Consider the following 51778-nt stretch of genomic DNA (forward strand, 5'->3'; position numbering starts at 1 on the left):
AGTCTTCGCCACCGTTCTCGCCACGCCCATTACGTTCATCGTGCTGCGGACGATGCTCGGCTTCACCCCGCCTGAATGGGCATACGTGACACAACAGCGAACGAACACGCTGGTTACGCAGAGCGCGGCAAGGACCATAGACCGGAACATTCGGCTTGATCCGACCACCCCCTTGAGAGCCAACGGCAGGCTCACAGAACAGCGCATCCGCGCCCTTGTGCGGACGGCATGCGAGATGCTGACAGAAGGCGTGCCCGACACGCTTCCGACGCTTCTACATCGCCTCGACAAAGCCGATACGCGCGACGGGCTGCGCAGCCTACAGCCGCTTGCCGATCTCGGCGTGCCCTACTCAATGGTCCTGTATGAGAGGTTCCTAGGCAGCCCGTTTGTCAGTCATCGCAACTCTGTTTCCGAGCTTGTCGGCGACATCGTTGAGGCGGCCGTTGAAGCGGTGCTCACGGCGCCACGGATCAGCTTCCGAAAGACAGCCCGTGCCGAGCGCGTCCAGAACTTCGATCAGGCGCCAGACTTCATCGTGCCCAATGAGTTCAACCCGCAGGTCGTCATTGAAGCGAAGCTCACGGAAGACGATGGCACGGCGCGGGACAAGGTGACGCGCGTGCAGCATCTCGGCACGCTGGCAATGCGCGGCCGGACGGAAGCAGAAGGGCCGCGCTTCGAGGTGATCGCGTGCATTGCCGGTCGTGGCTTCAAGGTCCGTCGTGCCGACATGGAAAAGCTGTTGATTGCGACGCGAGGCAAGGTGTTCACGCTCGAAACCATATCTCAGATGGTAGAGCACACGCGCCTATCCGAATTTGTCACGCGACCGCTCTAGCCACATGGCCACGACACTCCGCACCATCGGTTATGAAGGCGCCAGCCTAGAGGGGTTTCTCTCCGCGCTTCGGCGCGCCCGCGTGTCACTGCTTGTGGACGTGCGCGCCGTCGCGGTTTCACGCCGCAAGGGCTTCTCAAAGACCGCGCTTGCCGCCGCCCTGTCGGAAGCTGGCATCGGCTATCTGCATCTGCGCGACCTAGGCGACCCGAAGCCCGGCCGCGAGGCCGCGCGCGCGGGCCGCATGGCGGAGTTCCGCACCATCTACACGGCGCATCTTCGCGGTGCCGTCGCACAAGCCGCGCTCGCCGAAGCCGCCCGCGTCGCGGAGCAACGTTCGGTGTGCCTGCTTTGCTATGAAGCCGATCCGTCCGGCTGCCATCGCGCTATCGTGGCAGCCTCGATAGCGAGGAAAACCGGCCTTGCCGTCCAACATCTCCGGCCCGATACGCCACGCGCCGCCGGGAGCGCAACAGCCGCAGCATGAGGGCAACCGCGAGGCGGTCCTTGTGCTGGTCAAGGCAGTCCCCCGGCCCAGTAAGGGCTACCGCGAAACCGTGTGCTGCGCGGGCGTCACTGCATCGGGCGCGTGGCGTCGGCTCTATCCGGTTCGCTTTCGACAGCTTGTAGCGGAACAGCAGTTCGCCCGCTGGCAATGGGTGGACTACACGTGGCAGGCGCCGCGCGGGGACTATCGACGCGAAAGCCGCAGGATCGAAGAAAATACGTTGCAGCCGGGGCGCATCATGCCGGGGCGGGATCGCCTTGGCGCCGTGCTCCCGCTGCTTCGCGCGTCCACACGGGAAGCCTCCGCGCAGGGCGAAAGCCTCGCACTCATCGAACCGCGCGACATCACGTTCAAGGCGCGCCCGAAGAAGCCGCAGGTTATCGACGCGGAGCGTGCCGCCTTCCGCGAGGCCGCGCGGCAACAGTCCCTCCTAGATCGCGATGTGTCCGATTTCGAGCCGTGCCCCTACGCGGTTGCGATGGCGTTCACGGATCAGGACGGCACGCGCCACGCGCCGCAGTGCGGCGATTGGGAAACCACCGCCACCTTCTTCAACATGCGCAAGCGCGGCTCAGATGATGCGGCGATCATCGCGCACCTTCGCGCGGAGTTCACGGAGCAGCGGCACGGGCGCCGCATCTTCCTCGCCATGGGCACAGTCGCCAAACGGCCGCGTCAGTGGTTGCTGTTGGGCGTGCTGCGCGTTCAGGATGCCGCGCCCGGTCAACTCGCGCTCGCCGTGTAAGGTAGCATGACGGTTTGCATATTGTTGCACCGGGCAAGCGGTGTTGGTGTAAGCGAAATCGACTTGTAGGGAAAATCCAATGGCTCAATACGCAATAGCCTTCGATTTGGACACCAAGGGCATGCGCGCTTCTGGCATGACCAAAAGTCAAATCACTACCGTCTATCAATCCGAGATACCAAAAGCCTTGGCCACATGCGGGTTCACCGCCCACCCGCAAGGATCGCTCTACCACACCGAGGCGGAGCAGAACCCAATCACTGCCATCATGAAATTGCAGGGCTCTTTGAAGAGCGGTGCGCCGACCTTCTGTCGTTGGGTGCGCCGCGTGCATGTCTTCCGCATGGAAGAATGGAGCGACGTGACTTCATTGATCGCGCAACGCGATGCCGCAGAAGGGCCACCAGAAGCCGAAGAGGAATTGGAGGAACAAGAAGCCGCCGAAGCCGACGAAGCCGACGATGCAGCCCAGAAGTAAGCGACGGGCCGCAAAATAGCAGGGCCAGAATATGCGCCACGCGCACCGCGCCATTTTGTGCAATCGGGCTGTCGATGGCGGGAGACGGGCCGCGCATTTCGCGCATTTCGTCCACTGTGGACGTGGTGTCGTGGTGGGCCAGGGAATGGGTGAAGCAGCGGTGCAATTTGTGCGAGCGGGGTCTGTGGGAAGTGGCGGGGCGGGTGTCGGCGGCCCCCACCCCACCCCTTGCACGATATCGAGGGGCGGGGTGGTCCGGCGCGGAGCATAGGCGCCGCCGGGCAGCGCCGTCGCGTCAGGGCAAGGCGCCGCAAGCGGCACGCCGCGCGGAGTGGACGCGCGCCGCAGCACCACGGCGAAGCAAGATGCAGCTACCGGGCACGTCGCCGCGTCGCGGCCTTCGCCAACGCGATGATGAACTCCGGGCTTCGGTCCAGGCCGTTCGCGGTCACGTGGCGCTTGATGGCAGGGGATCGCGCAACGATGCCTTGATAGAACTCACGGGCCGCCGTCATCTGGTCCTCATAGCGGTCCCCGAAGTGCTGGCGCAGCGCGGCATCTGCGGCTTCGATGCTCGGCGCCTGCCACGCAGGATGCGCCGCCCTGACAGCATGCTTCCACGCAAGGTCAACCTCCGCCCTGGACAGGCCGACCGCGTGCAGCGCCGTGGCGGCTTCCTGACGCTCGGCGCGGGCTTCGGGTGTCACATCGAAGCCGGCGGCTTCCACGGCGGCCGGATCGTCCGGCAACGCCATGATGGCTTGCACATCCCGAACCGATCCGGGCGGGGCGTCATACATCAACGCCGCGCCATTCAAGGACTCAGGCGCATCGGGCACGCCCTTGGGCTGCACGGGCAGCGCGGGCGGGCGCTCGCCCCACTGCGACCACGGCGCACGCGGCTCCGCCGGCTCCGCAGCGCCCGGCGCGTTGCTTGCGGCATGATCGGCGACGGGCTGGCGCGTCTCGGCGGCCGGCGCTGCGGACGCGGCCGGTGCGGGCACCGCGCCGTGCGAAGGATACATGCGCGCCGCCGCTGCGGCGAAGTCATCGGACATGGGGTTGCCCCTCCATGATGCAGGACTTGGGCGGCCGTCCGCGCGGGCGGCCGGTGCGCGTGTTGCCGCGCGGAAGTTCCGGCGAGATGCCGGCCGCGATGGCGGCACGGAATGCGGCTTCCGACTTCGGCCCGGCAGGCGGCAAGCACATCACGTCAAGCAGGCCGTGATGGTGCAAGAACAGCCTGACACGCCACCCCACTGTGCCAGTGGCGCCGCGCGGGCGCCCTCGCGGTTGTCCGGTCGCACGATGCGGGCGGCGCGTCATGATGGCGTCGCCTCCACGCTCGGCATCGGCGGCGCGGGCGGATGCGGTTTCAGGACACAGGCCGCGAGCATGTCCGCGCGCAGCCGGATAACGCTGCGATCCACTTCCGCGACGGCAAGCACCGCCAGCCGCGCAATCTCGGCAGGAACGCGGCGCGGGCCGAAATAGCGCAGATCGAAAACCGATGCCTTCGCCCGGCCCAAGATCGCTTGATGGGATCGAAGCGCGCCGGGGATACCGATGCCGGTGCGCACGCGGGCAAGAAGCGGCTGCACGGCAGCATCCGCTTCGTCCAGGCCGGCCATGGCGTCGCGCACGCGATCCGCGATGTCGTGGCAGGAAAGCGATGCCGCCGCCGGTCGGATCGCATAGGCCGCCCATGCGATGGATGCTCGCGACATGACGTTCACGGCGTCCATGATTTGCGCGGGGTCCATGGTGGCGCCCGCCGCATGAGCCGAAGGGCGCAGCGTGTTCATCGGCCCACCAGATGGTTCCAGGGGGCGGGCGACGGTCCCATGGGGGCGAGCGGTTGTGCCAGCCTCACCGCCTCCGCAGCACGCCGCGCCGCCGCCTCGGCTTCTGCACGCGCCGCCTGTTCCGGGCTGCGCGGAGCATTGGCGACGACTGCGCGCCGCAGTTCATCCACCGCCACATGCGGGCCATCGGCGGCAACGGCGGCGGCAGGGGACAGGGGTTGATCCACCAGCCGCCCGCCGCGTTCGATCATGCGGAAGTCGTTCAGGTAACGCTGCGGCATGTGCTCCGCGTCCAGCAGCCCCGCGAGCACCAGTTGCGCGACAACCTGCCCGGCAAGCCGTTCGGCGTCCGGCAGGATCGCGTCAGGCGAGAGGCCGGCGCGCGCTGCGGTGCGCTGGATGTTGGCGGCCGTGACAGCGATGCACGCGACCAAGTGCTTCGTCTGACGGGCGAGGCTCGCCGCCTGTTCCGAGATGATGCTGTCCACGTCATGGAGGGCGCCAGCGTGGGCATCACGGGCGCGCTGATATGCCGCCTCCGCGCGTTCGCTTTCCAGGCGAGGCCGGAGCGCGGCGCGGGCTTCCTGTGCATCCTCGATTGCCGCGACGGCTTCGGCGAGGCGCGCCCGAACATGCTTCCGGTGCGTGTCGTTCACCGGCATCTCGGCGAGCTTGATGCGGAGGCGGGACACGTCTTCCGAGTGCGTCGCGATCCACGCGGCGATTTCGGCATCTTCCTCCGCCGCCGAGCGCGCGGCCGTGGCGAAGGTGGGGGCGGGAATGGTCATGCGGACCTCCATTGAAAGAACGGATTAGGGGACGCGCGAGAAGTCGCGAGAGAAGCGACGGTTTCGCCGCTGATCCCGGCGGAAGACTGATCCGCCATGCGCGGCCGGAGGGGTGCGGCGGGACGGTTCGCCGCGCGGATCACGACAGAAGTTCCCGAAGCCAAGCCCGATCCGCAGCCGCCTTCGCGTCTTCAACGATGGGTGTATCGGCTCCCTCGGGATCGGCGGGTGCAGCCTCCGGCCGGCCGGTTCGCGCCCATGCTTCATCAAGGCGACGCGCCAAGTCCGCCAAGTGCTTCGGCGGCGGCGGAGTGGTTCCCGGCCGGGGGCTTTCCAGCGGCGCCGCCAGTGCAGCCGCCTTCATCCTCACTTCGATGGGGAGGCGCGCGTCTCGATACAGCGTTTGCAACAGCGTCAGGGCCGTTGCGCTGGCCGGGCCGCCATCGGGCGTGATGCCGTCCAGGGCTGCGCGCGCCGCCGCCTCCGCGATCTTGGTGGCCACGTTCTTCGCGCCGGGCGGGCGCCCGCGCTTCCGGGGCGCCGAAGGGATCGACGCAGCGTCCGGCATCGGCGCCGGAGGGGGCGGATACGTCACGGCGCTACCTCCCGCCGGGAGCTACGCCCCGGCCGTTGGCCCATCACGGCGGAACGCGCCGGCAGTCCCGAATGCCGCAAGGGCACGGGAGCCGCCGGGGGCGAAGGCCGCGAATGCTGATCCGATGTGGTCATGAGGCCAATCAGATATGAATAAATAAGGAACCGTCAAGCAATAATCGGGTCGGCAGGAACAATATTATCGAGACATTCTGTCGCAATTTCCGTTGTGTAGTCTATTCAAAAGCAGCGACTTCTATTGATGGGTAAATCAATACGCCATTTACAATCTGTCCAACATGCCCCTTCGGATTTTCCATGATCCAAATGCCTTGGCCTTCGGGCTTGGCATTTTGTCCAGATAGCCCGCCGCGGAAGGATGCCAGTTCACCAGCGAAGCGCCCGATTTGAACAAGCTGCATCGGAAGGGGCTCGGGTGCAGCGCAGCGCAATCGGGGTGCAATGCACCGGACTGCACCACGCGGGGTTAGGGTGCAGCAGGTGCAGGGGGGCTATGCCCTGCGCTTGCTGCGCCCCGCCTGCGCCCCCAGCCTCCCCACTCTGGACAGAAGGTAGAGATTTCAGTGAGGCGCGCTCGGGGGCGTCGGAATGGACACAATGCCGAAGTCCGCCACCTTCAACCCGGCGCCGCCGCGCATGCTCCCGACAATGGCGCAGGCGTGCGCCTGCGACACAACGGCGGCTCCGGGGTTCTCCATGGCAAGGCGTGCGTCGCGCACATCGGGCCGGCTGTTGAACTCGACAGGATCGCCATCGCCCCAGCCATACACGATGAAGCGTTCCGTGCCCGGCTCGCGGTAGAGCCTGCCCTTGGCTTCCAGCGTCGCGACGGCCGTTCGATATGCTCGGCTGCGCCCCTTGTCCGTCTCGGCGTCCAGAACGCCCCTCGCCGCCGTGCATGCCTCTTTCAGCGTGTCGCACGGAATGGAGGGCAGCGGATCGCCGGGCGCGGCGTTCGGCGTGCGGAGCGACAGTGCGAGACGCACCGCCTCGGCGTGGACCTTGGCAGGGTTGCCCTTGATTTGCGCGTCGCGCTCGGCGCGTATCTCCGCCGCCGTCATCTCCCGGCATACAACCGTGGTGATGCGCTCGCCGTCGCGATCCTTGCCCAGCGGCACGACCTCATTGCGGAACTGGACAGCGGCTCCGGCGCCGTCTCGGATTTTGCCGCCGGAGCCGCCGCCCCACCATTTCGCGCTGACAGTGCCCGTCTCGGCGTCCGGTTCCACGAGCACGCCCCAATCAAGGGCGCCGAGAAGCGAACCGTGGCCGCGCGGCGTGCCGCCGTGGTCCTTCGCCACATGATGCACAAGGATCACGGCCGCACCCGTGGCGGCCCACATCTTCGCAACCTGCACCACGCGGCCCATGCCGGTGTTGCTGTTCTCGTCCATGCCGGGAAAGGCATCGGCGAGCACGTCAAGCACGACAAGGCCGATACCTTCATCCTGCACGATTTGCGTGATGGCTTCGGCGTCGCCGCTGGCATTGAAAAGGTCGGGCGTCGCGCCGATCAGCAGAAGGTCGGACGTGTCGCCGTGCTGTTGCCGCAGCGCGCGCAGCCGCCGCCGGATACTCCGGGGATTTTCGGACGCGATGTAGAGGGTGCGCGTCGCCGTCACCTTCCGCCCGAAGAACTCGCGGCCCTGCGCAACGCACATCGCGAGATGCGACGCGAACACGCTCTTGCCGCTGTTGGGCGGGCCATAGACGCAGTTCACGCTACCCGGCGCCAGCGCACCCTTGACGATGTAGGCGCCATCTTCCTCCGCCTCGCAATCGGCCAGCGTTTCCAGCTTGAAGCGCGAGCGCGCGGACGCGACGCGCTCCGCCGCCAGGGCATCGGGCGAGATCAGGGACGGCGGCTCCGGCACAGTGATCCCGCTGAACAGCACGTCCGGGTGCTTCGCGCCGCTGGCATTCTGCGCATAGGCGTAGGCGTTGCCTATTCGCATGTGCAGATCGTCGCCGACTACGGCGGAGCGTTCGCCCCATGGCGCCATGATGTGCCGGCACATGGCTTCGCTCACGCCATGATCGCGCACGCGGCACGCCAGCCTATAGGCCGCTTCGCTGCGCTCGCCTTCTATCGCGGCCGGCGCATCGTTGACGATGGACACGGCCGCATGGATCGCAGCGGGCGTATCAAGGTCCACGAGGGCGTGTTGTGCATTCGCCGCGCGCTCGCCCGGCGGCTTGCACCGCAACACGACTTCGCGCGGCGCCTGCGCCATCGGCTGGTCAATCTCGACACGGTAGGGCACGCCATCAATCGTGCTGCCCGGCGCGAGCACGTAGCCATGATGGCTGCGGATATCCAGGCCGGCACCAAGCGCACCTTGGTTCAGCGCGACATTCGCGCCCGTGTAGTAGAGATGCAGCCCGCCGGAGGGCGTGCGCACCGTCAGGGTATCGAAGCCGCCATAAACCTGCATCCACGACGCCATGCCGTCGCGGCCGGGCTTCGTGTCGATATCGACCGCCACCATGTCGGTTGTCAGGACGCCGATATTCCAATCGTGCCCCTTCCACCATGCTCGGATCGTCGCTTCGTCAGTGGTGGCCCATTCCGTCCACCCTTCCCATGTAGGCTTCTTCGCGCGCTTCGCGTTTCCCTCGCGTCCCGGTTCATCGGGGAGACACGGAAACACCCTGAACCCTCGCCGTGCCCAGGCAACGGCGGCGTCTTCTTTCGACATGAGCACGGCCGCAGTCCTCACATTTCGGGCCGGCATTCACCGTCGCGGCGCCAGTGACGCGCGCCTATCGTCTCGGGTTCCGGGCGAGAGACAGGAAGCAGCGCCGCCGATCCTCGCCGCGTGGCGGGAGCCGGCGGTTTCGTCAGGCGGCGCGCTCTTGCTCGCTCGCCTTCTTCGGCAGCGTGCGCTTGACGGTGTGCGTCGGCTGGTTCGCCAGCCATTGCGCGGCGTGCTCGGCATCGAGACGCACGGAACGGCCGATCTTGATAAGGCGAAGCTCGCCTTCCGCCGCCTTGTTGTAGATCGACGCGCGGCACAGTCCCGTCACCGGGCACTTTTGGCCGCTGCCGGGAAGCGGGATGAACCTGCCGGCATGGGGCGTGATAGCCATTGGTCCTTCTCCATCGTCTAGGGTTGACGTTGGTAGAAGCCACGCAACCGCAGCCGTGCGCCAGATCGGCAAATCGGCAAGCCCCAAGATTTCTGCCGATTTACGCCCTGCCGATCTTCTCGCCGCGATGGACGCGGATCGTCTCGGGCAAGCCTGCATAGGCTTCCCGGGCCGCCGCACGGTCGCATCCCGACGCCTCCATACAGCGTGCAACGAAGTCATCGCGCTTCGTCTTCCGTCCCGCTGCTATGACCAGCGCCACGAACTCGGCGAGCCTTCCCGGCGCGTTTCTCCGGGTCGCACGTTCTGGTGCGGGAGCCACCCGCCACAGCCTTTGCACGTCCCGCACCGCCAGCCGTATGCCAGCCAACCATGGCGAACCGGATGCTAGCCGGCGGTCATTCACGATGTCCGCCGCATCCACCACCAACCACTTCGTCGCGGGTAGCACGTCGCCATTGCGATCAACGGCGGTAAGCTTCCCCTCCCTCAGATGGTCAAGCAGTTCAGCCGCAGCGGCTACAGCGCCGCCATCAATGACGGCGGTAGGGGCAGGGCCAATGCTCACGTTGTAGTGGTGCCTGCCCCGGCGCTCGACATCGGCGAGCGCGGCCCAACCGTCATGGTCGCGCGTCGCAATCCAAGCCACCGCGTCGGGCAGGGAATATGCCGCGCTCACGCTTCCGCCTCCGCCGTCGCCGCGTCGGCATGAAGCCGATGCACGGTAGCCGGCGCCTTCTCACAATACGCGGCCCAATCCGCCATCAACGCGGCGCGCTTGTTGAACAGATCGCCGCGCGCATACGCGGCTTCCGTCTTGTCGGCGGTCTGGTGGGCAAGCGCACGCTCGATAATCTCGCGCGGGTGCGCCGTCGCTTCGCCGGCCCAATCGCGGAACGTGCTCCGCGCCGTGCCGTGCGCCGTCAGGTCCGCATGCCCCATGCGCTTCAACACCGCGCCAAGCGACATGTCGGAAAGCGGCGTGCCCTTCCGCATGCCGGGGAAGATCAGCGCATCGGGATCGGGCTTGCCGTCTTCCGGCAGAAGGCCGCGCAGCAATGTCACGGCGGCGGGCGCCAACGGGACGCGGTGTTCACGCTTCCCCTTCATGCGGGCGGCCGGGATGGTCCACGCGGCGGCATCAAGGTCAACCTCACGCCACGTCGCAAGGCGCACTTCCCCGGAGCGCGACGCGCAAAGAATGGCGAACTCCAAGGCGCGGGCGGACGTGCCCTCGCGCTCGCGCAGTGCCTTCATGAACTCGGGGATGCGGCGCCAGTCCAGGGCGGCATGGTGTTCAACCTCGGCGACTTGGCTACGCGCCTTGAGTGCCAGGGCAAGATTGCCCTTCCACATGGCCGGGTTCGGACCCTCGCGCCATTTGTGAACCGTCGCATAATCCAACACGGCTTCGATGCGCCCCCGGAGCCGGCTCGCGGTTTCCGCCTTGGTGGTCCAGATCGGGCGCAGCGCCGCCAAGACGTGCGATGCCTCCACCGCCGCAACGGGCACGTCGCCGAAGTGCGGCAGGGCATAGGTGGTCAATGTCATGCGCCACTGCGCGATGTGCTTCTCATTGGCCCCGGCCCGGCCTTCCACCTTGTCGGCAAGGAACGCTTCGACCGCCTGCGCGAAGGTGACGGCGCGGAGCTTCGCGCGCTCCGCTTCGGCCGCTTCCGCCGCCTTCCGCGCGTCGCGATCTTCCAAGGGGTCTATGCCCTCGCGGACCATGCGAAGCAGCGAAGCCGCCTTCTCACGGGCTTCGGCGAGCGACAGGGGCGCACCCGAGACGGAACCGGGCGCCGAGCCAAGCCCCATCTCGCGCAGCTTCCCGCCAGGCATGGTGTATCGGAACAACCAGAACTTCACCAAGGGCGGCGCCTTGGCGTCCTTGGCCGGCTGGCGCCCGGCGGCAACCGCCCGCGCATCTTGCGGCGTCATGGTCCCCGCCCGCAGTCCTTCCATGGCGTCCCATGCGCGAGCCGCGCTCGCCTGTGCTTCCGCCCGCGTGCGGGGGCGGCCCGTGGTGCCGGAGCCGTCCCCGGCCGCGTCTTCCTCCCGCACCACGGCGGGCCGCACCAACAGATAGAGGTTGCCCCCGGCGCCATACCGCTTCGGCTTGCCGCCGGGTCCGGGCTTGGCGTTCTGCACCGCTATCGCGGTCAAGCCCTTGGCGATCCGAGGCATTTGCCGGTTCCTTCCGCCGCAAGGGGCGGTCAATCCGTTCCCCTATGCGTCCCCTAATAGGCCATCTGATAGAGGGTGCGCAATGGTGACGTGCGATAGACGCGCAGAACGTCACCCGCACCGGCAGATGCAGGACAAAACGTCGCGTTTTCAACGGTATAAAGGGGGTCAGGGCGGGCCAGATAGCGGCCGTTAGACGCTGGTGGCGCGCCTCAGATCGTCAGAAAATGGGGTTATTGGCGGAGAGGGTGGGATTCGAACCCACGGTACGGTTGCCCGTACTTCGGTTTTCGAGACCGACGCGATCGACCACTCTGCCACCTCTCCGTGGCCGGCGCCCCTATAGGCGGTCCGCCGCCCTCAGGCAACGCTTCAGCGCCTGGCCTTCCGCCCCAGCAACCCCAGCCCGATCGCCACGACACAGGCCGTGGTATACATCCCGAAGGCGTTCACATAGCCGATCATCGCCGCCTGCCGCTCGATCTCCCGCCCCAGCCGGCTCAGCCCGGCCAGGGTGTCCAGCGTCCAGCCTCCCATCACCGCCGGTACCCCCAGCACCTCGTTATAGGGCGAGATCATCTCCGTCATCCGGCTGTAATTCATGGTGGTGGAGCGCAGAATCTCCGTCACGCTCAGCGAAATGAACAGGGAGGAGCCGATGTTCCGCAGCAGATGGAACAGCGACATCGCCTCCGCCAGCTGCCGGTTCTCCAGGCCGGAGAAGGTCATCACCGTCAGCGGCACCCACACCACCCCCACCCCCACCCCCTGCAGCACCGCATTGGCCAGCAGCACATCCACCCCAGTGTTGAGGTCGAGCTGCGTCAGCCACACCCCCTGCACCACCAGGATGCCGAAGCCGATCGACATGCCGATCCGCGGATCCCACCGCCCGATCAGCAGGGTCGCCCCGAAGCCGATGGTGCCGCCGATGCCCCGGTAGCCGGTGATCATCCCGATGATGCTGTCCGGATAGCCAGCATGCTGCTGCAGCAGCGAAGGCAGCAACACCGTCGGGGTGAAGTTCACCATGCCGTAGAGGAAGACCAGGGCCAGCCCCAGCGCGTAATTCCGGTCCAGCAGCAGCCGCAGGTCGAGGAAGGGCTGCCGCGCCGTCAGGCTGTGCGCCAGGAAGACCCAGAAGGCGAGGCCCGCCACGCAGGTCTCGATGACGATCTCCGGGCTCTCATACCAATCCAGCCGCTGCCCGCGGGAGAGCACGAGCTGCAAACTGGCGATCGCCACGGAGAGCGAAAGGAAGCCCAGCCAGTCCAGCGGCGTCCGCGCCGCCGGCCGGTCCGGCGGTAGGGCGAAGCGCAGCCCGACCCAGGCGACGATCCCGGCGGGGACGATCATGTAGAAGGCCCAGCGCCAATTATACATCTCCGCCAGCACGCCGCCGAGCGCCGGCCCGATCACCGGCCCCAGCACCACCGTCATGCCGAAGATGGAGCTGACCAGCCCCGCCCGGCGGCGGGGGAAGCTGTCCAGCACCATCGCATTGGCCAGCGGCACCACCGGCGCCCCGGCGCCACCCTGCAGGATGCGCCAGGCGACGATCGCCTCCAGGCTCTCCGCCTGGCCGCACAGATAGGTGGCCAGGGTGAAGAGGGCGACGCTCCCCAGCATCACCCGCCTGCGGCCGTAGCGCGCCACCAGGAAGCCGGTCGTCGGCGTGACGATGGCGGTGGCCAGGATGTTGAAGGTGGTGGTCCAGGCGATCTCGTCGGCCGTCGCCGCGAAGCTGCCCTGCATCTGCGGCAGCAGGGTGGAGGCGACCAGCAGCGTCGTCGCATAGAGCGTCGAGGCCAGCACCACCGCCGCCATGATGAAGAGGCGGCGGCCCAGCGGCAGGTCGAGGATTGCCGGCGGTTCCGCCATCGCCCGTTCGTTCCTCCCCCTTGGCCTTGTCGCCTGGGCAATGGTAGCCTAGGCAACAAGAAGCCGCCAAGCTGTCATGGAAGCGTCCCCGCTGAACGAGATCGACGACCGCCGGACCATCGGCTTCCTGCTTTCGGACGTCGCGCGGATGATGCGCGCCGCCTTCGACCGGCGGGTGCGCCGGCTCGGCCTCACCCGCTCGCAATGGCTGGTCCTTTCCCTGCTGCATCGCCGCCCGGGCGTCAGCCAGTCGGAGCTGGCGGAGATGCTGGAGGTGGAGCGCGCCGCGGCGGGCCGGATGGTGGACCGGCTGGAGCGCCGCCACTGGCTGGTCCGCCGGCCGGACCGGCTGGATCGCCGGATCAACCGCCTTTACCTGACCGCGGAGGCCGAGGCGGTGCAGGCGGAGATGGGCTGCATCGCGGTGGAGCTGCTGGACGATGCCATGGCCGGGCTGAGCGGGGAGGAGAGGGAGGCCCTCTCCGAGATGCTGGAGCGGGTCAAGGCGCAGCTCCAGGGCATGGCGCCGCGCCCTGCCGCCCCGGCGCCCGCGCCCCGCCCGGACCTCGCACCATGAGCAGCGGCGGCAGACGCACCTTGCTGCGCCTGGTCCTGCTGCTGGGGGTGCCGGCAGCGGTCATCGCCGGCGGGCTGGCCTTCTGGCTCACCGGCGGCCGCTACATCACCACCGAGAACGCCTATGTGAAGGCCGATATCATCGAGATCGCGCCGGAGATTTCCGGCCGGGTGGCGGAGGTCGGGGTGCTGGACCACGCCCAGGTGCGGGCCGGCGACCTGCTGCTGCGGATCGACCCGGAGCCCTTCCGCCTGGCGCTGGCCAAGGCGGAGGCGGAGCTGGACAGCGCCCGTGCCCAGGTGGAGACCGCCCGCGCCACCTACCATGAGACGCTGAGCGAGCTGGGCGAGCTGGAAAGCCGTGCCGACTTCCTCGCCCGCCAGGCGCGGCGGCAATTGGACCTCGCCGCCCGCGGCGTCTCCCCGGCGGCACGGCTGGAGGAGACGCTGAGCGACGCAAGGGTGGCGCGGGAGCGCATCAATGTGCTGCGCCAGCGGCTGGCAAGGCTGCTGACCACGCTGAAGGGCAACCCGGAATTGCCGGCGGACGACCACCCCAGCGTGTTGGAAAAGCTGGCGGAGCGCGACCGCGCCGCGCTGGACCTGGCGCGCACCACGGTGACGGCGCCGGTGGGCGGCACCATCGTGAACATGAAGCTGCAGCGCGGGGAGCAGGTGCGGGCGGCGACGCCGGTCTTCGCCCTGGTCTCGGAGCGGCGGCCCTGGGTGGAGGCCAACCTGAAGGAGACCACCCTGACGCATGTGGCGGTGGGCCAGCGGGTGAAGGTGGTGCTGGATATCTACCCGGACCGGGCCTGGGTGGGGGTGGTGGAAAGCATCAGCCCGGCCACCGGGGCGGAATTCGCGATCCTGCCGCCGCAGAATGCCTCGGGGAATTGGGTGAAGGTGGTGCAGCGTCTGCCGGTGCGGGTGCGGCTGGAACCCTTTGCCGGGGAGCCACCGCTGCGGGCGGGGGCGACGGCGACGGTCGCCATCGATACCGGGCGGCAGAGGCAGCTCGGCGATTTGTCGGCGGGGCTGTTCGGGCTGTTCCGGGACGGCGCGCAGGCGGCGAGCAGCGAGGTGGCGGCGCGGTAGTGTTCGAGAGGGGCTCTGCCCCTCTCGAGCTCACCCCGCCAAAGGCCGAAGGGCCCTTGGAAACCATGAGTTTTGCGTCTCGACCGACGGGTCCAAAACTCAAGGGTTCCAAGGGCCCTTCGGCCCTTGGCGGGATGGAGTTTGAGGAAGGGCAGCGCCCTTCCTCAATCAAACCCGAGAAACCCATCCATCTTGCCGATGTCCGCCATCGCCCCGAGCTTCGCCAGGTCGGGCACCGGCCGGCCGAAGCTGGCGTCCCCCGCCAGCGCCGCTTCCAGCGCCGCCGCCACGCCCAGCACGAAGGCATCGCCGCCGCGCGGCCCGACGATCTGCAGCCCGAAGGGCATCCCGCGCTCATCCACGCCCATGGGCAGGCTCACCGCCGGGTGGCCGGTCAAGGTCACGTAATAGGCCAGGGCCAGCCAGTGGAAATAAGTACGGGTCGCCTGCCCGTCGATCTCCTTCGGATAAAGCTCCCGCCAGCCGCGCGGGCTGACGGTGATGGCCGGCGTCACCAGCACGTCATGGCGCGCGAAGAAAAGCTGGAAGTCGCGGTAGATTCTGGTCTGGAGCTGCGCCGCGCGGGCGGCGTCGGCCAGGCTGTAGCGCAGCCCTTCCTCGACATTGGCGATGATGTTCGGGCCGCAATCCTGCGGCCTGGTCCGCACCTTCTCCGCATGCGCGGTCAGCATGGCCTGCGCCCGCAGCACCTCGAAGGCCTCGTCGCCGCCGCGGCAATCCGGATGCGCCGCCTCGGCCGCACGGAAGAGCGGCGAGATGGCGGCGACCCGCCGTTGGAAGGCGCGGCGGACGATGCCCTCGGTCGGCGCCTCGCCGAGATCCTCAGAGAAGGCGAGCTTCAGCGTGGCGAGGTCGATGCCGCGCGGCGGGTGGAACAGCGCCGGCTCGCCGCGCACCGGGCGGGCGTGCAGCGTATAGGCCAGCGGGTCGCGCGCATCGTCGGAGGCCATGGCGGCGAGCAGCAGGCAGGCATCCGGCACGTTGCGCGCCATCGGCCCCAGCACCGAAAGGGGTGTCCAGCCATGCGCCCGCTTCTCGTTCGCCACCAGGCCGGGGCTCGGGCGGTAGCCGAGGATGCCGCAGAAGGCGGCCGGGTTGCGCAGCGAGCCGCCGGTGTCGGAGCCGGAGCAGAGCGGCGCCATGCCCACCGCCAGCGCCGCGGCCGAGCCGCCGGAGGAGCCGGCGGCGGAGCGGGTGTTGTCGAAGGGATTGCCCGTCGCGCCATAGACCCGGTTGCGGGTATTGGCGCCGAGGCCGAATTCCGGCGTGTTCGTCTTGCCGAACACGATGCCGCCGGCCGCCCGGATGCGCGCCACCGCCCCGGCATCCGCGGCCGGGACGTGGTCGGCGAAGATCGGGCTGCCATAGGTGGTCCGCAACCCCTCGGTCTCCTCCAGATCCTTGATGCCGACCGGCAGCCCGTGCAGCAGGCCGAGCTCCCCGCCTGCCATCACCGCCGCTTCCGCCTGCTGCGCCGCGGCCCGGGCGCGCTCGGTGTCCAGCGCCACCATGGCGTTGAGCTTGGGGTTGGTGGCTGCGGTGCGGGCGAGGCAGCTTTCCAGCAGCTCCACCGGCGAGAGCGATTTGCGCCCGATCAGGCGGCGCGCCTCCAGCGCGGTGAGGTCGCAGGGTTCGGTCATGCGCCGAGTTCCTTCAGATAGAGGGAGAGCGTGCGGTCGTCGAAGCAGGCGAAGAGGATGTCGAGCCCGGCGCCCGCCTCCCGGCAGGTGGCGACGGCGATGCGGCAGGCCTGCTCCGCCGGGTAGCCGTAGATGCCGGTGGAGATGGCGGGGAAGGCGATGGAGACCCCGCCCGCCTGGCGCAGCAGCCCCAGCGAGGCGCGGTAGCAGCCGGCGAGCAGCGCCGCCTCCTCGGCCGTGCCGCCCCGCCAGACCGGCCCCACCGCATGGATGACATGGCGCGCCGGCAGGCCGAAGCCCGGGGTGAGGCGGGCCTCGCCCGTGGGGCAGCCGCCCAGGGCCTGGCAGGCTTCCAGCAAACGCGGTCCCGCCGCCCGATGCACTGCTCCATCGACGCCGCCGCCGCCGCGGAGCCCGCTATTCGCCGCGGTGACGATGGCATCCAGCGCCAGGGTGGTGATGTCGGCCTTCAGCGCGCGCATTGACGGCCCCTCCGAACGCGACGGCCATATCCGCTTGGCCGACCATGCCTGAACCTCGCCGCCCGGTGCCTGTCGCGGCTCTGCCGCGACAGGCTGTGCCGAAGCGCCGGTTATGAGCGCCTCCGGGGCCCCCAGGACGCCGCGCAGCGGCGTCCTGGGGAATAAGGGGGCCCCCGCGGCGTTGCGCAGCAACGTCGTGGGGATTTTAGTAGCCCAGCGCGCAGCCATCCTTGCGCGGATCGCTGCCGCCGATGAGCACGCCCGCCTTGCGGTCCATGAGGATGGCCTGGCCGCCGCCATGCGGCCGCTCGATCAGCGCCACCTCATGCCCCAGCCGCGTCAGCCGATCGAGCACCGCATTCGGGATGCCCTTCTCCACCTCCACCACGCCCTTGCTGGGCGAGGGGAAAAGCCGCGGCAGGTCGATCGCCGCCTGCACATCCAGGCCGAATTCGAAGTGGTTGGCCAGGAACAGCGTCTGCCCCATGGGCTGGAAATGCCCGCCCATCACGCCATAGGGCATGATGCACTGGCCGCCCTGCATGACCATGCCGGGGATGATGGTGTGCAGCGGCCGCTTGTCCGGCCCGATGCAATTCACATGGCCCTCCTGCAGCCGGAAGCCGAAGCCGCGATTGTGCAGCATGACGCCCGACTTCTCGGCGAGGATGCCGGAGCCGAAGCTCTCGAACAGGGAGTTGATGAAGGAGCAGGCATTGCCCTCGCCGTCCACCACGCAGAGATAGACCGTGTCCTTGTGCTTCGCGAGGTCCGAAGTGCCGGCCGGCGGCAGCGTCTTCATCGCGCGGTCGTCGCTGATGAGGCCGCGCAGCGCGGCGAGGTAGGCCGGGTCGGTCAGCTTCGCCACCGGCACATCGACCTGGGAGGGGTCGGCGAGGAAGGCGTCGCGGTCGCGATAGACCAGCCGCGCCGCCTCGATATGGCGGTGGTAGCGCTCGGCGCTCAGCGGCCCCTGCTCCGGCGTCGCGAAGCCGCCGAGGATGCCGAGGATCTGCAGCACATGCAGGCCGGAGCCGTTGGGCGGGCACTGGAACACCGTCATGCCACGCCAGTCGATGCTGATCGGCTCGACGAACTCCGCCACATGCTGGCCGCGGGCGAAGTCTTCCTCGGTGTGCAGCCCGCCGAGGGCGTTCAGCGTGGCGACCATGTCGGCGGCGATCTCGCCCTCGTAGAAGGCCTTGGCGCCGCGCTCGGCGATGGCGCGCAGCGTCTTGCCCAGCTCCGGCTGCCTGAAGATGTGCCCGGCCTGGGGCGCCTCGCCCTCCACCAGGAAGCGGCGGGCGGAAGCGGCGTTGCCGCGCAGCTTGCCGGCGGCCATGGCCCAGTCCAGCGCGACGCGGGGATGCACCGGGAAGCCCTGCTCGGCGCAACGGATGGCGGGCTGCAGCAGCTCCCCCAGCGGCTTGCGGCCATGGGTCTTGTTCAGCTTCTCCCAGGCGGAGATGGCGCCAGGCACGGTGACGACATGCGGGGAGGTGTTGGTCAGCGTGCTGACCTGGCGGGCGCGCAGCGCCTCCGGCGTCGCCGACGCCGGCGCCCGGCCGCTGCCATTCAGCGCGATGGGCTTGCTGGCCCCGGCGGGGGCGTAGAGGCAGAAGCAATCGCCGCCGATGCCGGTGCTCTGCGGCTCCACCACCCCGAGCACGGCGACGGCGGCGATGGCGGCGTCCAGCGCGTTGCCGCCGGCTTTCAGCACCTCCACCGCCGTCAGCGTGGCGATGGGCATGGAGGTCGCGGCCATGCCGCCGGTGGCATAGACGGCGCTGCGGCCGGGGGCGTGGAAATCGCGCTGCATGGGCGGGTCTTTCGTCGGTCGTCGGGCGGGATGGTCCGGCAGGCTTTGCATGGCGGCGGGGGGACGGCAACCCGGGGCTGGCCTTGCTGGGGGCGCTCACCGGCCCCCGGCCGCACCCCCGCCGCCGCCCCCACCGGCGGCGCAGCCCCACCGGCCGGCACATCCCACCGGCCGCGGTATGTCCCCAGCGGCTGGCGCCCCACCGGCCGGTGCTCTCCCAACCCAGCCTTGCCGGGCGGGGGAGGGGGGACGCGCACTCCCTCCGCCGGCGGGGAAGGGCCGGGCGAGGGCGGACCGCCGGCGCGGACGGACGCGCGAGGACATGGGCGTGCGGACCCCCCAGCGCCCTTCCCGCCATCCCCCCGGCCGCGCTATGCCCAACCCATGGCAGACCCCATCGCCTATTCCGACTTCGAGAAGATCGACATCCGCGTCGGTACCATCGTCGACGCCCAGCCCTTCCCGGAGGCGCGGAAGCCCGCCATCAAGCTCTGGGTGGATTTCGGCCCCCCGCTCGGCGTCAAGCGCAGCTCGGCGCAGATCACCGTGCATTACGCGCCGGACCGGCTGATCGGGCGGCAGGTGGTGGCGGTGGTGAATTTCCCGCCGCGGCAGATCGGCCCCTTCCTCTCCGAGGCGCTGGTGCTGGGTGTGCCGGACGAGAACGGCGCCGTGGTCCTGCTGCGGCCGGATATTCCTGTGCCGCTCGGCGGGCGGATGTTCTGATGGCGGGCGCCGCCCCCGCCCCGCGCTACTACGCCGTGAGCTGGGACCAGCTCCACCGGGACAGCAAGGCGCTGGCCTGGCGGCTGATGGGGCTGGGCCGGCTGAAAGGCGTGGTGGCGATCACCCGCGGCGGGCTGATCCCTGCCGCGATTGTGGCGCGGGAGCTGGAATGCCGGCTGATCGAGACCGTCTCCGTCGTCACCTATGACGAGGAGGTGCGCGGCACGCCGGCGGTGGTGAAGCCGCCCGCCGCCGCCGGGGATGGCGAGGGCTGGCTGCTGGTGGACGACCTGGTGGATACCGGCACCACCGCCCGGGTGGTGCGCGCCCTGCTGCCGAGGGCGCATTTCGCCACGGTCTATGCCAAGCCGGCCGGGCGGCCGCTGGTGGATACCTTCATCACGGAGGTGTCGCAGGACACCTGGATCCTCTTCCCCTGGGACACGGAGGCGCAGTTCGTCGCGCCGATCGCCCGCAGCGCCGGGCCGTAGGATCGAGGAGCGCGTGGCGTCCTGGGGCGCTTCACGTCGCGCTCCCTCCTCGAAGGCCACGCCCCATGGCCGGTTGGACGCAGCATGTCCAACCCCGTTGGAAGCCTTGCAGCAAAAGGCTGCAGCCGGCCTGGAGCATTTTCAAGTCCGGCGGAATCGCCGGACGCGTCGGAAAATGCGGCCAAACTAAAGGACCAGAGCGGGTTCGCCGAGCATAGGCGAGGTGAAACCGCTCTAGTGTTCGGAATCGGGACACTAGCCCCCCATCAGCGCCAGCCCCTCCGCCACCGAGACGAATTCCCCACCGCCCGCCAGCTTCCCGGCGCCGAAGCGACTCGCAAAAATGCGCCGCACGGCGGGCACCAGGGAGGTGCCGCCGGTGAGGAACACCCGGTCCACCGCCGCCGCGCCCAGCCCGGCATCCGCCAGCGCCGCCTCCACCGTGGCGGCGATCTTCGTGAGTTCCGGCGCGATCCAGGCCTCGAAATCCGCCCGCGCCACCTCCGCCGCCACCACGAAGCCTTCGTGCCGGAAGCGCAGCACCGCGCGCTCGGCGCCGGAGAGCGCCGCCTTCACGCCGGAGACGGCGCGGTACAGGGCATAGCCCGCCTCCTCCTCCACCAGCCGGATCAGGTGGCGGAGCTGCTCCGGCGCCTCCGCGGTGCGCGCCACCGCCTCGATGTCGGCCAGCACCTTGGGCGCCCGCATCAGGGAAAGCCGGTGCCAGCGGGCGAAGCCGGTGTACCAGCCGGCCGGCACCGGCATCCGCTTACTGCCCATCACCCCGTACAGGCTGCCCTTGCCCAGCAGGGGCGAGACGACATGGTCGATGATGCGGTAGTCGAAATCATCGCCGGCGATGCCGATGCCGGCATGGCCCAGCGCCACCGCCCGCGCCCCCGGCTCGAAGCGCAGCACGGAGAAGTCGCTGGTGCCGCCGCCGAAATCCCCAACAAGCACCGTCGCCGGCCCATCGAGCGTCGCGGCGAAGCGGTGGCCGGCCGCCTCCGGCTCTAGCGCGAAGCGCAGTTCGGGGAAGCCGGCCTCGGCATAGGCGGCGCGCAGCCGCGTCTCCGCCAGCGCCTCGTCCGGCGCATCGCCGGCGAAGCGCACCGGCCGCCCGGCCACCACCTGGCCCTCGCGGCTGCCCAGCAGCGCCCGCAGGAACAGGCCGATCAGCCCTTCCAGCCGCCAGCTTTGCCCGGCGATCCGCGTCTCGCCGAAGCTCCGCTGCGCCAGGTAGGACTTCATGGACATGATCAGCCGGCAGGCCAGCGGATCCTCCAGATAGGCCTCGATCGCCGCCGGGCCGGCGGCATGGCGCCGCCGCCCGGCCTCGGTCCAGAAGCAGAGCACGCTGCGGAACACCTCGAAGCTTTCGGCGCCGAGGGCGAAGCGGGCGGTCGTCAGGCGGCCGGCGGCATCACGCAGCGCCACCACACTGTTGGTGGTGCCGAAATCGACACCGAGCACGGGAGTCATGGGCCGCGCGTTTGAGCAGCCCCAGCCCCCCACCGCAAGCCCGTCCTGCTGTCCCGGCGCCGAAACCCCGCCCTCCGTTGCCCCGTCGCGGCTTTGCCGCGGCGGGCTGTGCGAGGCGCCTGTCCCCAGGCCCAAACGGGCCTCGCGGCGGCGCGCGGCGCCCGCCCGGGGCGAGATCCGGGGCCCCCCATGAAGGCGCGCAGCGGCTTCATGGGGATAAAACCCGGGGCCACGACGGCGCGGAGCGACGTCGGGGGAGCAATCAGTCCGGCTTGACCCCGGCCCGGCGGATCACCTCGCCCCAGCGCTCGGTTTCCCGGGCGATGAAGCTGGCGAATTCCTCCTGGCTCTGCGGCGAGGGAATGGCCCCCTGCTCATTCAGCAGCCGGACATTCTCGGGATCGGTCAGCGCCGCCTGCACCGCCCGGTGCAGCGCCGCCAGCACCGGCGCCGGGGTCCGCGCCGGGGCGACGAAGCCATGCCAATTATCCGCCGTCACCCCTTGCAGCCCGGCCTCGGCGAAGGTCGGCACCTCCGGCAGCAGCGGGTAGCGCTGGGCGCTGCCGATCGCCAGCGCCCGCATGGTGCCGGCGCGGATATGCGGCAGCAGGATCGGGAGGTCGGCGAAGCCGATCTGCACCTCGCCCGCCACCAGCGCGGTCGAGAGCGGGGCGCCGCCGCGATAGGGCACATGGGTAATGTCCACATTGGCGGTCAGCTTGATCAGCTCCCCCGCCAGATGCGGCATGCTGCCCGGCCCGGTGGAGCCGTAATTCAGCGCCCCCGGCCGCGCCCTGGCATCCGCCAGCAGCTCGCCCAGGTTGCGCCAGGGCATGCTGGCCGGCACCACCAGCGGCTCGTTCACGATGACGGCGAGGCTGAGCGGCGCGAAATCCCGCGCCACCACATAGGGCATGCTGGGCTGCAGGCTGGGCGAGATGGCCAGCCCGCCCGCGCTGCCGAGGCCGATGGTGTGGCCATCCGGCGCCGCCTTCGCCACCGCATCCATCCCGGTGACGCCGCCGGCGCCGGGCCTGGCCTCCACCACCACCGCCTGGCCGAGCACTACAGTCATCTTCGGCGCCAGCACGCGGGCGACGATATCGCTCGGCCCGCCGGTCGCGAAGGGCACCACCAGCCGGATCGGCTTGGTGGGGAAGGCCTCCTGCGCCCGGGCAGGCGCCCCAGAGGGCAGCGATACGGGCAGCGATGCGGGCAGCGCCAGCAGGGCCCCCAGCAGGATCCGACGCATCGACCTTTCCTCCTCGCCGCTGTTGTCGTTACGCTCCTCCTACCCTGCCGCGCCCGCGGCTGGAAGCCGGGGCCGCCGCCCCGGCCTCCGGTCCCCGCCGGGCGCGGTCAGTCCGGCCTGGTGTCGGCGCGGCGGATCACCTCGCCCCAGCGCTCGCCCTCGCTCTTCAGGAAGGCGGCGAATTCCTGCGGGCTCTGCGGCCGGGCGATGGCCCCCCTGCGCCAGCAGCAGCCCCACCGTCTCCGGCTCGGAGAGCGCCGCGTGGATGGCAGCATGCCGCCTGGCCATCGCTGCCGGCGGCGTCCGCGCGGGCGCGACGAAGCCGTGCCAGTTATCCGTCGCCGCCCCAGGCAGCCCGGCCTCGGCGAAGCCCGGCACCCCGGGCAGCAGCGGGTTGCGCTTCGCCCCATCGTGAAGCCGCCGGCCCGGCCCCTTCCGTCCCACTTTCCCCACCACTTTCCCCGCTGGCACCGCCCTGCAAGACTGGCGGGGAGGGAAGGGACGAAGACCATGCGCATCACCGCCGTCACCGGCCGCATCCACAGCACGCCGTTCGACTACGGCAACCCCGCCGGCCCCGGCGGCAACCTCCACCTCCGGGCCATGGACACGCTGCTGGTGGAGGTGACGACCGATGCCGGCCTCACCGGCCTCGGCGAGGGCTTCGGCTTCACCCTGGTCGGCACGACCAAGGAGGCGCTGGAGCGGCTCATCGCGCCCGCCTGCCTCGGCGAGGCGGCGGACGACATCCCCGCCCTGATGACGAAGCTGCACCGCCGCTTCCACAATTTCGGCCGCAACGGCCCCGTCACCTTCGCTCTCGCCGGCCTCGACATCGCCCTCTGGGACCTTGCCGCCCAGCTCGCCGGCAAGCCGCTGCACGCGCTGCTGGGCGGCGCGAAGCGGGACCGCGTGCCGGCCTATGCCAGCCTGCTGCGCTACGGCGTGCCGGCACTGGTCGCGGCCAACGCCGAGAAGGCGGTGGCGCGCGGCTACCGCCACATCAAGCTGCATGAGGTGGACCTCGCCTGCATCGAGGCCGCCCGCCGCGCCGCGCCCGCCGAGATCCCGCTGATGCTCGACATCAACTGCGCCTGGCCGAGCATCCCCGAGGCCGTCGCCTTCTGCCAGGCGGTCAAGGGCTGGAACATCGGCTGGGTGGAGGAGCCGATCTGGCCGCCCGAGGACTTTGCCGGCATCGCCGCGGTGCGCGCCGCCGGCCACACCCCGGTCTCCGCCGGCGAATGCCTCGGCTCGCCCGGCGACATCGCCAACATGCTGGCGGCCGGCGCGGTGGATGTGGTGCAGCCCAGCGTCACCAAGATCGGCCTCACCGGCCTGCTCGCCGTGGCGGCGGAGGCGCGGCGGCGCGGCGTCGCCCTGGTGCCGCACAGCCCCTATTTCGGCCCCGGCCTGGCGGCGACGCTGCACTACCTGGCGGCGGCGGAGCAGGAGCAGCCGATCGAGATCTATTTCGCCGACCTCGCCAGGCCGCCCTATCCGGCTTTGGCGCCGGAGGGCGGCTTTGTCGCCGTGCCGCAGGGGGTTGGGCTGGGGCTGACGCTGGCGCGGTAGGCGCGCGGCGCCCCGGGCATGCGGCCCCCGGCGCGGGGGGGCCGTTGCCGGGCCGCGGAGGCTGCGCTGGCGGAGCAGACGGCACCCTGGGGGATGCGGCCTCCGCCACGGGCGGTGCGCGGAGGCGGGCGCTGACGGGACGGGCGCCGCCCTTGGGGGATGCGGCCGCCGCCGCAGGAGAGGCGGGGAGGGCCGACGCTGGCGGAACAGGCGGCGTCCTTGGGGGCGCTCCGCCGCAGGAGCTTCGCTGCTGCGCAGCGGAGGGCCGGCCCTGGCGGACCGGATGCCATCCTTCTCAAGGATGCGGTGTCCGCCGCGGGGGCTTCGGTGCCGTGGCTGAGGTGTGGGCCGGGGCTGACGCTGGCGGGGTAGGCAGCGCCGCCCGCCGGGGCTATGCCGCGCCCCGCCGCAGGGGATGGGGTGACAGGGGATGCGGATTTCGGCGCCCGCCTTGGCGGCCGGGCTGTTGGCGGGGTTCGTCGGCTTCGCGTCTTCCTTCGCCGTGGTGCTGCAGGGGCTGCAGGCGATGGGCGCCAGCCCGGCCCAGGCGGCCTCCGGCCTGATGGCGCTTTCCATCGCCATGGGGCTGTGCGGCATGCTGCTGAGCCTCTGGCGGCGGATGCCCATCAGCATCGCCTGGTCCACGCCGGGGGCGGCGCTGCTGGCGGCCTCCGCGGCGCCTTCGGGCGGCTTTGCCGAGGCGGTGGGGGCCTTCCTGCTGACCGGCGCGCTGATCGTGGCGGCGGGGTTGTGGAAGCCCTTGGGCCGGGCGGTGGCTTCCATCCCGCCGCCGCTGGCGAATGCCATGCTGGCGGGGGTGCTGCTGGGCCTCTGCCTGGCGCCGGTGCGCGCGGTGGCGGAGGCGCCGGCGATGGGGCTGGCGATCTTCGCCGCCTGGGCGCTGGTGGGGCGGCTGAACCGGCTGCTGGCGGTGCCGGCCGCGGTGCTGGCGGCGCTGGTCCTGATCGGCGCGACGGTGGCGCTGCCGCCCGGGCTGCTGGCGGCGGCGGGGCCGGCGCCGGTCTGGGTATGGCCGGCCTTCTCGCCCTCGGCGATGCTCGGGATCGCGCTGCCCCTGTTCCTGGTGACCATGGCCTCCCAGAACATCCCCGGCATGGCGGTGCTGAACGCCAATGGCTACCGGCCGGCGCCGGGGCCTTTGTTCACCGTGACGGGGGCGTTCACCCTGCTGGGGGCGCCGCTGGGCGGGCATGCGGTGAACCTCGCCGCCATCACCGCGGCGCTCTGCGCCAGCCCGGAGGCGGAGCCGGACCCGGCGCGGCGCTGGCAGGCGGCGGTGGTGGCCGGGGCGGTCTATGTCGGGTTCGGGCTGCTGGCCGGCACGGCGACGGCCTTCGTCGACGCGGCGCCGCCCATCCTAATCCAGGCGGTGGCGGGGCTGGCGCTGCTGGGGGCCTTCGGCGCGGCGCTGCAAGGGGCGCTGGCGGCGCCGGAGGGCAGGGAGGCGGCGGTGATCTGCTTCCTGGTGACGGCCTCCGGCCTGACGGTGGCGGGGATTTCCGGGGCGTTCTGGGGGTTGCTGGCGGGGGGCGGGATGCTGGTGCTGCGGCGGGGGTAGGGAGGCCGGCGGGCAGGCCTATGCGACGTCCGGGCCGATCAGCACCTCCTCCGTGGTCGGCATCGAATGGTGCTCATGCACGATCACCCAACGGCCGGCTTCCTTGCAGAACCCCATCGTCAGGCGGAAATCGATCGGATCGGCGGTGGTGCCTGCACAGTGAATCTCGCAACTGGCGAAAGCAACCTCGCTCCCCGCCACGGCCTGAATGTCGCCCGGCCGGAAGGTCACCTCGCTGCGGCGCGAAGCATCGAAGAAATCCCAGGTCCGATCATAGGCGTCGATGCCCTTCACGGTGTTCGGAAAGTCGAACATCAGCACATCGCGAGCGTGGTCGGCGAGAATGCCGGCGCGATCGCCCGCGGCCACGGCCTCGGCCCATGCGACGAGCATGGCCCGGATCTTGTCGGCGTCGCGCATTGCGCCTCCCTTGCGTGCGTCGGTCGCGTTGATGAACCGGGTTGCACGGGCCAGCGAAGGTGCCAACCGCCTCATGCCATGGCAATCGCCGATTGGCGCGTGCCGACCGGGCGGCGCGTGGCGGGGACAAGGCCCGTTTCCCTTGCCGCGCCTTCACCCAACCGCTCTAGAGCGTCTTCACGCTGACTGCGCAGCGTGAAGACGCTCTATCTTATTGATGGTAGAGCAGATTCACGCCTCCGGGCGATTCCACCCTCCGGCGATCTGCTCTAGCCTCCCGCCCAACGAAGGATCGGAGGAGGACGCCCATGCCCCACGCCGCCGCCACCAGGCGGGCGCTTCTGGCCACCGCCGCGCTCTCCACAACCGCCACCCCCCGCCCCGGCCGCGCCGCCTCCTACCCCGACCGCCCCATCCGCCTCCTCATCCCCTTCGCCCCCGGCGGCGCCACCGATCTCGCCGCCCGCATCCTCCAGCCCCACCTCGCCGAGGCGCTCGGCCAGCCCGTCATCATCGAGAACCGCCCCGGCGCCGCCGGCAATGTCGGCATGGAGGCCGCCGCCCGCGCCACGCCGGATGGCTACACCCTCTTCCTCGCCAATGTCGGCACCCTGGCGGTCAACCCGGCCGTCTTCGCCCGCACCATCCGCACCCGGCCGCAGACGGATTTCGCCGCCATCTCCCTGGTCTCGGAAACGCCGGATGCGCTGGTCGCCCACCCCGCCGCCCCCTTCTTCACCGTGGCGGAGCTGCTGGCCTATGCCCGCACCCATCCCGGCCAGGTGAATTACGGCTCCCCCGGCGCCGGCAGCCTGAACCGGCTGGAGATGGAGCTGCTGCGCGAGCAGGCCGGCCGGCTCGACATGGTGCACGTCCCCTATCCCGGCGGCGCCGGCCCGGCGGTAACGGCGGCGGTCGCCGGCGATGTCCACTGCCTCTTCGTCACCCTCTCCTCCGCCCTCGGCCAGATCCAGGCCGGCCGGCTCAAGGCGCTCGCCGTCACCACCGCCGCCCGCGCCCCGGGCCTGCCCCGCACCCCCACCATGGCGGAAAGCGGCTTCCCGGAATTCATCGCCAGCTCCTGGCAGGGCCTGCTCCTCCCCGCCGCCGCCCCGGCGGAGATCGCGCCGCGCTGGCACGGCATCCTCGCCACCCTGCTGGCCCGGCCGGAGATCCGCGACCGTTTCGCCACCTCCGCCACCCTCGCCCTGGCCAGCGCCAGCCCTGCCGAATTCGGCGCCTTCATCGCCCGGGAACAGCAGCGCTGGGGCGCCCTGGTGCACCGCGCCGGCATCACCGCCGAGTAATCCCACCCGCCAGCCGCAGCGCGAGGTTGACCCGGCGCATCCCCGCATGCCCCATTGGGCACCATGCAGAGACGAGTCCTTCCCGCCTTCCTGGCCCTCGCCGCCCTTTCGGCCTGCGCCACCGAGGCGGAACGCCGGCACCCCGCGGTCGTCTTCTTCACCGAAGACAGCGCCGCCCTTGACGACGAGGCGCGCCAGGTGATCGCCCAGGTGGCGGAGCGGGCCAGGGCGCGGCCGCTGAGCCCGGTCATCATCCGCGGCTTCGCCGCACCGGACACCGGCACGGCCAGCTACAACCGCACCCTGTCCGAGACCCGCGCCCGCCAGGTGGCCGACGCGCTGGTCCAGGCCGGCGTGGGGCAGGGCCGCATCCGCATCGAGCCGCGCGGCGCCGTGCCCTTCGAGCTGATGGCCATGGAGGCCCGCCGGGTGGAGATTGTGTTCGGCCCCTGATCCCCCCGGCTGCACCCGCCCCATGTCAGACCTCCTGGAGCCTCCGGCCGCCGAGGACACCCCCGAAGCCGTCCTCCACCGCGTCTTCGGCCATGCCGGCTTCCGCGGCCGCCAGGCGGAGATCGTGGCGCATGTCATGGCCGGCGGCTCCGGCCTCGTCCTCATGCCGACGGGCGGCGGCAAGTCGCTCTGCTTCCAGGTGCCGGCTTTGTGCCGCCCCGGCCTCGGAATCGTCGTCTCCCCCCTCATCGCCCTGATGGAGGACCAGGTGGCGGCGCTGCGCCAGCAGGGCATCGCCGCCGCCGCCCTCCACTCCGACCTGCCGGAGGACGAGGCCCGCGAGGTGAAGCGCGACCTCGCCCGCGGCGCCGTCAAGCTGCTCTACATCTCGCCGGAGCGCCTCACCCTCGACGGCACGCTGGACTTCCTCGCCCGCCGCCCCCTCGCCCTCTTCGCCATCGACGAGGCGCATTGCGTCTCCCAATGGGGCCACCATTTCCGCCCGGAATACCGTGGCCTCGGCCTCCTCGCCGAACGCTTCCCCAACGTCCCCCGCCTCGCCCTCACCGCCACCGCCGACCCCCGCACCGTCGAGGACATCCGCGCCCAGCTCGGCCTGACCGCAAGCCCCGTCTTCCGCGGCGGCTTCGACCGCCCGAACATCTTCATCACCGCCGCCCCGCGGGAGCAGGAACGCGCCCAGCTCCGCGCCTTCATCAAGCAGGCCTCCGACGGCACCGGCGCCGGCATCGTCTATTGCGGCAGCCGGGCGAAGACCGAGGCCACCGCGGAATGGCTGCGCGCCGACGGCCACGACGCCCTCTGCTTCCATGCCGGCCTGCCGCCGGAGGCCAAGCGCGACGCCCATCGCCGCTTCGCCCGCGGCGACGCCGTCATCATGGCCGCGACCATCGCCTTCGGCATGGGCATCGACCGCCCGGACGTCCGCTGGGTAGCGCATCTCGACCTGCCCCGCTCCCCGGAGAGCTGGTACCAGGAGATCGGCCGCGCCGGGCGGGACGGCCTGCCCGCCCGCGCCCTGCTGCTCTACGGCGCCGGCGACATCGCCCTCGCCCGCCACCGCATCGCCGAAAGCCCGGCGCCCGAGGAGCAGAAGCGCATCGAGCGCGCCCGGCTGGACGCCATGGTCTCCATCGCCGAGAGCGCCACCTGCCGCCGCCGCATCCTGCTGCGCTGCTTCGGCGAGGACAGGGCGGAGGATTGCGGCGCCTGCGACGCCTGCCGCACCCCGCCCCACCTCTTCGACGGCACCGTCGCCGCGCAGAAGCTGCTCTCCGCCGTGCTGCGGACCGGCCGCCGCTTCGGCCTCGGCCACCTGGTGGACGTGCTGCGCGGCCGCAGCACGGAGAAGGTGGCGCAATTCGCCCATGACCGCCTGCCCACCTTCGGCGTCGGCAAGGACCTCTCGGAGAGCGCCTGGCGCGGCGTGGCGCGGCAGCTCGTCGCGCTCGGTGCGCTGGACGTGGCGGTGGAGAACCATGGCGAGCTGGTGCCGACCGACGCCGCCCGCCCCATCCTGAGGGGCGAGCAGCGCGTCATGCTCCGCGCCGAAACCCTGGTGGCCGCCGCGCCGCGCGACCGCGCCCGCGCCACCCAGCCCGCCATGGCCGGCGACCCGCTCTTCGAGGCGCTGCGCGCCTGGCGGAAGCAGGAGGCGGAGACGCAAGGCGTGCCCGCCTACATCATCTTCCACAATGAAACCCTGGCCGCCATCGCCGAGCGCCGGCCGCAGGACGCCGAGGAACTGGCCATGGTGGCGGGCGTCGGCCGCAGCAAGCTGGAGCGCTACGCGGAGGACGTGCTGGACATCATCCACCGGCACGGGTGAGGGGGGTGTTGGGGCTGGGCAGGGCAGGGGGCGCTGCCCCCATCGAACGCATGCGTTCGCTCCCTGCCGGGGAGGGGACCCCTCCCCGGACCCCGGTGTGAGTTTGGGCCCAACCCCTCAGCGTGCGGACATCTGCAGCGATCGCGAGATTCGCAGTATCTAGAGCATTTTCAAGTCCGGCGGAATCGCCGGACGACTCGGAAAATGCGATCAAACAAAGGGCTGGAGCGGGTTCGCCGAGCCCAGGGGTGGATAGCAGCCGTAGACACAGGCGAGGCTGATGTCCGCTCCGCGCCCATGTCGATCATCGGCGTGCTGCGGTTAACTTCCCGAAAGCGGCGGTGATCTTGTGGCATTCAGTTGAACAGAGATGGACGAAGGCGGTCATGTCCTGTCAGCGACCCTCAGTCCTTTGCTGCCGCGCTTCGATCTCATCCAGTACGGCTTCCGGGGCGACGTCCTGCTGCACCTCCCGCAACTCGGGGTTGGCACCCGCCCGAATGTCCAGACGCTCGGCAATGGCGACGACAAGCTCGGACAGTTTGGTCAGCTCATGCTCCGTCAAGAGGCTGATCTGGAGGTCTAAATCGGCGCGCTTATCGGCCGCGGCGGCCATGCGGTTCTGGCTGATGAGTACGAAGGTGGAGAGAAAGATGGCCTCTACCGAGGCCTCCATCGCAAGCACCACGAAAGATGGGTCGAACTTGGGTACACCCGGGATGAGCCCGAGGTTCACCAGGATCCATGCGCCGTAAAGGGCGAGGTGGATGTAGACGAAGATCATACTGCCGGTGAAGCGGGTGATGGCCTCGGCGATCCGCTCCTCGCGGGTTGCGACCGCAGCTTCCTTGCGGCGTCGGTTCTCCAGGGCCTGGATGTTACGCCTGAGGGAGGTGCTGAGGCTGTCCGGTTTGGGTGGCGGCACGATCGGTGTCGGGCTTGGCATATCGGCAGTGATCCTTGGCTCCGAAGGGGCACGAGCGTCGAGCAGAACGCGCCAAGGACAGCGTTGGGCCGGTAGAGAGGCCAAAATGCTTGGTGGTCTACGAGGTCAGCCTTGCCAGGAGCCGCCCGGAAGCGGTCAGTCTGCTTCCGGCCAAAAGCGGACTTCGTTTCCCATGTAGCGCGGATCCTGTCGGACGGTGGGGATATCGGCGCAGAGGCGACATCCGCAGCGAAGAGCATAGGAATATAATCCTTAAAACTTGGGAAAATACCCTACAAGGCGCATGAGGAGCCCCCCATGCGCCACTTCACCCCCCGCCGCCCCTACACCCCGCTCACCGATGAGGAATGGGCCGTCCTCGCCCCCCATTTCCCCCATACGGATCCGGACGCCACCGCCCCCGGCCGCCCCCTCACCGAATCCCGGCGGGAGGGGTTCGAGGCGATGCTCTTCGCCTGCGTGACGGATACGCCCTGGACGCGCCTTCCCCGCCACCACGGCGCCCAGCCCCTCAGCGTCGCCAGGCATTTCCGCCGCCTGGCGCATGAAGGCGTCTGGTCCCGCCTGCCGGAGGCGCTGATCGATCCCCGCTGCCCCCGCCTCCTCAAGGCGATGGAGTACTGGGCCTGCCGCCTCGCCCGCCGCGCCCGGGCCCGGCGCCTGCCTCCCCGGCCGGCCGCCCCGCCCCCGCCGGGAAAATAGTCCCACACCCCCGCATCCGGCCCTTCCGCCGTCCGGGCATTCGTCCCACCCCCGCCATCCCGGGCGGAGGGCGGCCTCATCCGCCGTAGCTCTTCGCCCCCTCCGGCGTCACCAGCCCGCGCTCCACATCGCGCGCCACCGCCGCCCGGTCCCGCTGGCGGGCCTCGCCATACCCTCCGCCCCCCGGCATCTCCACCACCAGCCTTTCCCCGGCCGGGATCACCTGGAACCCCTTGCCCTTCATCTCCGTCCCATTGGCCAGCGAGAGCCTGCCCTTCGCCCCCGCCGCCCCGCCTTCGCGTCCCCGCGCCGGGTAATGCACCCGCTCGAAGGTGGCGAAGATGCCGAAGGGCGCGCCATGCCGGTGCTCCACCTCCATCACCTGGCCGAGGCCCCCGCGGAACTGCCCCGCCCCGCCGCTATCTGGCCGGTATTCCTTGGTCCAGATCACCACCGGCGCGATGGTCTCCGTGATCTCCACCGGCACGTTACGGACGCCGGAGGGGAAGGGCGTCGCCGAAAGCCCATCCTGCCGCGGCCGCGCCCCGGCCCCGCCGGAATGGAAGGTCGTCACCATGAAGGGCGCGGAGACCGGCGCGTTGCCGCCCCCGCCGGTCCCCGTCATCCCATGCCCGGCGCCGAGCTTGAGGTTCCAGAGATTGCTCGTCCCCTCCGCCGGCACCCGCCCGGGCAGGCACTGGTGCAGCGCGCCATACACCACATCCGGCAGCATGTGCCCGATGGTGGACCGCGCATTCACCGCCGCCGGGAAGGGCGCGTTGACGATGCTCCCTTCCGGCGCCGTCACCCGCACCGCGTCCAGCGTGCCGGCATTGTTCGGGATGGTCGGCGCCACCACGCATTTCACGCCGAAGGCCGTATAGGCCTCGGTGTAGCAGATCGGGCAGTTGATCCCGTAGATCGAGGCCGGCGAGGACCCGGCGAAATCCACCGCCACATGGTCCCCCGCGATCGTCACCGCCGCCTTCAGGTCGATCGGCGAATCATACCCGTCGATCCGCATCGCCCCGTGCCAGGTGCCCTGCGGCAGCGCCCCGATCGCCTTCGCCATGCCGGCCGCGGAGCGCGCGATGATATGCGTCCCCAGCTCGTCGAGATCGGCGATCCCATGCTCCGCCATCATGGCGGAGAGCCTGGCCTCGCCCACCTGGTTGCAGGCGACGAGGGCGTGGATGTCGCCCTCCACCTGCACCGGCTCCCGCACATTGGCGCGGACCACGCGCATCAGGCTCTCGTCGAACACGCCTTCCCGCACCAGCGGCAGCAGGGGAATGAACAGCCCTTCATGGAACACCTGCCGCCCATCGGGCGATTGCCCGAGGCCGCCGATATCCACCACATGCGTGGTGCAGGAGAACAGCGCCACCAGCTTTCCCTTGTGGAAGGCCGGGGAGGTGATGACGATGTCGTAGAGATGCCCCGTCCCCTTCCACGGGTCGTTGGTGATGAAGTGGTCGCCCGGCTTCATCGTCTCCGGCGGGAATTCCCGCAGGAAATGCACCACGCTCCGCGCCATGGAGTTCACATGGCCTGGGGTGCCCGTCACCGCCTGCGCCAGCATCTGCCCCTGCAGGTCGAACACGCCGGCGGAGATATCCCCCGCCTCCCGCGCGCTGGTGGAGAAGGCGGTGCGCACCAGCGCCCGCGCCTGCTCCTCCACCACGGAAAGCAGCCGGTTCCACATCACCTGCAGGCGGATTTCCGTCAGAGCGGTCACGAGAGATCCTCCAGGATCAACTGCCCCAGCGCATTCACCCGCGCGAGGAAGCCGCGCGGCACCACCGTCGTCGTCTCCGCCTCCACCACCAGGGCAGGGCCGGAGAATTCCATGCCGGGCTTCAGGGAAAGGCGCTCCATCACCGCCGCCTCCTCCACCGCCCCGCTCGCCGGGTCCAGCACGGCGCGGTATCCCACCGGCTTCGCCGCCGGTACCGGCAGCACCTCCGGCGCCGGGGAGGGCAGGGGGCGGTGCGTCGCCAGGGCCAGGGTCCAGGTCAGCGCCTCCACCTCCAGCCGCGGAATGGTACGACCGAACAGCGCGGCGTACCCGGCATCGAACCCCGCCCGCAGCGCATCGGCGGAGAGCTCCGTCACCGGCACCGCGATCTCATGCCCCTGGCCGCGATACCGCATATACGCGGTGCGCGTTTCCACCAGCGCCTCGCCCGGCGCGCCGAGGCGCACCACCGCTTCCGCCTCCGCCCGCATGGCGGCGAAGAGTGCGCCGACCGCTTCCGCGTCGAAGGCGTCGATCCGCATATGCCGCGTCCGCACCACCTCATATCCGATGGGCGCGCGCAGGAAGCCATGCGCCGAGCCGACGCCCGCGCCGACCGGCACCACCACCCGCCGCATGCCGAGCTTCCGCGCCAGCCGCGCCGCATGCAGCGGCGCCGCGCCGCCGAAGGCGATCAGCGTGCGGTCGGCGGTGTCCTTGCCATTCTCCACCGCATGCACGCGGGCGGCGCTGGCCATGGTCTCGTCCACGATCTCGGCAATGCCGGAGGCCGCCCCCGCCGCATCGCTGCCGAGCGCCCTGGCGATCGGCGCCAGCGCCTGCTCCGCCAGCCCGCGGTCCAGGGTCATGGTCCCACCCGCAAAACGCGCCGGATCCAGCCGCCCGAGCGCGGTATCCGCATCCGTCACCGTCGGCGCCGTGCCGCCCCGCGCGTACGCCGCCGGCCCCGGCACGCTGCCGGCGCTGTCCGGCCCCACCTGGATCCGCCCCAGCTCATCCACCCGCGCAATGGAGCCGCCGCCGGCGCCGATCTCCACCAGCTCGATCACCGGGATGCGCACCGGCAGCCCGCTGCCCTGGATGAAGCGATACGCCCGCGCCACCTCGAATTGCCGCGAGCGCTGCAATTCCAGCTCATCCAGCAGGGTCAGCTTCGCCGTGGTGCCGCCCATGTCGAAGGCGACGGCGCGTGCCAGGCCGCATTCCGCTGCCACCGCCTGGGCGAGGATGGCGCCCCCCGCCGGCCCGCTCTCCACCAGGCGCACGGGAAAGCGCCGCGCCGTCTCCACCGTGGTGACGCCGCCGGAGGACATCATCAGCAGCAGCGGCGCGGGGATGCCCGCCTCCCGCAGCCCGCTTTCCAGCCGGCCGAGATACCTATCCATCAGCGGCAGCACATAGGCATTGGCGATGGTGGTGGAGGCCCGTTCGTATTCCCGGATCTCCGGCGCCACCTCCGAGGAGAGGGAGATGGCGACGTCCGGCAACACCTCCGCCAGCACCTCCGCTGCGCGCTTCTCATGCGCGTCGTTCGTAAAGCTATGCAGGAAGCAGATCGCCACCGCCTCGATGCCCGCCACCTGCAGCTCCGCCGCCGCCGCGCGCAGCGCCGCCTCGTCCAGCGGCTTCAGCACGGCGCCATCTGCCGCCACGCGCTCCGGCACGCCGAGCCGCCATTGCCGCGGCACCAGCGGCTCCGGCCGCTCCATATGGATGTCGTACTGCTCGAAGCGGTGCTCCCAGGCGATTTCCACCGAATCGCGGAAGCCCTGGGTGGTGATGAGCCCGGTCCGCGCCCCCTTGCGCTCGATCAGCGCATTGGTGGCGAGCGTGGTGCCATGCACCACCAGCCCCACCTCTCCGGGCGCGATGCCGGCAAGGCCGAGGATGCGCTCGGTGCCTTCCAGCACCGCCTGCTCCGGCGCGGCGGGCGTCGTCAGGATCTTGGTGGACCAGCTCTGCCCCCCGCGTTCCAGCACGAGGTCGGTGAAGGTGCCGCCGATGTCCACGGCAAGGCGCGCCTGCGGCGCGACAGCAAGGCGTGCGGTACTCAATCGCTGTCCACCCGAATGTTGCCGGCCTGCACGACGCGGGCCCAGGTTGCGGAATTGCGCTCGAGAAAGGCGCGGTACTCGGCGAGGCTCATCGGCGCTGGATGCAGCCCCGCCTCGTCGAAGCGCTTCGCCGTGGCGGGGTTCGCCAGGATATCGCGGATCAGGCCGTTCAGCCGGGCGACGATCTCCGGCGGCGTGCCGGCGGGGCCGGCCAGGCCGTACCAATTCTCCGATGCATAGCCCGGCAGCGCCTCCGCCACGGCGGGTACCTCCGGCAGCAGCGGCCAGCGCGCCGGCGAGGTCACCGCCATGGCGCGGGCCTGGCCGCCGCGGATCACGCCCAGCGTGGCGGGATCGCCGAAATAGGCGTCCACGATGCCGGCGGCGAGGTCGTTCAGCGCCGGGCCGGTGCCGCGATAGGGGATGTGGGTCATTGCCATGCCGGACATCTGCCGGAACAGCTCGCCCGTCAGGTGCTGGCTGGTGCCGATGCCGCCCGAGGCCCAGCGCAGCTCCGGCAGCTTCAGGAATTCCGCCAGGCTGCGTGCCGGCAGGGTGTTGCGCACCGCCAGGATGAAGGGCATGCGCACCAGCAGCGAGACATGCGCCAGCCCCATGGCGTCATAGGACAGGCGGCGGAGATGCGGGCCGGCGGTGATGGTGCCGGCGCCGTCCAGGCTGAAGGTGTAGCCATCCGGGGCGGCGCGGCTCATCGCCTCCACCCCGATCACGCCGCCGGCGCCGCCGCGATTTTCGATGACGATGGTCTGGCCGAGCGCCTGGCCGAGGGGTTCCGCCAGCAGACGGGCGGTGAGATCCACGCCGCCGCCGGGCGGGAAGGGGACGATCAGGCGGATGGGGCGGCTGGGCCAGGCCTCCGCCCGCGCCACAGCGGGCGCGGCCAAGGCCAGGGCGGACAGCAGCAGAACGCGACGACGCACCCGATCCCCCTTGCCTGACCGCCGACAGGCTAGCAACGGCATGTTGCGCTGCACAGACCCGGGCGAGTGCCCAAGCCCTGGGCGGCGCTGCCCAGCGCGGCGGCAGGCGCTGCGCCCAAAGCGGTTTTGCTGCACTGCAAGGGAGTGGACCGCGGCAGCCACCCTGGCCATGCTGCGCCCCCAACGAGGGCAAGGGGTTGCGTGGGCGCATGCTGGGGCGGAGCTACGATCCCATCGAGTTCGAGCTGTTCAAGAACGCGCTCTTCTCGATTGCCGATGAGATGGCGCTGACCGTCCATCGCACCACCTATTCCGCGGTGCTGAAGGACAACATGGACTACTCCACCGCCTTCTGCGACGCAGACGGGCGGCTGGTGGCCCAGGGCCTGACCCTGCCGAGCCACCTCGGCAGCATCCCGGAAGCCCTCGGCGCGGTGATGCGCCGCTATGGCGAGGAGATGGCGGAGGGCGACATCTTCGTCCTCAATGACCCCTTCGAGGGTGGGATGCACCTGCCCGACATCTTCCTGTTCCAGCCGATCTTCGTGGATGGGGAGCGTGTGGCCATTGCTGCCACCATCTGTCATCACACGGATGTCGGCGGGCGGGTGCCAGGCTCGAACGCCTCGGACAGCACGGAGATCTACCAGGAAGGGCTGCGGATTCCGCCGTTGCGCCTCTATGAGCGCGGCAAGCCCAACCCGACCCTGCACATGATGATCGAGCGCAATGTGCGGGTACCCGTGAAAGTGTTCGGCGATCTCCGGGCACAGCTTGCCGCCTGCACCATCGCCGAGCGCGCCTTCAAGGAGCTGGTCGCCCGCTACGGCGTGGCGCGGACCCGCTTCTACATGAACGAGCTGCTGGACTATGCCGAACGCCTGACCCGCGCCGCGCTCTCCGAGCTGCCGGACGGCGAGTGGAGCTTCCTCGACCACATCGACGATGACGGGGTGGAGCTCGGCAAGCCCATCCCGCTGCGCGTGCGCGTGGAGAAGCGCGGCGACCGCATGGTGGTGGACTGGACCGGCACCAGCCCGCAGGTGAAGGGCGCGATCAACAACACCTTCAGCTTCACCCGCTCCGCCGCCTATTGCGGCATCCGCAGCATTCTCCCCTCCAACATCCCGAACAACGAAGGCTATTTCCGCGCCATCAAGGTGATCGCCCCGCCCGGCACCGTGGCGCATGGCGTGCTGCCGGCGGCTTGCGCGGCCCGCGGGCTGACCGGCTTCCGCATGGTGGATTGCCTGTTCGGCGCCCTGGCGATGATGCTGCCGGAGCGCGTGGGGGCGGCGGGGGATGGCGGCAATCTCGGCGTCTCGCTGGGCGGCTGGACGAAGGCGCGGACGCCCTTCATTTATGTGGACTTCACCTGCTCAGCCTGGGGTGGGCGGCCCTGGGGCGATGGGCTGGACGGCAATTCCCACATGTTCGCCAACATGGCCTCCCCCTCCATCGAGGTGACGGAGGCGGAGCAGCCCATCCGAATCACCCAGTACGAATTCCTGCCGGACACCATGGGCGCCGGGCAGTGGCGCGGCGGCGCGCCCTTCGCGCGGGAATACATGTTCCTGGAAGACGAAGGCGTGCTGCAGGTGCGGGCGGACCGGCGGGAATTCCTGCCTTTCGGCCTGCAAGGCGGGCAGCCCGGCGCGCCTTCGATGAACTGGCTGATCCGCGAGGGGAAGCGGGAGAAGCTGCCCTCGAAATTCTGCATCACCCTGAAATACGGCGATGTCTTCCGGCTGGAGGTGCCGGGCGGCGGCGGCTGGGGCGACCCGCTGGCGCGGGACCCGGCGCTGGTGGCGCGGGATGCGCGGAACGGGCTGGTGACGCCGGCCGCGGCTCGGCGGGATTACGGCGTGGTGCTGAGCGGCTGGGAGGTGGATGTGGCGGCGACCGACACGCTGCGCACCGAGATGCGCGCCGCACGCACCGCACCCTTGCCGGCAGTGGTGCGGGAGCGCGCGGCATGAGCGCGACCGACCGCCAGAGGGCGCAGGCGGAAGGCCGGGCACGAGGCGGCGTCGCCGGCGCACCGCAAGGTGGCTGGCGCGTCTCGGCCGATATCGGCGGCACCTTCACCGACCTCGTCGCCATCGGGCCGGCGGGGCAGTTGCGGACGAAGAAGGTGTCCTCCTCGGTCGGCGATTACGGCCGCGCCATCGTGGAGGGGCTTGGCCAGCTCTTCGCGGAGGTGGGCTTCGCGGCGGGCGAGGTGGAGGAGGTGCTGCACGCCACCACCGTCGCCTCCAACGCCGTCCTGGAGCATAAGGGGGCGAAGACCGGCCTCATCACCACAAAGGGCTTCCGCGACGTGCTGGAAATCCGCACGCTGCGCATGCCCCGGCTCTATGACCTCACCTGGGAGAAGCCGGCGCCGCTGGTGCCGCGGCATCTTCGCCTCGGCGTCACCGAGCGCGTGCTGCATACCGGCGAGGTGGCGGCCCCGCTGGACGAAGCCGAAGCGGTCGCCGCCATCGAGGCGTTGCTGGCCGAAGGCGTCGAGGCCATCGCCGTCTGCCTGCTGCATTCCTACGCCAACCCGGCGCATGAACGCCGCATCGGCAAGCTCATTGCACAGCGGGCGCCGACTCTCCCTGTCTCCCTCAGCGTCGATGTCCTGCCGGAGATGAAGGAGTACGAGCGGACCTCCACCACCGTCATCAACGCCTACCTCGGCCCGGTGCTGGGGCGCTACCTGACGGGGCTGGTGGAGGACCTCAAAGGCGCTGGCCTCACGGCGCCGTTGCTGCTGATGCAGAGCTCCGGCGGGCTGATGCCGGCGACGGAGGCGACGCGCCTGCCGGTGCGCTGCGTGGAGAGCGGGCCGGCGGCTGGTGTCATCGGTGCCCAGGCGCTGGCGAAGCGCATGGGCCTGCCGAACGCGGTCTCCTTCGACATGGGCGGCACCACGGCGAAGGCCGGCGTCATCGAGGAATACGCCGTCGCGCAGGCGGCAGAGTACAGCGTCGGCGGCGGCATCATGGTCGGCTCCCGCCTGCTCTCCGGCGCGGGCTATCAGTTGAAGGTGCCCTCCATCGACCTCGCCGAGGTCGGGGCGGGTGGTGGCTCGCTGATCCGCATCGACGCGGCGGGGGCGCCGGTGGTGGGGCCGGAGAGCGCCGGCGCCTTCCCCGGCCCGGTCTGCTACGGCAAGGGCAACACCCAGCCCACCGTGACGGACGCCAATGTCGTGCTCGGCTATCTCAACCCGACCGGGCTGGTGGGCGGCGCGCTGCCGATCGACGCCGCCGCCTCGCGCGCCGCGATTGCGGAGAAGATCGCGGCGCCGCTCGGGCTCTCGCCGGAAGCGGCGGCGCATGGCGCGCATCTGATCGCCGCCTCCAACATGATCCGGGCGCTGAAGGCGGTGTCCTCCGAACGCGGGCGCGATCCGCGCGGCTTCGTGCTGGTGGCCTTCGGCGGCAACGGGCCGCTGTTTGCCGCCGGCATGGCGGAGGCGCTGGGGATGTCGCGGGTGGTGATCCCGCCCTCCGCCGGCGTCTTCTCCGCCGTCGGGCTGCTGGCCTCGGAGGTGGAGGTGCATCTCGCGCGCTCCTGGCGCCGGCCGGTTGCGGGGCTCGACCCTGCCGCGCTGGAGGAGGCTGCGGCGGCGCTGGAGGCGGAAGCGCGGGAGCGCCTGCTGGCCCAGGGCTTTTCGTCCGCCCGCATCGCCGTGCAGCGCACGGCCACGCTGCGCTATTCCGGCCAGAGCTTCGAACTGCTGGTGCCGTTCGCCGCCGGCGACGGCCCGGCCGCGCTGGCGGAAAACTTCGGCGTCGAGCACGAGCGCACCTATGGCCACCGCGCCGGCGCCGAGGAGCCGGTGGAGATCGTCGCCTTGCAAGCCGTCGGTCGTGGCCTGCCGGAGACGCCGCGCCTGCCGGAGAAGTTGGAATTGCCGCCCGGCCTGGCGCCGCAACCCCCACGCCCCGCCTATTTCGGCCCGAAGCAGGGCTGGCTGGACACGCCGGTGCTGCGCCGCGCCGACCTGGCCACGCCGCGCCAGGGCCCCGCGATCATCGAGGAATATGACTGCACCTGCCTGGTGCCGCCGGGTGCGCGCGCCACGCTGGATGGCTTCGGCAACATCCTCATCGAATTGGGAAAGGCTTCACCATGAAGAAGATGCTGCTCGGCGCCGTCGCGGCGCTGGGGCTGATCGGCACGGCGAGCGCGCAGGCGCCCGCCACCCTGCCGCCCGGCCCGAAGGTGACGGTGGTGGCGGTGACCCAGCCCCTGCCGACCCAGCCGCAATTCACCCGCGTCGATGTGCCGGTGCTGCGGGAAGGCTTGGCCCAGCGCAGCGGCGGCCGCATCGAGGTGCAGCTCTCGACGCATGCCGAGCGCAACCTCTCCGGCACCGAGCTGGTGCGGCTGGTGCGCTCCGGCCAGGCGGATATCGGCGCCAGCACGCTGAGCACCCTCTCCGGCGACGTGCCGATCCTGGATGGCGTCGATCTCGCCGGCCTGGCGCCGGATATCGGCATGGCGAAGCGCATCGCGGAGGCGATGCTGCCGGTGGTGAACCGCGACCTGGAGCGCTTCGGCGCCCGGCTGATGGTGATATACCCCTTCCCGGCGCAGGTGGTCTATTGCCGCGCGCCCTTCACCAGCCTCGCCGATCTGCGCGGCCGCAAGGTGCGCACCTTCGGCAACTCGCTGGTGGATTTCTTCACCGCGCTGGGGGCCCAGCCGGTCTCCATCGGCTTCCCCGAAGTCTATTCGGCCCTGGAGCGCGGCGTGGTGGATTGCGCCATCACCGGCACGGGCAGCGGCGTCGCGGCGCGCTGGCCGGAGGTGACCTCGCATATCTCCAACCTCCCCGTCTCCTGGGCGCTGGCCGGCTACATGGTGAACCTCGCCTGGTGGAACCGGCTGGACCCGCAGGTGCGGGCGATGATCGAAAGCGCGCTTGGCGAGGTGAACGAGAAGCAGTGGGAGCTGGGCGGGGCGGCGACGCGGGACGGTCTCGACTGCGCCATCGGCAATGCCGCCGCCTGCCGCATCCACACCCTCTCCCCGCGGCCGATGACGGAAGTCCCGGCGACGGCCGCCGACCAGGCGGCACTACGAGAAATTCTCGAGAAGACCGTGCTGCCCGGCTTCGTCCGCCGCTGCGGCGCGCGCTGCGGCGAGGTGTTCAACCAGGTGATCGCGCCCATCGCCGGCGTGCGCTTCGGCGGGTGAGCGGCACGGAGCCGGCGCTGCTGCGGGGGGCGCGCACCCTCCGCGGCGCCGTGGCCTGGCTGGCGACGGTAATGGCCTATCTGGCGGGCTGGAATTACGTGGCCTGCGCGCTGTTCATCACCGGCGATGTGGTGGGGCGGCAATTCGGCCATTCCTCCGCCGCCACCATCGAGATCACCGGCTATATGCTGGCCGCGGGCATCGCCTGGGGGCTGGCGCACACCCTGGCGCGACGGGCGCATATCCGCGTGGATGTATGGGTGAACAAGCTGCCGCTCGGGCTGCGCGCCGTGCTGCATCTCGTCTCGCTGCTGCTGCTGGGCAGCTTCGCGGTCTTCGCCGCCTGGGCGGCGCTGGAGCTGGTGGATGAGAGCCTGCTGTTCGATGCACATGACAATTCGGCGCTGCGCGTGCCGCTGGTGATCCCGCAGGGCATCTGGACCTTCGGCATCCTCGCCTTCTGCGTGATGATCGCCGTGCTGGCGCTGGAATCCGCGCTCTCCCTGCTGTTCGGGCGGGCAGAGGAGCTGGACCGGCTGCTCGGCTCCCGCACCATCGATGACGAGGCGGCGGAAGCGCTGGAAGCGGTGGAGATGGCGCGCGAGGGCACTGCCCCATGATCGCGGTGGTGTTCCTGCTGCTGCTGCTGGCGGTCGCCATTTTCGCCGCGGCCACCGGCGGCCAGGCGGTGCCGGTGGTGGAGATCCTCGGCCTGACCGGCGTGTTCCTGCTGTTCTTCGGGGCGGGCGTCTATATCGCCGCGGTGCTGGGGCTGCTCGGCATCCTCATCGGCCTGACCTTCTCCGACCGCCCCTGGTGGGCGTTTGCGGGGCAGACGCTGTGGGGGCCGTCCTCGAATTTCGTGCTGGTCGCCGTGCCGCTGTTTCTCCTGATGGGGGAGATATTGCTGCGCGCCGGCCTCTCGGACCGGCTCTACCGGGCGCTGAATGTCTGGCTGAACCGGCTGCCGGGCGGGCTGCTGCACACCAACATCGTCTCCTGCGCGGTGTTCTCCGCCATTTCCGGCTCCTCGGTCGCCACGGCGGCGACCATGGGCTCCGTCGCGCTGCCCTATTTCAACAACTCCGCCTACAGCCAGCGCATGGTGCTGGGCTCGCTGGCGGCGGGCGGGGCGCTGGGCAACCTCATCCCGCCGGGCATCACCTTCATCATCTACGGGCTCATCACCGAGACCTCGGTCGGCGCGCTCTATATCGCGGCGCTGCTGCCTTCCATTCTCGTCACCGGCCTCTTCATCCTGGTCATCCTGATCCATGGCTGGACCCATCCGCTGCCGCGACCGGAGCGGCTGCCGCTGGGCATGAAGCTGCGCGCGCTGCTCGATCTGGTGCCGACCCTGCTGCTGATGCTGCTGGTGCTCGGCTCCATCTATGCCGGCTTCGCCACGCCCACCGAGGCAGCGGCGCTCGGCGTGGTCGGCGCCGCGGTCTTCGCCGCCATCGAGGGCAAGCTTTCCTTTCGCCTGCTGAATGCCAGCGCCGAGGCGACGGCGCGCAACACCGCGCTGCTCGGCCTCATCATCTTCGGCGCCTACCTGCTGAACTACCTGCTGACGGCGATCAACGTGCCGCAGACTCTGGCGGGCTTCATCGGCGGGCTGCCCCTGCCGCCCTGGGCCATCATGGCCTGCATCCTGGCGCTCTATCTGGCGCTCGGCACCTTCATGGAGGGATTCTCCATGATCATCACCACCGTTCCGGTGGTGTTCCCCATCGTCACGGCGCTGGGCTATGACCCGATCTGGTTCGGAGTGATGGTGACCATGCTGGTGGAGATCGCCCAGATCAGCCCGCCGGACGGCACGGTGATGTATGTTCTGCAGGGCATGCGGCCGAAGCCGGGGCCGATCACCGACGTTTTCACCGGGGTGATGCCCTTCCTCGCGGCCTATCTGCTGGCGGTGGTGCTGATGATGATCTGGCCGGGGATTGCGTTGTGGCTGCCGAAGGTTATGGGTTGAGGCCATGAGCGAGAGACCCATCCGCATCGCCGTCGATATCGGCGGCACCTTCACCGATCTGCAGGTGCTGGATTCGCGCAGCGGCGCCGTCCGCGCCTGGAAGACGCCGACCACGCCGGAGGACCCCTCCATCGGGCTGATGCGCGGCGTGGAGGAGGCAGCGTCGCGCTTCGGCTTCGCCCTGGCGGAGGTGGGGTTGCTGCTGCACGGCACCACCATCGCCACCAACGCGGTGCTCGAACGCAAGCTGGCCCGGGGCGTGCTGCTGACCACGGCGGGCTTCGAGGATGTGCTGGAGATCAACCGCCATGTGCGGCGCGAGCTGTACAAGGTCGATCCCGACCCCTTCCCCTGCCTGATCGAGCGTGACCGTCGCCTCGGCGTGCCGGAACGCCTGCGGGCCGATGGCAGCGTGGAGGCACCGCTGGACGAGGCGGCGCTGCCCGCCCTGCTGGCGAAGCTGGACGCGCTGGGCGCCGAGGCTGTCGCGGTCTGCCTGCTGCACAGCTACCGCAACCCGGCGCATGAGCAGCGGCTGAAGGCGCTGCTGGCCGAGGCGCGGCCGGGGCTGCCGGTTTCGCTCTCCAGCGAAGTCAGCCCGGAGATCCGGGAGTATGAGCGTGCCAGCACCGCCGTGCTGAACGCCGTGCTGGTGCCGGTGGTGAAGGCCTATCTGGACCGGCTGGAGCGCCGCCTCGGTGAGAGCGGCTTCAACCCGCTGGTCTTCCTGGTGCAGTCCAATGGCGGCGTGTGCAGCCTGCGCACCGCGGCGGAGCAGCCGGCGCGGCTACTGCTCTCCGGCCCCTCCGGCGGCGCGCTGGCGGCGGGGCGCATCGCCACGCTGCTGGCGCGGCCGAACCTGGTCGCGGTGGATATGGGCGGCACCAGCTACGACGTCTCCATCGTGCAGGATGGTCGGGTGTCCGTAGTGACGCAGGGGGAGATCGACCGGCTGCCGGTGCGCCTGCCCATGGTGGAGATGCGCACCATCGGCGCCGGCGGCGGTTCCATCGCCAGCGTGGATCATGGCGGGCGGCTGAGCGTCGGCCCGCGCAGCGCCGGCGCGCGGCCGGGGCCGGTCTCCTATGGGCGCGGCGGCACGGAACCCACCGTGACGGATGCCAACCTGGCGCTGGGGCGGCTGGATCCGGACTACTTCCTGGGTGGCGCGATGACGCTGGACATGCCGGCGACGCGGGCTGCCATCGAAGCGAAGGTGGGCGCGCCGCTCGGCCTCTCGCCGGAGGCGGCGGCGGAGGGTATCCTCACCGTCGTCAACGCCAACCTTGGCGCCGCGGTGCGGCTTTCGCTGTTCGAGAAGGGGCTGGACCCGCGCGATTTCTCGCTGCTGTCCTTCGGCGGCGCGGGCGGGCTGCACGCCATCGACGTGGCGGCGGAAATGGGCATCGGCGAGGTGATCTTCCCGGCCGAGCCCGGCACGCTTTCCGCCTATGGCATCCTCTATTCCGATCTGGTGCAGGACATCGCGCGGTCCCGCGTGTTGCCGGCGGTGGCGGAGAGCCTGCCGGAGATCGGCGCGCTGATCGGCGCGCTGCGCGAGGAGGCGGAGGCGCGGCTGGCGGCGGATGGCGTGGCGGCTTCGGCACGGCTGCTCGAGGTCGCGGTGGATATGCGCTATCACGGCCAGGCCTTCGAGCTGCTGGTGCCCTGGGGCGAGGTGGCGGCACCGGATGCGGCGGCCTTGGCAACGCTGCTGGCGCGCTTTCACGCCATGCACCGCCAGCGCTTCAGCTACGCCGACGAAGCCGAGGCGGTGGAGCTGGTGACCTTCCGCGTCATCGCCACCGGACGGCTGCCGAAGCCCGATGCCGCGGTGGCGCCGCCCGCGGCGCGCCCGGCGCTGAAAGGCAGGCGCCGGGTGCATGAGGACGGCGAGTGGCGCGAACTGCCGGTCTGGGACCGGGAGGCGCTGAAGCCGGAGGACCGCATCGCCGGCCCCGCCATCGTCGAGGAAGCCTTCGCCACCCATTGGATCGGCCGGGGCTGGAGTGCCGCACTCGGCGCCGCCGGCGCGCTGATCGCGCGGAGGGACGCGCCATGAGCAAGACACCCCTGGGCCCCATCGAGATCGAGGTCATCCGCAACGCGCTGACCGCCGCGGCCGCCGAGATGGACGTCACCATCTGGCGCACCAGCCGCAGCACCATCGTGCGGGAGCTGCTGGACTACTCCACCGCGGTCTTCGACGCGGAGGGGAACAATTTGGCGCAATCCGCCCGCATCCCCAGCCACCTGAACAGCATGTCCCACTTCCTGCGGGAGTTGCTGGACAAATGGGTGGACCCAGAGAGCTGGGGGCCGGATGACGTCGTCATCTCCAACGACCCCTATTGCGGCGGCCAGCATTTGCCGGACATCACCGCCTTCAAGCCGGTGTTCCATGAAGGCAAGCGCATCGCCTTCGTCGGCGCGCTTTGCCACCATATCGATGTGGGCGGTCTCGTCGCCGGCAGCTATGCGGCGAAGGCGATCGAGATCTTCCAGGAAGGTCTGCGCATCCCACCCGTAAAGCTCATCGAGAAGGGCGTCCGGAACGAGGGCGTCTGGGCGATGATCCGACAGAACATCCGCAAGCCGGATCTGCTGCTGGGCGACCTCAACAGCCAGATCGCGTCGCTGGAAGTCGGTGCCACGGCGCTGCGTCGCCTCGCCGCGCGCTATGGCGCGGAGGGGATGATCGAGGCTGGGCGCCGCATCCTCGATATGAGCGAGGCGGCGATGCGCGCCGCCATCAGCCGCATGCCGGATGGCACCTATGAGTTCACCGACTGGCTGGACGATGACGGCATCGACCTGGGCAAGCCGATCAAGCTGCATGTCGCGGTGACGATCAAGGGCGATGCCATCTCGGTCGATCTCTCCGGCTGCTCCCCCCAGGTGCAGGGGCCGACCAATGCGACGCTGGCCAGCAGCAATGCCGCGGTGATGTTCGCGGTGATGTCGGCTTGCGACGAGCCCTTCGCCGCCAATGCCGGCTGCTACCGCCCCGTCACCACCATCGCGCCGGAAGGGCTGGTGGTGAATGCACGGCATCCGGCGCCGGTGGTGCACCGTATCGCGGTGACGCACCGGCTGCTGAACGCCATGTTCGGCGCGCTGCACCAGGCGGTGCCGGACCGCATCCCGGCGGCCTATTACGGCAATTCCTATGTCTGCACCTTCCAGACAGTGGCCGAGGATGCCTCCCGCGAGGTGCTGGTGGAGATCGAGATCGGCGGCACCGGGGCGCATCCGGCGAAGGACGGGGTGAACGCCCTCTCGGCCGGCATGCACAACAACGCCAACATCCCGATCGAGATGATCGAGGCGCAGACGCCGCTGACCATTACGCGCTACGGGCTCATCCCCGGCAGCGGCGGCGCGGGGCAAAGGCGCGGCGGGCTGGGCCTGGCCCGGGAATGGCGCATCGACAGCCCGCGCTGCTTCTTCACCGCCAATATGGACCGCTTCGTCCACGCGCCCTATGGGCTGGCCGGCGGCGGGCCGGCCTCGGTCGGGCGGCTGGTGCTGGTGCGCGACGGCGAGGAGTCCCCGCTGCCGCCGAAATGCGACAACGTGCCGCTGCAGCAGGGCGACCGGGTGCGGCTGGAGACCTCCGGCGGCGGCGGCTTCGGCGATCCGGCGTCGCGCGCCGCCGAGGCGGTGGCGCGCGACCGGCGCCTCGGCTACGCCACATGAGCTTTGACCCGAAGCAGCACCGGCTGGTGCCGCAGCAGCGCTGGTTCGAGGATTTCACCCTCGGTGAGCGCTTCCCGCTGCCCTCCCGCACCATGACGAGCGGGATCTTCGCCGCCTTCCAGGTGGCCTCCGGCGACAACCACCCGATCCACTACGATGCCGAGTTCTGCAAGGCGCATGGGCTGCCGGGCATGCTGGCGCATGGCTACCAGGTGGCGATCCAGAGCTGCGCCGGCGCCGGCCTCTTCCCCTTCATGGTCGAGGAATCGCTGAAGGGCTTCCTCGAGCAATCGACGCGCTTCCTGCATCCGGTGATCTGCGGCGACACGCTCTACCCGCTGCTCACCGTGGATGAGCTGACGCCGCAGCGCAGCACGGGCATCCTCGGCCTCGCCATCGCCATCCACAACCAGCAGGGCAAGCTGGTGATGGATGGGCGGCAGCGCTATCTGCTGCGGAAGCGCCCCGCCGCCTGAGCGGCGCGCAGCCGCCTCCCTCAATCCGCCTGACGCAGGCCGGAGACGCGGATCAGCTCGGCATATTTCACCACTTCGGCGCGGACGTAGTCGCCGAAGGCGCGGCGATCGAGGTAGCGGATGGGGTGGGCGGCGCGGGTCATGCCCTCCACCACGCTCGGCGTGCGCAGCGTCCGCGCGCAGGCGAGGTCGAGGCGCGCCACCGTCTCCTCCGGCGTGCCGGCGGGGGCGAAGATGCCGGTCCAGAGCGGATAGACCAGGTCATGGCCCTGCTCCCGCATGGTGGGCGTGGCCGGCATGTCCGGGCTGCGCTGCTCGGCGAAGACGCCGATGGCGTGCAGCCCGTATTGCTGCACCAGATTCGCCTCCGCCGTCAGCATCAGCACCGTCCCGGCCTGCATGGCCAGCACGCTGTCGCCGGAGCCGCGGAAGGGGATGTGGTTCATCTCGACGTTCAGCGCCCGCAGCAGCCCGGTCATCGCCAGGTGGCCGATGCCGCCGACGCCGCCCGAGGCATAGGGAAGCTGCCCGGGATTGGCGCGGGCGCGGGCCTGGATGTCGGCGATGGTGCGGATGCCGGTTTCCTTCGGCGTCATCAGCGTCGCCGGCGCTTCCGCCACCAGGCAGACGGGGGTGAGCTGGTCCGCCCGGTAGGGCGCGTTGGCGCGGAAGCTGGGCTGGATGGCGATGGCGGCCATGGAGGTGAGCAGCAGCGTCGCGCCGTCCGGCTTCGATCGCGCCACCTCCGCCGTGCCGATGGTGCCGGTGGCGCCGCCGACATTGCGGATGACGAGCTGGCCGCCGAGTTCCTCCGAAAAGACGGGCTGGATCAGCCGGCCGATGATGTCCGTGCCGCCGCCGGCCGGCCAGGGGATGATGAGTTGAATCTGCGCCTGTGCCGCCTGCGCCCAGGCCAGGCAGGCGGCCGCGCAAACGGCCAGCAGCGAAGCTTTCCGCATCGCATTTCCTCCCGTTTAGGCCCCGCTTATGGATGCGGATGCCGGCGGGAAGGCTAACGAGGCGGTGCCGGGTGGCGCAACGCCAAACTCAAGCGCTCCCGGGCTCCTGCGGCCCCTGGCGAGGTGTGCTGGAACTCTCCCGCAACCGCAGCGCCGTCACCGGATCGTCGGTGGTGAAGACATCCACGCCGAGCGCCAGCGCATGGGCGATCTCCCCGGCCGCGTTCACCGCCCAGGCCCCGGCGGAAAGCCGGGCGGTGCGGATGGCCGCGACGGAATCCGCATCGCAGCGCTCCACCCGCAGCCCGATGCCGCCGATGCCAAGGGCGCGCGCCATGGCGATGGCGCCCGCCAGCCCCACCGCCTGCTGTATGGCGGGCGCCAGCAGCCAGATGGTCGGTGCCAGCGCCGCCGCCTCCGCCACCGCCGGCGCCTGGAAGCTGGTGAAGACGCAGCGCCCCGCCATGCCCGCCGCCTGCAGCACCGCCATGGCCCGCGGCAGCAGCCCGGGATAGGGCATGCCCGCGGCGTCCGGCTTCAGCTCGATGCGCAGCGTGATGGCGGTGGGGCGGAAGATCTCCACCACCTCGGCGAAGCTCGGCACCACCTCGCCCGCCGTGCCCTTCAGCCGCACCCGGCGCAGCGCGGCCAGGCTCAGCCCGCGCACGGGGCCCTTGGCCTCCGTCGTGCGGTCCAGCAGCGGGTCGTGGATCACCACCGGCACGTCGTCGGCCGAGAGATGCAGGTCGAACTCCACCTGCTCCACCGGCAGGGCGGCGGTGGCGCGGAAGGCGGTGGGGCTGTTCTCCGGCCAGAGGATGGCGCCGCCGCGATGGCTGGCGATGGCGGTGCGGGTCGTGCTCATCCGGGCAGGATGTCCTTCAGGATGCGCCCGAAGGCGCCGAGCTGGCTGGGCGGCGGCGGCGCGGGCAGGGCAGGGGGCTGGACCAGGCTGGCTGGCCAGCGCAGCCGTACCTCCATATCGTTCAGCGGGGCGTAGCGTGGCGTCAGCTCCAGCCCGCGCAGCGCCGGAGGGAGGGCCAAAGGGAGGGCCAAAGGGGGGGAGAGAGGGCCAAGGCAGCCATCCTCCGGCGCCAGCCGCAGGGCGATGCTCTGGTGCAGCCTTTCCCCCGTGCGGCCCGGCGTGGCGAAGGGCCGGCGCGCCTGGGTCCCGCGCGCCTGCCAGATGAGGCCGGCGGCGCTGTCATGCACCGCGCCCATGCCCCAGCAGGCGCGGCGGTCCTGGCGCAGCGCCAGGTAATCCTCGTCGATCGCCAGCAGGGGGTCCACCTGTCCCGCCATCCAGGCCAGGGCGACGTCCGAAAGCCCGTGGTCGCCATAGCCGCCGCCGATATCGGAATGCGCCCCGGCGAACCACATCTGCCGCAGCTCCTGGCTGGCCGGGGCATTCGCCGCCTGGAACCACACGGCCGGGGCGAAATCGACGCGCCTTTCATCCAGCGCCAGGGCCTGGAAGGCATGCGCCACATGCGGGCCCAGTTCCGTGTCGTGGAATTGGTAGAAATGCGCGAAGCCGTCATCCAGGTTGCCGGGAATGCCTAGCGAGCCCACCGTGTCGAACACGCCCATGCAGCGCACCGGCACTTGCGCATGGCGGTCCGGGAAGCGGTCGCGGGCATCCGGGAAGCCGGGCTCCGCCTTCCGCCGGTAGCCCTCCCACAGCGTGGCGAAATCGTCCATGTCCCGCTTGTGCAGCAGCCCGGCCCAGCCGATCAGCCCGGCGACGCTGCGCACGGTGTAGGCGCCGCGGGAGAAGCCGAAGAGGAAGATCTCGTCCCCCTCGCAGTAATTATGCGCCAGGAAGGCATAGGCATCCCGCACATTGCGGGAGAGGCCGAGGCCGATGGCGCCGCCGATCACCTTGTCCACGAAGCCGCCGGTGGTGCCGACGCCGGCATGGTAGAAGACGATCTGCGGGACGAGGCTCGCCCCGCGCGTGTCGTTCGGCAGGATGGCGCGGGCGATGCGGGTGATGTTGGTGAAATCCTCGGCGCTGTCGGCATCGTTCCAGGTGCCGTCGCAGCAGATGACCAGCCGCTTGCGATAGGCCATGCATGCCCCCTTCCGCCCTTCTGGCCCTTCCGCCCTTCTGGCAGCGCAAGGATGCCAGCGGGTGGGGCGTGGCGGCAATGGCGCTGGTGGCCCCCCGGGCTCAGCGCCGGCCGCGCAGCAGGGCCATGAGCAGCGCGCCGGCGGCGGCGGGCAGCAGCCAATTGGCGCGCGGGGCCGGGGGGCAGTCCGCCGCCGCTGGGGCCGGCGCCTCTTGCAGCCCGGCCCAGGCGCGGGTGAATTCGGCGCCCAGCAGGAAGATCTGCGCCGAGTAATAGACCCAGAGCATCACCCCCAGCAGCGCCCCGGCCGCGCCATAGGAGGAGGCGGGGGAAGTGCTGCCGATGTACCAGCCGATCAGCGACTTGCCCAAGGTGAAGAGGAAGGCGGTGACGAGCGCGCCCACCACCACATCGCCCCAGGCGACGGGCCGGTTCGGCAGGATCTTGTAGATGGCGGCGAAGAGGGCGGCGACCAGCAGGAAGGAGAGGCCGAAATTCGCCAGGCCGAGCAGCAGCAGCACTTCCGGCACCACCCCACCGGCCCAGCTCCCGAAGGCGGAGAGCACCGCGCTGGCGACCAGCGAGGCAAGCAGCAGGCAACCGGTCGCGATGACGGCGAGAAGGGCGGCGAGCTTCGCCCGCACCACCCGCGTCACCGCATCGCCCCGCGGCGGGGGGGCGCGCCAGATGGCGTTCAGCGCCGATTGCACCTCCCCGAACACGCCGCTCGCGGTCAGCAGCAGGGTGACGACGCCGATGAGGGTGGCGATGGTGCCGGAGGTGCGGTTGCCGGCGCCGACGATCATCGCCTCCACCGCCTCCGCCCCCGCCTGGCCGAGCAGGCCGGCGAGCTGTTCGGAGATGGCGCCATGCACCGCCGCTTCGCCGAAGACCGAGCCGGCGATGGCGGTGGCGATGACCAGCAGCGGGGCGATGGAGAAGACGGCGTAATAGGCGATGGCGGCGCCGCGGCTCAGCGCGTCGTCCTCGATATAGCCCTCGATGCTGCGGCGCAGCAGGGTCCAGATCCGTCGCAGCATGCTCCGTGCGCTCCGATCCCCCCGGGCGCGGAACGGGCGAGCCGGTCCCCGGTTGCCGCCGCCGATGGCGGCGGAATGATGGGGGCTTGGCCCCCGAACCGCAGCGGAGGGCGCTGCCCTCTGCACTCCCGCCGGGGGTTGCCGGCACTGCCGGCAACGCCCGTCCCCGGATCCCGGCGTGGGGGGGGGGGGGGGGGGCGCCCCCGGCCCCCGCCGGGGGGGCGAACCCGGCCCGATAAGATGGC

At 70.5% G+C, this 51778-nt stretch carries 47 protein-coding genes, 1 tRNA gene and 1 pseudogene (1 of these 49 cut by a window edge); 22 read left to right on the forward strand and 27 right to left on the reverse strand.

Translation table 11 applies throughout. The annotated features are described in order from the left end of the window. From E5N76_RS14660 to E5N76_RS14675, 4 genes are all read left to right on the forward strand, one after another. A protein-coding gene (locus tag E5N76_RS14660; protein ID WP_149538057.1) for a hypothetical protein crosses the window boundary here: on the forward strand, nt 1-841 show its 3' portion. It extends 200 nt beyond the left edge of the window; the window shows 841 of its 1041 coding nt (coding positions 201-1041); its start codon lies off the left edge, out of view; its stop codon occupies nt 839-841. Between the two features lie 4 nt (nt 842-845). Beyond that, nucleotides 846-1328, forward strand: a complete 483-nt coding sequence (locus E5N76_RS14665) for a DUF488 domain-containing protein (protein WP_149538058.1) — start codon at nt 846-848, stop codon at nt 1326-1328. Then, nucleotides 1264-2094 carry a hypothetical protein gene (locus E5N76_RS14670; protein WP_149538059.1) on the forward strand — a complete coding sequence of 277 codons (831 nt, stop codon included), beginning with the start codon at nt 1264-1266 and terminating at the stop codon, nt 2092-2094. Before E5N76_RS14665 ends, E5N76_RS14670 begins: the two co-directional genes overlap by 65 nt. Before the next feature lie 79 nt (nt 2095-2173). Beyond that, nucleotides 2174-2572 carry a hypothetical protein gene (locus E5N76_RS14675; RefSeq protein WP_149538060.1) on the forward strand — a complete coding sequence of 133 codons (399 nt, stop codon included), beginning with the start codon at nt 2174-2176 and terminating at the stop codon, nt 2570-2572. Nucleotides 2573-2943: 371 nt separating this feature from the next. Here E5N76_RS14675 and E5N76_RS14680 read toward each other — a convergent pair whose 3' ends face one another. The 11 genes from E5N76_RS14680 to E5N76_RS14730 all read right to left on the reverse strand — a co-directional run bounded on the left by E5N76_RS14680 (nt 2944) and on the right by E5N76_RS14730 (nt 12938). Then, entirely contained in the window at nt 2944-3630 is a 687-nt protein-coding gene (locus E5N76_RS14680; protein WP_149538061.1) for a hypothetical protein, read from the reverse strand. Between the two features lie 264 nt (nt 3631-3894). Continuing rightward, entirely contained in the window at nt 3895-4377 is a 483-nt protein-coding gene (locus E5N76_RS14685; RefSeq protein ID WP_149538062.1) for a hypothetical protein, read from the reverse strand. Next, complete coding sequence (locus E5N76_RS14690) at nt 4374-5165, reverse strand: hypothetical protein (RefSeq protein WP_149538063.1); 792 nt, start codon at nt 5163-5165, stop codon at nt 4374-4376. Before E5N76_RS14690 ends, E5N76_RS14685 begins: the two co-directional genes overlap by 4 nt. A gap of 139 nt (nt 5166-5304) precedes the next feature. Beyond that, nucleotides 5305-5667: a hypothetical protein gene (locus tag E5N76_RS14695; protein ID WP_149538064.1), complete on the reverse strand. Its 363-nt coding sequence runs from the start codon at nt 5665-5667 to the stop codon at nt 5305-5307. A gap of 328 nt (nt 5668-5995) precedes the next feature. Continuing rightward, entirely contained in the window at nt 5996-6181 is a 186-nt protein-coding gene (locus E5N76_RS14700; protein WP_149538065.1) for a hypothetical protein, read from the reverse strand. 159 nt (nt 6182-6340) lie between these two features. After that, a complete protein-coding gene (locus E5N76_RS14705) occupies nt 6341-8479 on the reverse strand; it encodes an AAA family ATPase (RefSeq protein WP_235907716.1) in 2139 nt (712 codons plus the stop codon). A 142-nt stretch (nt 8480-8621) separates the two neighbouring features. Next, nucleotides 8622-8870 (reverse strand): hypothetical protein, encoded by a 249-nt coding sequence (locus tag E5N76_RS14710; protein WP_149538067.1) that lies wholly within the window; start codon nt 8868-8870, stop codon nt 8622-8624. Nucleotides 8871-8970: 100 nt separating this feature from the next. After that, nucleotides 8971-9549: a hypothetical protein gene (locus tag E5N76_RS14715; RefSeq protein WP_149538068.1), complete on the reverse strand. Its 579-nt coding sequence runs from the start codon at nt 9547-9549 to the stop codon at nt 8971-8973. Next, nucleotides 9546-11057, reverse strand: a complete 1512-nt coding sequence (locus tag E5N76_RS14720; RefSeq protein ID WP_149538069.1) for a tyrosine-type recombinase/integrase — start codon at nt 11055-11057, stop codon at nt 9546-9548. Before E5N76_RS14720 ends, E5N76_RS14715 begins: the two co-directional genes overlap by 4 nt. 237 nt (nt 11058-11294) lie before the next feature. Then, a tRNA-Ser gene (locus E5N76_RS14725) sits at nt 11295-11384 on the reverse strand. Nucleotides 11385-11429: 45 nt separating this feature from the next. Continuing rightward, entirely contained in the window at nt 11430-12938 is a 1509-nt protein-coding gene (locus tag E5N76_RS14730; RefSeq protein WP_149538070.1) for a DHA2 family efflux MFS transporter permease subunit, read from the reverse strand. A gap of 76 nt (nt 12939-13014) precedes the next feature. On the opposite strand from E5N76_RS14730, the gene E5N76_RS14735 reads away from it, so the two are divergent. Both E5N76_RS14735 and E5N76_RS14740 read left to right on the forward strand, forming a co-directional pair. Next, the gene (locus tag E5N76_RS14735) at nt 13015-13515 is read left to right on the forward strand and encodes a MarR family winged helix-turn-helix transcriptional regulator (RefSeq protein ID WP_149538071.1); all 501 of its coding nucleotides are present in this window, start codon (nt 13015-13017) and stop codon (nt 13513-13515) included. Between the two features lie 20 nt (nt 13516-13535). Further along, entirely contained in the window at nt 13536-14612 is a 1077-nt protein-coding gene (locus E5N76_RS14740) for an HlyD family secretion protein (RefSeq protein WP_207791982.1), read from the forward strand. Nucleotides 14613-14776: 164 nt separating this feature from the next. On the opposite strand, the gene E5N76_RS14745 is transcribed toward E5N76_RS14740, so the two are convergent. The 3 genes from E5N76_RS14745 to ggt form a co-directional block, all read right to left on the reverse strand. Next, a complete protein-coding gene (locus tag E5N76_RS14745; protein WP_149538073.1) occupies nt 14777-16273 on the reverse strand; it encodes an amidase in 1497 nt (498 codons plus the stop codon). Beyond that, on the reverse strand, nt 16270-16755 hold the full coding sequence (locus tag E5N76_RS14750) for an O-acetyl-ADP-ribose deacetylase (RefSeq protein ID WP_149538074.1): 486 nt from the start codon (nt 16753-16755) through the stop codon (nt 16270-16272). The genes E5N76_RS14745 and E5N76_RS14750 overlap by 4 nt, the downstream gene beginning before the upstream one ends. 205 nt (nt 16756-16960) lie before the next feature. Then, nucleotides 16961-18574: a gamma-glutamyltransferase gene (gene ggt / locus E5N76_RS14755; protein WP_235907713.1), complete on the reverse strand. Its 1614-nt coding sequence runs from the start codon at nt 18572-18574 to the stop codon at nt 16961-16963. A 384-nt stretch (nt 18575-18958) separates the two neighbouring features. On the opposite strand from ggt, the gene E5N76_RS14760 reads away from it, so the two are divergent. After that, entirely contained in the window at nt 18959-19300 is a 342-nt protein-coding gene (locus tag E5N76_RS14760) for a tRNA-binding protein (protein WP_149538075.1), read from the forward strand. After that, nucleotides 19300-19791, forward strand: coding sequence for a xanthine phosphoribosyltransferase (gene gpt, locus E5N76_RS14765; RefSeq protein WP_149538076.1), 492 nt, complete (start codon nt 19300-19302; stop codon nt 19789-19791). The genes E5N76_RS14760 and gpt overlap by 1 nt, the downstream gene beginning before the upstream one ends. A 255-nt stretch (nt 19792-20046) precedes the next feature. Here the strand turns inward: gpt and E5N76_RS14770 are convergent, their stop codons facing one another. The 4 genes and pseudogenes from E5N76_RS14770 to E5N76_RS31385 form a co-directional block, all read right to left on the reverse strand. Further along, nucleotides 20047-21273, reverse strand: a complete 1227-nt coding sequence (locus E5N76_RS14770) for an Hsp70 family protein (RefSeq protein ID WP_149538077.1) — start codon at nt 21271-21273, stop codon at nt 20047-20049. A gap of 262 nt (nt 21274-21535) precedes the next feature. Further along, the gene (locus tag E5N76_RS14775; protein WP_149538078.1) at nt 21536-22525 is read right to left on the reverse strand and encodes a Bug family tripartite tricarboxylate transporter substrate binding protein; all 990 of its coding nucleotides are present in this window, start codon (nt 22523-22525) and stop codon (nt 21536-21538) included. Between the two features lie 107 nt (nt 22526-22632). Next, a complete protein-coding gene (locus E5N76_RS30530) occupies nt 22633-22800 on the reverse strand; it encodes a hypothetical protein (RefSeq protein WP_235907714.1) in 168 nt (55 codons plus the stop codon). 1 nt (nt 22801) lies between these two features. Beyond that, nucleotides 22802-23119 (reverse strand): annotated as a pseudogene (locus E5N76_RS31385) (hypothetical protein); the annotation flags it as partial. Between E5N76_RS31385 and E5N76_RS14785 the strand changes: the two are divergent. Further along, nucleotides 23036-24100, forward strand: coding sequence for a mandelate racemase/muconate lactonizing enzyme family protein (locus E5N76_RS14785; protein WP_149538079.1), 1065 nt, complete (start codon nt 23036-23038; stop codon nt 24098-24100). The pseudogene E5N76_RS31385 and the gene E5N76_RS14785 sit on opposite strands and share 84 nt — an antisense overlap. Before the next feature lie 430 nt (nt 24101-24530). Further along, entirely contained in the window at nt 24531-25679 is a 1149-nt protein-coding gene (locus E5N76_RS14790) for a benzoate/H(+) symporter BenE family transporter (RefSeq protein ID WP_149538080.1), read from the forward strand. Between the two features lie 18 nt (nt 25680-25697). Here E5N76_RS14790 and E5N76_RS14795 read toward each other — a convergent pair whose 3' ends face one another. After that, nucleotides 25698-26099: a nuclear transport factor 2 family protein gene (locus E5N76_RS14795; protein ID WP_187830178.1), complete on the reverse strand. Its 402-nt coding sequence runs from the start codon at nt 26097-26099 to the stop codon at nt 25698-25700. A gap of 308 nt (nt 26100-26407) precedes the next feature. Here E5N76_RS14795 and E5N76_RS14800 point away from each other — a divergent pair, with 308 nt between their 5' ends. The 3 genes from E5N76_RS14800 (at nt 26408) to recQ (ending at nt 29708) form a co-directional block, all read left to right on the forward strand. Next, nucleotides 26408-27406: a Bug family tripartite tricarboxylate transporter substrate binding protein gene (locus E5N76_RS14800; protein ID WP_149538082.1), complete on the forward strand. Its 999-nt coding sequence runs from the start codon at nt 26408-26410 to the stop codon at nt 27404-27406. Between the two features lie 63 nt (nt 27407-27469). After that, complete coding sequence (locus E5N76_RS14805; protein ID WP_149538083.1) at nt 27470-27859, forward strand: OmpA family protein; 390 nt, start codon at nt 27470-27472, stop codon at nt 27857-27859. 22 nt (nt 27860-27881) lie between these two features. Further along, entirely contained in the window at nt 27882-29708 is a 1827-nt protein-coding gene (gene recQ, locus E5N76_RS14810) for a DNA helicase RecQ (protein WP_149538084.1), read from the forward strand. 394 nt (nt 29709-30102) lie between these two features. Here recQ and E5N76_RS14815 read toward each other — a convergent pair whose 3' ends face one another. Further along, on the reverse strand, nt 30103-30654 hold the full coding sequence (locus E5N76_RS14815; RefSeq protein WP_149538085.1) for a DUF1003 domain-containing protein: 552 nt from the start codon (nt 30652-30654) through the stop codon (nt 30103-30105). A 297-nt stretch (nt 30655-30951) separates the two neighbouring features. Between E5N76_RS14815 and E5N76_RS14820 the strand changes: the two genes are divergently transcribed. After that, a complete protein-coding gene (locus tag E5N76_RS14820) occupies nt 30952-31356 on the forward strand; it encodes a transposase (RefSeq protein ID WP_149538086.1) in 405 nt (134 codons plus the stop codon). Between the two features lie 76 nt (nt 31357-31432). On the opposite strand, the gene E5N76_RS14825 is transcribed toward E5N76_RS14820, so the two are convergent. From E5N76_RS14825 to E5N76_RS14835, 3 genes are read right to left on the reverse strand one after another with little or no spacing between them, the layout of a single operon-like run. After that, nucleotides 31433-33094: a hydantoinase B/oxoprolinase family protein gene (locus E5N76_RS14825; protein ID WP_268921307.1), complete on the reverse strand. Its 1662-nt coding sequence runs from the start codon at nt 33092-33094 to the stop codon at nt 31433-31435. Next, entirely contained in the window at nt 33091-35169 is a 2079-nt protein-coding gene (locus E5N76_RS14830; RefSeq protein ID WP_149538087.1) for a hydantoinase/oxoprolinase family protein, read from the reverse strand. Before E5N76_RS14830 ends, E5N76_RS14825 begins: the two co-directional genes overlap by 4 nt. Continuing rightward, the gene (locus tag E5N76_RS14835) at nt 35166-36110 is read right to left on the reverse strand and encodes a Bug family tripartite tricarboxylate transporter substrate binding protein (RefSeq protein WP_187830179.1); all 945 of its coding nucleotides are present in this window, start codon (nt 36108-36110) and stop codon (nt 35166-35168) included. Before E5N76_RS14835 ends, E5N76_RS14830 begins: the two co-directional genes overlap by 4 nt. A 209-nt stretch (nt 36111-36319) precedes the next feature. Between E5N76_RS14835 and E5N76_RS14840 the strand changes: the two genes are divergently transcribed. Genes E5N76_RS14840 through E5N76_RS14875 form a run of 8 tightly spaced genes read left to right on the forward strand, consistent with a single transcriptional unit; the run spans nt 36320 to nt 47462 of the window. Further along, nucleotides 36320-38089 (forward strand): hydantoinase B/oxoprolinase family protein, encoded by a 1770-nt coding sequence (locus tag E5N76_RS14840; protein ID WP_149538136.1) that lies wholly within the window; start codon nt 36320-36322, stop codon nt 38087-38089. Further along, nucleotides 38086-40239: a hydantoinase/oxoprolinase family protein gene (locus E5N76_RS14845; protein WP_149538089.1), complete on the forward strand. Its 2154-nt coding sequence runs from the start codon at nt 38086-38088 to the stop codon at nt 40237-40239. Before E5N76_RS14840 ends, E5N76_RS14845 begins: the two co-directional genes overlap by 4 nt. Next, entirely contained in the window at nt 40236-41306 is a 1071-nt protein-coding gene (locus E5N76_RS14850; RefSeq protein ID WP_149538090.1) for a TRAP transporter substrate-binding protein, read from the forward strand. The genes E5N76_RS14845 and E5N76_RS14850 overlap by 4 nt, the downstream gene beginning before the upstream one ends. Continuing rightward, the gene (locus E5N76_RS14855; RefSeq protein WP_149538091.1) at nt 41303-41926 is read left to right on the forward strand and encodes a TRAP transporter small permease subunit; all 624 of its coding nucleotides are present in this window, start codon (nt 41303-41305) and stop codon (nt 41924-41926) included. The genes E5N76_RS14850 and E5N76_RS14855 overlap by 4 nt, the downstream gene beginning before the upstream one ends. After that, complete coding sequence (locus tag E5N76_RS14860; RefSeq protein ID WP_149538092.1) at nt 41923-43287, forward strand: TRAP transporter large permease; 1365 nt, start codon at nt 41923-41925, stop codon at nt 43285-43287. The genes E5N76_RS14855 and E5N76_RS14860 overlap by 4 nt, the downstream gene beginning before the upstream one ends. Before the next feature lie 4 nt (nt 43288-43291). After that, nucleotides 43292-45349 (forward strand): hydantoinase/oxoprolinase family protein, encoded by a 2058-nt coding sequence (locus E5N76_RS14865; RefSeq protein ID WP_149538093.1) that lies wholly within the window; start codon nt 43292-43294, stop codon nt 45347-45349. After that, entirely contained in the window at nt 45346-46986 is a 1641-nt protein-coding gene (locus E5N76_RS14870) for a hydantoinase B/oxoprolinase family protein (protein ID WP_149538094.1), read from the forward strand. The genes E5N76_RS14865 and E5N76_RS14870 overlap by 4 nt, the downstream gene beginning before the upstream one ends. After that, the gene (locus E5N76_RS14875; protein WP_149538095.1) at nt 46983-47462 is read left to right on the forward strand and encodes a MaoC family dehydratase; all 480 of its coding nucleotides are present in this window, start codon (nt 46983-46985) and stop codon (nt 47460-47462) included. The genes E5N76_RS14870 and E5N76_RS14875 overlap by 4 nt, the downstream gene beginning before the upstream one ends. Before the next feature lie 20 nt (nt 47463-47482). Here the strand turns inward: E5N76_RS14875 and E5N76_RS14880 are convergent, their stop codons facing one another. The 4 genes from E5N76_RS14880 to E5N76_RS14895 all read right to left on the reverse strand — a co-directional run bounded on the left by E5N76_RS14880 (nt 47483) and on the right by E5N76_RS14895 (nt 51533). Beyond that, entirely contained in the window at nt 47483-48421 is a 939-nt protein-coding gene (locus E5N76_RS14880; protein WP_149538096.1) for a Bug family tripartite tricarboxylate transporter substrate binding protein, read from the reverse strand. Nucleotides 48422-48509: 88 nt separating this feature from the next. Then, entirely contained in the window at nt 48510-49286 is a 777-nt protein-coding gene (locus E5N76_RS14885; protein WP_149538097.1) for a glycerophosphodiester phosphodiesterase family protein, read from the reverse strand. Next, complete coding sequence (locus tag E5N76_RS14890; RefSeq protein WP_149538098.1) at nt 49283-50494, reverse strand: T6SS phospholipase effector Tle1-like catalytic domain-containing protein; 1212 nt, start codon at nt 50492-50494, stop codon at nt 49283-49285. The genes E5N76_RS14885 and E5N76_RS14890 overlap by 4 nt, the downstream gene beginning before the upstream one ends. A 100-nt stretch (nt 50495-50594) precedes the next feature. Continuing rightward, on the reverse strand, nt 50595-51533 hold the full coding sequence (locus E5N76_RS14895; protein ID WP_149538099.1) for a YihY/virulence factor BrkB family protein: 939 nt from the start codon (nt 51531-51533) through the stop codon (nt 50595-50597). Nucleotides 51534-51778: the final 245 nt, after the last annotated feature.

The organism is Siccirubricoccus phaeus (assembly GCF_008360935.1).
In the GTDB taxonomy this organism is placed as follows: Bacteria; Pseudomonadota; Alphaproteobacteria; order Acetobacterales; family Acetobacteraceae; genus Siccirubricoccus; species Siccirubricoccus phaeus.

What these genes read in the sequence shown, in the direction of transcription:
- E5N76_RS14770 (WP_149538077.1), bottom strand. Translation starts at nt 21,273, where the DNA reads ATGACTCCCGTGCTCGGTGTCGATTTCGGCACCACCAACAGTGTGGTG.
- E5N76_RS14845 (WP_149538089.1), top strand. Translation starts at nt 38,086, where the DNA reads ATGAGCGCGACCGACCGCCAGAGGGCGCAGGCGGAAGGCCGGGCACGA.
- E5N76_RS14700 (WP_149538065.1), bottom strand. Translation starts at nt 6,181, where the DNA reads ATGCAGCTTGTTCAAATCGGGCGCTTCGCTGGTGAACTGGCATCCTTC.
- E5N76_RS14840 (WP_149538136.1), top strand. Translation starts at nt 36,320, where the DNA reads ATGCTGGGGCGGAGCTACGATCCCATCGAGTTCGAGCTGTTCAAGAAC.
- E5N76_RS14895 (WP_149538099.1), bottom strand. Translation starts at nt 51,533, where the DNA reads ATGCTGCGACGGATCTGGACCCTGCTGCGCCGCAGCATCGAGGGCTAT.
- gpt (WP_149538076.1), top strand. Translation starts at nt 19,300, where the DNA reads ATGGCGGGCGCCGCCCCCGCCCCGCGCTACTACGCCGTGAGCTGGGAC.
- recQ (WP_149538084.1), top strand. Translation starts at nt 27,882, where the DNA reads ATGTCAGACCTCCTGGAGCCTCCGGCCGCCGAGGACACCCCCGAAGCC.
- E5N76_RS14800 (WP_149538082.1), top strand. Translation starts at nt 26,408, where the DNA reads ATGCCCCACGCCGCCGCCACCAGGCGGGCGCTTCTGGCCACCGCCGCG.
- E5N76_RS14680 (WP_149538061.1), bottom strand. Translation starts at nt 3,630, where the DNA reads ATGTCCGATGACTTCGCCGCAGCGGCGGCGCGCATGTATCCTTCGCAC.
- E5N76_RS14795 (WP_187830178.1), bottom strand. Translation starts at nt 26,099, where the DNA reads ATGCGCGACGCCGACAAGATCCGGGCCATGCTCGTCGCATGGGCCGAG.
- E5N76_RS14820 (WP_149538086.1), top strand. Translation starts at nt 30,952, where the DNA reads ATGCGCCACTTCACCCCCCGCCGCCCCTACACCCCGCTCACCGATGAG.
- E5N76_RS14860 (WP_149538092.1), top strand. Translation starts at nt 41,923, where the DNA reads ATGATCGCGGTGGTGTTCCTGCTGCTGCTGCTGGCGGTCGCCATTTTC.
- E5N76_RS14875 (WP_149538095.1), top strand. Translation starts at nt 46,983, where the DNA reads ATGAGCTTTGACCCGAAGCAGCACCGGCTGGTGCCGCAGCAGCGCTGG.
- E5N76_RS14865 (WP_149538093.1), top strand. Translation starts at nt 43,292, where the DNA reads ATGAGCGAGAGACCCATCCGCATCGCCGTCGATATCGGCGGCACCTTC.
- E5N76_RS14760 (WP_149538075.1), top strand. Translation starts at nt 18,959, where the DNA reads ATGGCAGACCCCATCGCCTATTCCGACTTCGAGAAGATCGACATCCGC.
- E5N76_RS14710 (WP_149538067.1), bottom strand. Translation starts at nt 8,870, where the DNA reads ATGGCTATCACGCCCCATGCCGGCAGGTTCATCCCGCTTCCCGGCAGC.
- E5N76_RS14890 (WP_149538098.1), bottom strand. Translation starts at nt 50,494, where the DNA reads ATGGCCTATCGCAAGCGGCTGGTCATCTGCTGCGACGGCACCTGGAAC.
- E5N76_RS14815 (WP_149538085.1), bottom strand. Translation starts at nt 30,654, where the DNA reads ATGCCAAGCCCGACACCGATCGTGCCGCCACCCAAACCGGACAGCCTC.
- E5N76_RS14750 (WP_149538074.1), bottom strand. Translation starts at nt 16,755, where the DNA reads ATGCGCGCGCTGAAGGCCGACATCACCACCCTGGCGCTGGATGCCATC.
- E5N76_RS14665 (WP_149538058.1), top strand. Translation starts at nt 846, where the DNA reads ATGGCCACGACACTCCGCACCATCGGTTATGAAGGCGCCAGCCTAGAG.
- E5N76_RS14730 (WP_149538070.1), bottom strand. Translation starts at nt 12,938, where the DNA reads ATGGCGGAACCGCCGGCAATCCTCGACCTGCCGCTGGGCCGCCGCCTC.
- E5N76_RS14675 (WP_149538060.1), top strand. Translation starts at nt 2,174, where the DNA reads ATGGCTCAATACGCAATAGCCTTCGATTTGGACACCAAGGGCATGCGC.
- E5N76_RS14735 (WP_149538071.1), top strand. Translation starts at nt 13,015, where the DNA reads ATGGAAGCGTCCCCGCTGAACGAGATCGACGACCGCCGGACCATCGGC.
- E5N76_RS14870 (WP_149538094.1), top strand. Translation starts at nt 45,346, where the DNA reads ATGAGCAAGACACCCCTGGGCCCCATCGAGATCGAGGTCATCCGCAAC.
- E5N76_RS14685 (WP_149538062.1), bottom strand. Translation starts at nt 4,377, where the DNA reads ATGAACACGCTGCGCCCTTCGGCTCATGCGGCGGGCGCCACCATGGAC.
- E5N76_RS14775 (WP_149538078.1), bottom strand. Translation starts at nt 22,525, where the DNA reads ATGCGTCGGATCCTGCTGGGGGCCCTGCTGGCGCTGCCCGCATCGCTG.
- E5N76_RS14720 (WP_149538069.1), bottom strand. Translation starts at nt 11,057, where the DNA reads ATGCCTCGGATCGCCAAGGGCTTGACCGCGATAGCGGTGCAGAACGCC.
- ggt (WP_235907713.1), bottom strand. Translation starts at nt 18,574, where the DNA reads ATGCAGCGCGATTTCCACGCCCCCGGCCGCAGCGCCGTCTATGCCACC.
- E5N76_RS14690 (WP_149538063.1), bottom strand. Translation starts at nt 5,165, where the DNA reads ATGACCATTCCCGCCCCCACCTTCGCCACGGCCGCGCGCTCGGCGGCG.
- E5N76_RS14850 (WP_149538090.1), top strand. Translation starts at nt 40,236, where the DNA reads ATGAAGAAGATGCTGCTCGGCGCCGTCGCGGCGCTGGGGCTGATCGGC.
- E5N76_RS14790 (WP_149538080.1), top strand. Translation starts at nt 24,531, where the DNA reads ATGCGGATTTCGGCGCCCGCCTTGGCGGCCGGGCTGTTGGCGGGGTTC.
- E5N76_RS14885 (WP_149538097.1), bottom strand. Translation starts at nt 49,286, where the DNA reads ATGAGCACGACCCGCACCGCCATCGCCAGCCATCGCGGCGGCGCCATC.
- E5N76_RS14805 (WP_149538083.1), top strand. Translation starts at nt 27,470, where the DNA reads ATGCAGAGACGAGTCCTTCCCGCCTTCCTGGCCCTCGCCGCCCTTTCG.
- E5N76_RS14785 (WP_149538079.1), top strand. Translation starts at nt 23,036, where the DNA reads ATGCGCATCACCGCCGTCACCGGCCGCATCCACAGCACGCCGTTCGAC.
- E5N76_RS14880 (WP_149538096.1), bottom strand. Translation starts at nt 48,421, where the DNA reads ATGCGGAAAGCTTCGCTGCTGGCCGTTTGCGCGGCCGCCTGCCTGGCC.
- E5N76_RS14705 (WP_235907716.1), bottom strand. Translation starts at nt 8,479, where the DNA reads ATGTCGAAAGAAGACGCCGCCGTTGCCTGGGCACGGCGAGGGTTCAGG.
- E5N76_RS14745 (WP_149538073.1), bottom strand. Translation starts at nt 16,273, where the DNA reads ATGACCGAACCCTGCGACCTCACCGCGCTGGAGGCGCGCCGCCTGATC.
- E5N76_RS30530 (WP_235907714.1), bottom strand. Translation starts at nt 22,800, where the DNA reads ATGCTGCCATCCACGCGGCGCTCTCCGAGCCGGAGACGGTGGGGCTGC.